Below are 55,668 nucleotides of genomic sequence, written 5' to 3'. Positions count from 1 at the left end.
GGTGTTCAATGTCCGGGTGCTCGACGCCGCCGGCCCGGTGCCGCTGGTGGCGACGCCATTCTACGAATACCGCCAGCGCGCCGGATCCATCACCTTCTCCGCCGACAGCGGGGAGCGGGCGGAGCGCTGTTACCGCCATGTGCTGGACCGGCTGGCCGGCGACGGGCTGGGGATCCGGGACGAAGCGCTGCGCCAGCGCTTCACGCAAGCCATCGCCGCCAAGCGCGCCCGCAACGCCGCATACGAAGCCGCCTTCAGGGCCGGACGCTGCGCCAATTTCCAGGAGTTCCTGGCGCTGGGGGAAGGATAAACCCCTAAAGTCCAAGCTCCCGCTGGTTTTGCTTTACCATTTTGTGTCAGCTTAGGTGCGTCGCACACCGCCGGACCGGACACGGGTAAACCCCATGAGCGCCCCGACCTGCTGCCTCGCCCGCATCCCCGCCAATGGCAAATTCTGGCTGAAGAACGCGCGGGTTCCCGATGGGCTGCGTGATATCCGGATCGAGGATGGACGGGTGCGGGCGCTGGTCCCGGCCGGCGAGTCGCCCTGCTGCGCCCCCGGTCTCGACCTCGACGGCGGCATGGTCCGCCGGATTGGCGATGGCGACGGCGGAGCGGTGGCGGCCGGCGATCCCGCCGACCTGTGGGTGACGCTGTGCGGCGGACGGACCGTCGCGATGCGGGCGGGCAGGCTTGAGACTGCCGACCGTCGGGACGTGGCGGCCACAGGCGATCCGGCGGACGGTTCGGGTCATTGAACCTTCTCGACTTCGGATTTGAACTGAACGATATAGTTCAGTTTGCCTCGCGCGCTTTTCGGTTGCGCAGCGGCACGGTGAAACCCGTCCGGATTCCGGTTCCATGCGCCACACGCTTCGCATCGCTGCTCTCCTCGTCCTGGCGGCCCTCGCCGGTGGGGCCTACTGGTATTTCGTGAAGCAGGGCGGCACCGTCGCCGGGCTGACCGCGATGCTGAACGGCGCGGTTTCCGGCGGTTCGCCGGCCGCCGGCGCTGCATCGGGGGGAGGCAAGCCGCCGGGCGGCGCCTCGCCGATGCCGGTGGAGGCCGTCCCCGTCCGCATCGGCACGGTGGAGCGGACCGTCACCGCGGTCGGGTCGCTGCTGTCCAACGAATCGGTGGTGATCCGGCCGGAGATCGCCGGCCGCATCAGCGAGATCGCCTTCAAGGAGGGGCAGCGAGTCGCCAAGGGCGCCGTGCTGGTCCGGCTGGACGACGCCATCGCCCGCGCAACGCTGGCCCAGGCCCAGGCGAGCATCGCCTTTTCCCGCGCCGAATTGTCGCGTGCCGACCAGCTGGTCCGCCAGAACACCGGCCCGCTGCGCAACCGCGAACAGGCCTCGGCCAAGCTGCTGGCCGACGAGGCGGCGGTGCAGCTGGCGAAGGCGCAGCTCGACAAGCTGGTCATCACCGCGCCCTTCGACGGGGTGCTGGGCCTGCGCAAGGTGTCGGTCGGCGATTTCGTCCAGGCCGGCAAGGACATCGTGAACCTGGAGGACATCGACACGCTGAAGCTGGACTTCCGCGTGCCGGAGATGTTCCTGCCGGCGGTGAAGGTCGGCCAGACGGTGAAGGTGGCGGTTGATGCCTTCGGCGGGCGCGGCTTCGACGGCACGGTCTATGCCATCGACCCGCTGGTGGACGTGAACGGCCGCGCGCTGGCGATCCGCGCCCGCGTGCCGAACCCCGACGGCGCGCTGCGCCCCGGCCTGTTCGCCCGCGTGTCGCTGACGCTGACCACGGTGCCGGACGCCGTGCTGATCCCCGAACAGGCCATCGTCGCCTTCGGCAAGGACCAGTTCGTCTTCAAGGTCGTCGACGGCAAGGTCGCCCAGACCAGGGTCGTGCTGGGCGAACGCCGCAATGCGGAGGTGGAGATTGCCAAGGGCCTCGCCCCCGGCGACATGGTGGTCACCGCCGGCCAGCTGAAGATCCGCGACGGCGCGGCCGTCGCAGTGGTGCCGGCCAAGCCGGTGGCCAACAAGTCGACGGGGAGCTGAGCCGATGGTCCTCTCCGACATCTCGATCCGCCGCCCGGTGCTGGCGACGGTGATGAGCCTCGCCCTGATGCTGATCGGCATCGTGTCGTACCAGCGCCTGTCGGTGCGCGAATATCCCAAGATCGACGAGCCGGTCGTCACGGTGGAGACGACCTACAAGGGCGCCTCGGCCCAGATCATCGAAAGCCAGGTGACCCAGACGCTGGAGGACAGCCTCGCCGGGATCGAGGGAATCGACGTGATGTCCTCGATCAGCCGGGCGGAGAAGTCGCAGATCACCCTGCGCTTCCGGCTGGACCGCAATGTCGATGTCGCCGCCAGCGACGTGCGCGACCGGGTGGGCCGCGTCCGCGCCGCGCTGCCGTCGGAGATCGACGAGCCGGTCATCGCCAAGGTGGAGGCCGACGCGCAGCCGATCATCTATCTGGCCTTCTCCTCCGACCGGCATTCGCCGCTGGAGGTGACGGATTTCGCCGACCGCTACGTCAAGGACCGGCTGCAGAACCTGCCCGGCGTCGCCCAGGTCCGCATCTTCGGCGAGCGGCGCTTCGCCATGCGCCTGTGGCTCGATCCGCAGCGGATGGCCGCCTACCGGGTGACGCCGCAGGATGTCGAGAACGCGCTGCGCCGGCAGAATGTGGAAATCCCGGCCGGCCGCGTGGAAAGCGTGGCGCGCGAGTTCACCGTGGTGTCGGAAACCGACCTGCGCAGCCCGGCCGAGTTCGAGAACATCATCCTGCGCGACGATTCCGGCTATCTGGTCCGCCTGCGCGATGTCGGCCGGGCGGAGCTGGGGGCGCTGGACGAGCGGGTCAGCGCCCGCTTCAACGGCCGCGGCGCCGTCGCCATCGGCGTGGTCAAGCAATCCACCGCCAACCCGCTGGACGTGTCGAAGGCGGTCAACGACGCGCTGCCGAAGATCCGCGCCGCCCTGCCCGAGGGCATGGGGGTGGATGTCGGTTACGACAGCTCCGTCTTCATCGCCAAGTCGATCGATGCGGTGTTCCACACCATCCTGGAAGCGATCGTCCTGGTCGTTCTGGTGATCTTCTTCTTCCTGCGCTCGCTGCGGGCGACGCTGGTGCCGCTGGTCACCATCCCGGTGTCGCTGATCGGCGGCTTCGCCCTGATGTACGCCTTCGGCTTCTCCATCAACACGCTGACCCTGTTGTCGATGGTGCTGGCCATCGGCCTCGTCGTCGACGACGCCATCGTCATGCTGGAGAACATCTTCCGCTATGTGGAGGAGGGGATGCCCCCCTTCCAGGCGGCGCTGAAGGGGTCGCGCGAGATCGGCTTCGCCGTCATCGCCATGACCATCACTCTGGCGGCTGTCTATGCCCCCATCGGCTTCATGACCGGCCGCACCGGGCGGCTGTTCACCGAATTCGCGCTGACGCTGGCCGGTGCGGTCATCGTTTCGGGCTTTGTGGCGCTGACGCTGTCGCCGATGATGTGTTCCAAGCTGCTGAAGCACGAGACCAAGCACGGCTTCCTCTACCGCGCCATCGAGCGCTTTCTGGAGGGGATGACCAACGGCTACCGCGGGCTGCTGCGCCTGTCGCTGCGGGCGCGGCCGCTGGTGCTGCTGGTCGGATTCGGCGTCGCCGCGGCCAGCTATGGCCTGTTCACCGGGCTGAAGTCGGAGCTGGCGCCGGTGGAGGACCGCGGCACCATCGTCGGCATCGCCATCGCGCCGGAAGGCTCCACACTGGACTACACCATGGGCTATGCCCAGCAGATGGAGGCGCTGTTCCGGCAAATCCCGGTGCTGGAGAAGTTCTTCGTCGTCGTCGGCTTCCCGGTGGTCAACCAGGGCATCGCCTTCGTCCGCCTGATCGACTGGGATCTGCGCGACGTCAAGCAGCAGGCGGTCACTGCCCAGCTGTTCCCCAAGATGTTCGGCATTCCCGGAATCCTGGGCTTCGTCACCAACCCGCCCTCGCTGGGCCAGAGCCCGACCGAGAAGCCGGTGAACTTCGTCATCCAGACCTCCCTGCCCTTCGAGGAACTGCAGGCGATGGTCAACGCCATGATGGCGGAAGCCCGCAACTTCCCCGGACTGGTCAATCTCGACACCGACCTGAAGCTGAACAAGCCGGAACTGAAGGTGTCGCTGGACCGCGACAAGGCGGCCGACCTTGGGGTGGATGTCGACACCGTCGGCCGCACGCTGGAGACGCTGCTGGGCGGCCGGCAGGTGACGCGCTTCAAGAAGGACGGCAAGCAGTATGACGTGATCGTCCAGGTCGCCAACATCGACCGCCGCAACCCCGACGACATCGCCGGCATCTATGTGCGCGGCGGCACCAGCGCCACCGGCGGAGCGGGTCAGATGATCTCGCTCGCCAACCTCGTAAAGGTGGAGGAGCGGGTGGCGCCCAAGGAGTTGAACCACTTCAACAAGCTGCGCTCCGCCACCATCACCGCGACGCTGGCGCCGGGCACTTCGCTGGGCGAGGCGCTGGCGGTCATGCAGGCGGCGGCGAACAAGGTGCTGCCGGCCACCGCCCAGACCGACTATGCCGGCCAGAGCCGTGAGTTCCGCGAATCGGCGACCGGGCTCTATTTCGTCTTCGTGCTGGCGCTGGCCTTCATCTATCTGGTGTTGGCGGCACAGTTCGAGAGTTTCATCGACCCCTTCGTCATCATGCTGACGGTGCCGCTGTCGATGACCGGGGCGCTGGCGGCGCTGCAGATGAGCGGCGGGACGATGAACGTCTACAGCCAGATCGGCCTCGTTACCCTGGTCGGCCTGATCACCAAGCACGGCATCCTGATCGTGGAGTTCGCCAACCAGCTCCAGCGTGCCGGCACCGACATCCGCAAGGCGGTGGAGGAGGCGGCCGTGCTGCGCCTGCGCCCGATCCTGATGACCACCGGCGCCATGGTGCTGGGTGCGGTGCCGCTGGCCTATGCCCAAGGGGCCGGCGCGGAAAGCCGGCAGGCCATCGGCGCCGTGATCGTCGGCGGCATGACGCTGGGCACGCTGCTGACCCTGTTCGTCGTGCCGACGGTCTACAGCTATCTTGCCCGCAAGAAGCCGATGCAGGATGAATCGGAAGGGGCGGGTGCCGCGCATGGGGCCGCCCATCCGCCCGCACATCCGGCCGAATGAGGAGCCTGGCGCAATGGCGAGCGTGCTGATCATCGATGACGACGACGTGGCGCGGGCGGTGCTGCTGCGCACGCTGACGATGGCCGGCCACGAGGCGGTCGGTGCCCGCGACGGGGTGGAGGGGATGGCGCGGTTCCGCGACCATTCCGCCCACAGCCCGCCCGACCGTCCGATAGACCTCGTCATCACCGACATCTTCATGCCGAATCAGGAAGGTCTGGCGACGATCATGGAGCTGCGGCGGGCTTCCCCGTCGCTGAAGATCATCGCGATCTCCGGCGGCGGCGCCCGCGCCTCGCTGGACGTGCTGCCGGTGGCCGAGGCGCTGGGCGCACACCGGACCCTGCGCAAGCCCTTCACCCCGGCCGAGGTGATGGAGACCGTGCGCGCCGTGCTGGAGGGCTGAGGGGGCGGCAGCGTCTGCTCCATGGGACCATTCGCCGAAGCGCGAAGCACCGCCGGTCCGGACATCATGCCGGCTCGGTGGTGCTTCGCGCTTCGAGCGGTTCGCGCTTGGGAGCGACCTGTCGGATGGCCGTGCTTGGTTGCAAAAAGGATCCAGCCGACAGTTCCGGCCATGCGGCCGGTGACCGGTTCCATCCGACGGGCGCGGATGCGGAGCTGCTCTTCGCCTTCCTGCCTTGCGCCTGCGCGATCCTCAGGCGATTGGATCAGGATGCGGCGGAGTCAGGCGGCGAGCCGCTGCTCCGGTACTCGTCGGCTCCGGCGAAGGCGTTCGAACAGCTGCTGGATGCTGTCGGCGCTGATGCCGTCGCGTGCCATCACGGCGATCACGATCGGATCGGCAAGCAATTCGGAAAGGGTCGGCGTCGTGTTCCGGTCCATGCGTCCCTCCCTTCTGGTCCGGCTTCCGCAAACCGTGGCCGTCCCGGAAGGGGGATCGGCGGACGGTCGAAGCCGGCAATGGCGATTGGCCTAATCCCTGCTGTGCGCTCGTCTCGGCTTTCGGCATCCGGATGGCCGCCGGGGATATAGCCCCTTTGATCCGGATTGTGCGTTGAAAATACAATATGGTGACCATAGCGCAGCCCGGGTGGTATTGTCACCCGTCCTTTTGTCAACAAGCGCTATATCTTTCCGTAATCCAGTATTGGCCGGTGCCGCCACCGCTCGGCGGAGCGTCCGTGTTACTGTTCACCGCTGTTCCGGGCGGACCCGCGTCAGGCTCGCCCCGGCGGAGGGACCGCCGGAGTCGGGGGCGGGAATCGTAACGTCCGCCTGGACCTTGCGCACCTTGGCATGGGACAGGCAAAGCTCCGCGGCGCGGTCGGCCAGATAGTCCGCACCGGATATTTCGGATTCGGCACAAAGACGTCGCAAGTCTTCGACGATGTCCTCGTAAGACATCACGGCGGCGATGTCGTCGGGGAATCCGGGGCCGGGATGGGTGACGGTCAGGGTCAGGTCGAAGGACACCTGCGGCCGGTCGGCACGCCCGGCGATGGCGACCGGTGCCGCGAAGCCGCGCACCAGGATGGTGTAGGTGAGCGGCGCGCCGCCCGGCTGGACCAGGACGGCCCGTTTTGCGCTATCGTCCGACAACACATTCTCCCGGCCGGCGGCCCGCCACCGGCATTGCTTTCTGGTCGGCACTATAAGCTGTGCCGTCGCCGCATGCCACCGCACTCGGCCGGTGGCGGACGGTCGGAGTTCCTCGGGGTCAGAGCCCTTCGGCGATCCGCAGCACGGTCTCGCGCCCCGGCACCTCGTCGCGCAGCGCATCGATGCGGCGGTTCAGCACCGGATGCAGGACATCGGCGGCGATGTCGGCCAGCGGACAGAGGACGAAGGCGCGCTCCACCATGCGGGGGTGGGGGATTTCCAGCTCAGGTTCGGTCAGCACCCGGTCTTCATAGAGCAGGATGTCGATGTCGATGGGGCGCGGGCCGAAGCGAAGCCCGCCCAGATCGCGGCCAAGCGTCGACTCGATGTCCTTGATGAAGCGAAGCAGCGCCCGCGGGTCCAGCCGGGTGGTGCCGCGCACCGCCATGTTGAGGAAGGCCGGCTGGTCCGTCACATACATCGGCGCCGTCTCGTAGAGGGCCGACTGCGCATCGATCTCCACCGCCTCGCCCAGCCGGCGGATCGCTTCCGCCAGATTGGCGGCGCGGTCGCCCATGTTGCCGCCCAGCGCCAGATGGACGGTGACGGGAGAGGAGGGGGTAGGCGTAAGCTCGGCCATGGCGTCGGCGATCCTGATGTGCTGGGATGGGCGGGTGGCGGAACTCCTAGCAAATCTCCGCCCGGCCGTCATGCCCTGCCGTCACGCGGGTGCCGGTCCGGCGCTCTGGGGAACGGACGGGCGGCGGCGGGGTTTCAGCTTCATATCAACCGGTTGAGATGAACCCGGCAATGACACGATATCCTGGTGGAGGACGAGACATGGCCCGCATACGGAGCCTGGGCGCTGCGGTGATCCTTCTCGGCGGCATGTCCGCCATCCTTGCGGGCTGCGCCACCGGCCCCGATCCCGAGGTGGCCCGGCGCGCCCAGACCGCCATGGTCGGCATGCCGAAGGCCGACCTGCTGGCCTGCGCCGGCGTGCCGGATCGTCAGGCGATGGCGTCGGGCCGGGAATACTACACCTACGTGGCGCGCCCGACGGCGGCCTACAGCCCCGGCAGCAGCATCGGCATCGGCGCCGGCAGCTTCGGCGGCAGCGGCGGGGTGGGACTCGGCCTCGGCTTCGGCGTGCCGGTCGGCGGCAACACCACGGCCGGATGCGAGGCGACCGTGGTGGTCGGCCCGCGCGGCACGGTGGAGCAGGTCAGCTACCCGGCGGGCGCCTCGCTGTCGGCCTGCACGCCGATCGTCAGCAACTGCATGGCGCCGCGCGGCTGACGGCGCGTCCCGGCGCTGCCGGCGCCCATAGGACTTTGAGACGAGGCGGTCGGGGCTGTCGCGGCACCGGCCGATCCCGTATTCTCGAACCGAACCCCGGCCCCGGAAACTCCGGCCACGGCCGGGGGATCGACGCCCGCAAAGGGGCGCATAAGGGTTGGCATAGGGTTGGAGGAACCACGAACCATGGACATGAGCGGAAGCCACCGGATCGAGGCCAGCCGCGAGGCGGTGTGGGCGGCGCTGAACGATCCGGACATCCTGCGCCAGTGCATCCCCGGCTGCGAGGAGGTGGTCCGGCAGTCGGATACCGAGATGACCGCCAAGGTCGTCGCCAAGGTCGGCCCGGTCAGCGCCAAATTCGCCGGCAAGGTCACGCTGTCTGACCTCGACCCGCCCAACGGCTACACCATAACCGGAGAGGGATCGGGCGGGGCCGCCGGCTTCGGCAAGGGCGGCGCCACCGTGGCCCTGTCCGACGATGGCGGCGCCACACTGCTGACCTACACCGCCAAGGCGCAGGTCGGCGGCAAGCTGGCGCAGATCGGATCGCGGCTGGTCGATGCCACCGCCCGCAAGATGGCGGAGGAGTTCTTCGCCCGCTTCACCCAGATCGTCGGCCCGGCACCTGCCGAAGCGGAGCCCGCCGATCCGGCTCCGGCCGCCATTCCGGCAGCGCAGACGGCGGAGCCGCCGCCGGAGATTCCGCTGCCTCTTCCGGTCGGGTCTGGCGGTGGACTCGGGGCCGGGACCCGGGCCGGAAGCGGCGGTTTCTACGTGCCGTGGGCTGCGCTGCTGTTGGTTGTGGTTCTTCTCGCGTCGCTTGCTTTGATTCACTAGTGTGACAGATTGTTCATTGGTCGTACGGCCATATCAAAGGGGTTTGACGTACCCCTGGATTGTGTATGCTGCCGCGCGATTCCGGTCGGCGCCGTCGGCCGGTCGATCCATCGGAAGGGAAGCCGAAGTATGAAGAAGCTGTTGATGGGCGTAGCCACCCTGGCCGCGATCGTGATGGGTGCCGGTGCCGCCCAGGCCGCCGATGCCGCCGCCGGCAAGGATGTCTTCAAGGTTTGCATGGCCTGCCACACCACCGAGCAGGGCAAGAACAAGGTCGGTCCGTCGCTGCACGGCGTCGTCGGCCGCCCGGCCGCTTCGGTCGATGGCTTCAAGTATTCGGGCCCGATGAAGGAAAAGGCCGCCGGCGGCCTGACCTGGACCGCCGAGAACCTGGACGCCTACATCAAGGCCCCGAAGGAAATCGTCCCCGGCGGCACCATGGCCTTCGCCGGCCTGAAGGACGACGCCAAGCGTGCCGACCTGATCGCCTTCCTGGCCGAGCAGAAGTAAGACCGCGCCCCCCGGCCCGGCCGGGTACCGCGGACGGCGAAAAGGGCCGGAGGCATCGCCTCCGGCCCTTTGCATATGCCCCCGGTCCTTTGGTGCCGAGTCTTCAGCCCGCGGCGGCCAAGCTCTTGCTCGCCACCTCATAGACGTCCGGCGAGAGGCCCGCAGTGGCGACGATCCGCTCCAGTTCGGCCTTCATCAGGGCCTGACGGGCCGCGTCATAGCGCCGCAGGCGGGAGAAGGGGCCCATGAGGCGGGCCGCAACTTGCGGGTTCATCGGATCCAGCCGAAGCACCTGATCGGCGAGGAAGCGGTATCCGGCTCCACTCCCGTCATGGAAGCGAACCGGGTTGCCGTTGGCGAAACCGCCGATCAGCGCATAGACCTTGTTCGGGTTCCGGATCTCGAAGGCGGGGTGGCCGAGCAGGGCCGTCACCCGGTCCAGCGTGTCGGCGCGGTGCGACATCGCCTGCACGCCGAACCACTTGTCGACAACCAGTGCCTCGCCCTTCCAGCGCTCGTAGAAGTCGGCCAGCGCCTTCTCCCCTTCCGGCGAGGCGGCGTTGGACAGGAACTGCAGTGCCGCGATCTCGTCGGTCATGCCCTTGGCGCCGCGGTACTGGGTCAGGCACAGCTCCAGCGCCTCCTCATCCTCCAGCGCCATCAGATAGGCGAGGCAGAGGTTCTTCAGCGCCCGCTTGCCGATGGCGTCGGCATCGACGGAGAAGGGCTCCTGGCTGCTGTTGCGGCGGTAGAGGTCGAGGAACTGCGAACGCAGGCGGCCGGCCAGCGTCTTGCGCGCGAACTCCCGCACCGTATGGATGGCGTCGGGATCGACCACCGCCATCTGGGTGCCGAGATAGGCCTCCGTCGGCAGAACCAGCGCCTGGGCGGCGAAGGCCGGGTCGCGGCCGGCATCGGCCAGGATCAGGGCGAAGGCATCGGCATAGCCCTCCGGCAGCACCAGCTCGCGTCCGGCCTGCCGGTCGGCGACGAGGTTCAGCAGGATGCGGGTGCCCAGGATCTGCCCGGCCTCCCACCGGTTGAAGGCATCGCTGTCATGCGCCATCAGGAAGGTCAGGTCGGCCTCCGTCAGGTCGGTCTTCAGCTTCACCGGGGCGGAGAAGCCGCGCAGCAGCGACGGCACCGGCCGGGCCGGGATGTCGCGGAAGGTGAAGCTCTGGCTTTCCGCGGTGACGTGCAGGATGCGGCTGGTGCCGTCGGCGGCCTCCTCGCCTTCCAGGCGCAAGGGCAGGTCCTGGCCGTCGGGGCCGAGCAGGCCGACCGCCAGCGGGATGTGCATCGGCTGCTTGGTCGGCTGGCCCGGCGTCGGCGGCACCGTCTGCTTCACCGTCAGGGTGAAGGTCTTGGCCGCGGCGTCATGGCTGCCGGCGATGTCCAGCTCCGGCGTGCCGGCCTGCCGGTACCACAGCTGGAACTGGGTCAGGTCGACGCCGCTGGCATCGGCCATGGCGGCGACGAAATCGTCGCAGGTCACCGCCTGCCCGTCATGGCGCTGGAAATAGAGGTCGGTGCCCTTGCGGTACTTTTCCGGCCCCAGCAGGGTGTGGATCATGCGGATGACTTCCGCACCCTTGTTGTAGACGGTGGGGGTGTAGAAGTTGTTGATCTCGACATAGCTGTCCGGGCGCACCGGATGGGCCATGGCGCCGGCATCCTCCTGGAACTGCACGGTGCGCAGCCCCTGGACATCGGCGATGCGCTTCACCGCGCGGGAATGCATGTCGGACGAGAATTCCTGGTCGCGGAAGACGGTCAGCCCTTCTTTCAGCGACAGCTGGAACCAGTCGCGGCAGGTGACGCGGTTGCCGGTCCAATTATGGAAATACTCGTGCGCGACCACCGCCTCGATGTTGAGGAAATCGGTGTCGGTCGCGGTTTCCGGCTTGGCCAGGATGTATTTGGTGTTGAAGACGTTGAGCGACTTGTTTTCCATCGCCCCCATGTTGAAGTCGCCGACCGCGACGATGTTGAAGATGTCGAGGTCGTATTCCAGCCCATAGACCTCTTCATCCCAGCGCATCGACTTGATCAGCGAGCGCATGGCGTGGTCGATCTTGTCCTCGTTCCCCGGCTCCACATAGATGCGGAGCGTGACGTCGCGCCCCGACGCGGTGCGGAAACGGTCCTCGCCATGGACGAGGCTGCCGGCGACCAGCGCGAACAGGTAGCAGGGCTTGGGGAACGGGTCCTCCCAGCGCGCCCAGTGGCGCCCGCCCTCTAGATCTCCCGACGCGGCCAGATTGCCGTTGGACAGCAGCACCGGATAGCGCGCCTTGTCCGCGGTGATGGTGGTGCTGTAGCGCGCCATCACGTCCGGCCGGTCGATGAAATAGGTGATCTTGCGGAAGCCTTCCGCCTCGCACTGGGTGCAGAAGTTGCCGGAGGACTTGTAGAGCCCTTCCAGCGCGGTGTTCTCCTGCGGCTTGATGCGGACGATGGTTTCCAGCGTGTAGCTGTCCGGCACCTCCAGCACGATCAGGTGATCGGGGGTGACGGTGTATTCGTCCGGTCCCAGCGTCCGGCCGTCCAGCGCCACCGACACCAGATCCAGCCTCTGCCCGTCGAGCGACAGCGGCTCCGTCGCCGCCTCCGGCCGGTCGGGATTGCGGCGGATCGCCAGCACCGCGCGGACGGTGGTGACATCCTCGCCCAGGTCGACGAACAGGTCGACCGTGTCGATCAGATGCGCCGGGGGGCGATAGTCCTGAAGCCGGATGGCCTTCGGCGTGCCTTTGTCCATGTGCCTTGTCTCTGCTTTGGGTCTCTGGTCCGGGGGGCTGTCTTGCGGATCAAACTGGTCGGGACAGGTCCGAGGGACAAGGACTGTAGCAAGGCGGTGGCGGGCTGTCTTGGCCGGGAAGCGAACCGGCTGTCGGATCGCCCGCCCAACCGGAGTGGAGGGGCGCGGCACCCCGCCAGTCCGACATGCTTTTTGCCATCCGAGAGTCTTCGGTGGTAATCCGCCGGTGGTCAGGCCTTCAGCGACCGGCCGTCGGGCTTGTCCTGATAATCCTGCATGGTCTTCAATGCGGTCGACAGCCGCTTGTACAGATCGGCGTTGCCGAGCTTCTGAGCCCAATCCATGCCGTCTTTCGTTCTTTGCAGGAAATCGACCTGCCTCTCGTTGTCGAGGGTCAACTGGTCGCTGCCGGCGATGTTGCTGACGCTCATGCTGACATAGGTCGTGCTTTCTTCGAACGACATCTCGCCGCTGCGAAGCTTGGCGTTCATCCAGTCGAATATGCCCTTGTGGGTCATATGGGTGAAATCGGGTTTGCTCGCGGCGGCGTCACCGCTCTGGGCGGCCTTGCCACTGGTGGTGGTCATGGTGTCGGCGAAGGAGGGGGTTCCCTCGTCGGCTTGCCGGCCGATTTGGTGCCGGTTGACTTGGTGGTTGTATGCCGGAGTTGTGATGCCGGTGTGTGTTCCCACGCTGGAAATGCTCATTTTGCCACTTCCGTGCTCATCGTGTCTGCACGCATTCGTAGCAAAGAACGTGCCAACCCCGAGTTCTGGGTCTTTCCGGCAGAACTTCGGGGTTTCGTCGCAATGGCGCCGGAGGCCGGCGCACGGTCGCGGAGTGATGTCCGGGAATTTATTGCCGTGCGCCGGTAACATTATTCCGGCTCTATGGAATATCGTGCCGGCTGGGCCGACAGCGGTCCTACCGCTTGACCTGCGCCACCTTCAGCAGGGTGAAGGCGCCCATGTTGTCGATGTATTGCTGGTAGAAGAAGCGCCATTTCTTGCCGTTGCGCACGCCCACCAGCGTGACCTTGACCGCGTCGGTGCCGGGCACGTTCATGTATTGCGCCTTGTGCAGGGTGGTGCCGTGCAGGCGCATGCCCTGGCGCAGCCCGGCCTCGTCGATCCGCCCCTCCGCGGTCTGCAGATTGCCGTGGGAAGCGGAGAAGGTGCCGCCGCCATGATCGCTGAAGCCGAAGGAGCAGCCGTCCATCGTCGGCGTGAACATCACGTCGGCCTCGTCCTCCAGCACGATGAGATGCTTGAAATCCTGGTCGTAGGGCAACCAATAGGCGCTCCAGCTGCCCGGCTGGTTGCCCTGGTCGTAGCGCACCGACCAGACATCGACAGTCTTGGTCGAGAATTGCGAGATGATGCCGGTGCCCTTGCGCGTGCAGGTCATGCCGTCGTCGCTGAGCGTGAAGCTCTTGACGCCGCCGACGCGATAGTTGGGCTGGTAGGACTGATACTGGATCCAGATCAGATTGTTCTTGAGGAAGCTTTCGGGATTCGCGACCAGATCGGCGATGTTCGGCATGTGTACGGCTTTCCTGTGGAATGGATCAGATGACGCCGGTCACGGACCGCTTGAACCCGGCTTCCGTCTCGTTGCCGGACAGGAACCAGTAGGGCTTCATCAGCGCGAACTGTTGGTTGTCGTCGCGCAGCAGCACATAGGCGCAATAGACGGTGCCGTCGTCCGGCCGCAGAAAGGCGGCGATCCACGGGTTCTGCCGGGTGCCGATGTGGGCGGCATGGCCTAGCTTGCGGGTGATGTCGTTGCGATAGCCGACCAGCTTCGCCGCATGTCCCTGGCGGAAGGGCAGCGCCGACAGTTCCTGATAGTTCTGCAGGATGCGCGGGTTGCCGTCGCCTTCCTCGGCATACCACTGCGCCACCTCCATGTAGTCATTGGCGCGCGCGTTCGCCCGGTCGTAGCGCGCCTGCTTCTGGCGGTCGGTATGACCGGCGGCGGTCTTCTTCAGAAAGCTGATGAGTCCCATGGTTCGCTCCTCCCCCTATCCCGAACGGCACGCTAGCAGAGCAATCGGGGAGGCGCAAAAGGGTGGGGGTCATATGATGGTATGCGGTTTGGGGTGTGCCGCCGGTAGCGATGACAAACGGACGGCGCCTTCGGCGAGGTACCGCAGGAGATGGTGCTTCTATCGACATCGGCGGTATGCTCTGCCATTCTCAGGTTGAGCGTAAGCTACCATTACCGCAGAAATGAGGCATTGAGTCGCAATGCGAAAGCTAATGATTTCAGCTGCCACTAGCATATGCCTTGTGGCGAGCTTAACTGGTTGCGCCACGCAGGGGCAAAGCCGTTACAGCTTCCAAGATGTCGGTCGTGCATCGGCTGTCGAATTCGGCACCGTCGTGGCATCCCGACAGGTGGACATCCGGGGACAGAACACGGGCGTTGGCGGCGTTGTAGGTGGGACGGCCGGCGGTCTGGCGATGTCGAATGTCGGACAGGGATCTGGCAACGTCGCGGCGATTCTGGGTGGCGTTCTTGTGGGGGCCGCAATCGGAGCCATGGCGGAGCAGGCCGCCAGTGACCGCGTCGGGATCGAGTACACCATCACTCTCGCGAACGGGAAAACCATCACCATCGTACAGGAGCAGGCGGCGGGAGACCGCGTGTTCAATCCGTCCGAGCGCGTGATGGTGCAGGCGAATGGAACCTACCAGCGCGTTCTGCCTGCCGATCATCTGCCGAATCAAATTGCGCGGCCTCAAGGCATCAAAGTCGTTGATTGAAATTTCGCAGGATAAAATCAGAATGATTAAGGTCTTTGCCTGTGTTCTGCTTGCAGCGATGGTATCCGGCTGTGCATTGACCGAGGACGCCATTCCGGTCAAATACTCTGCGCCGGCCAATATTTCGGTGGTTCAGGGAGCCAAGGACGTAACCATCAGCGTTACTCCATCCGATGGCCGCGTGTCGAATCGTGACCGTGTTTCGACGAAGAAGAACGGCTACGGCATGGAGATGGCCAAGATCACCGCTGCCAACGACGTGGTGGCCGAAGTCAGTCAGGCGGTGCAGACGGAACTGGCGTCTCTTGGTTTCAACGTCGGCCCTGGTGGGATCGCCATTACCGTGCAGACCACCAATTTCTATAACGACTTCAAGCCTGGGTTCTGGACGGCGGAAGCGGTTGCGGAGGTCGCATTCGACCTGACTGCGAAGCGTCAGGACGGCACCCTGGTCTACAGCCGGAGCTATCGGGCGATCGGTGTGAACAAAGATGTCATGCTCATGATGGGAGAGCAGGCGGCTCCGGCCTTGTCAGCTGCGTTGCGGGATGCCGTTCAATTGGTGGTTCAGGATACGAATTTGCACCAAGCCCTTGTGCAGGCCGGGAACAAGCCGAAAGTTCCGACTCTGCCGACGTCCTGATGGGCAATTGACACAAAGCGAGTGCGAACCCGTTGACCATGCGGCGGGTTCGCCCGTCCCATTCTGCTGATGATTTCGTGATTTGAATGGCGGAAGAGGTGACTATAGAACCGCTATCCACCAATGTCCGTCAGTATCCGCCATGTATTTGATTTTCCTCAATACAAGGACACGCCTTCGTTTGCCCTTGTCCGCGACTTTCCACCTATACCGGTAATGCTTTGTGGGGTAAAACGTGGGGCACGGGAATTCGGTTCCCTGGCCCCCGAATGTGGGGTTGACCATTTCGATCAAGGAAAGCCCCCATGCCCAAGCGACTCGGCCGGCACCCTGAAAAGGCACTGACCGCCGTCACGGTGAAGACTCGGAAGCCCGGCCGGCATGCGGACGGGAATGGCCTGTATCTGGACGTGGACGAGTCGGGCGCCCGGCGCTGGCTGCTGCGCATCACCATCCATGGAAGGCGACGGGACATCGGCCTGGGTTCCGCCTCCCTGGTGACGCTGGCAGAGGCACGCGACGCGGCTCTGGAGATGCGGCGGGTTGCCCGCGCCGGCGGAGACCCGCTTGCCGAACGCAAGGCCGCCCGACGGGTGGTGCCCAGCTTCGCGGAAGCCGCCCGCACCTGCCACGAGGAGCGGAAGGACGGCTGGAAGAACGGCAAGCACGCGGACCAGTGGCTCAATACCTTGGAGACCTACGCCTTCCCACAGCTTGGCACGCTGACCGTCGACCGGATCGGAACGCCCGAGGTGCGCGACGTGCTGTTGCCCATCTGGCTGGAGAAGCCGGAGACCGCCCGCCGGCTCCGCCAGCGGATCGGGATCGTGCTGGATTGGGCAGCCGCCAAGGGCTTCCGGGATGGAGAGAACCCGGTGCGCGGCGTCACCAAGGGCTTGCCCAAACAGAAGGAGGCCGGCGGGCATTTCGCCGCCCTGCCCTATGACGACGTGCCCAGCTTCCTGACCAAGCTGCGCGGCTCCAACAAGGCCGGCCCTGTGGTCGCACTGGCGATGGAGTTCCTGATCCTGACCGCGGTTCGGTCGGGGGAGATGCGCGGCGCTGTGTGGCGGGAGTTCGACCTGGAAGGCGGGCTGTGGACGATCCCGGCCGAGCGGATGAAGGCCGGCAAGCCGCATGTGGTGCCGCTGGCCCCGCGCGCCCTGCAGATCCTGCAGGAAGCCCGCGCGCTGGCCCGCAAGCCCGACGATCCCGAGGCCCTGGTGTTCGAGGGCGCCAAGCCGGGCAAGCCCATGTCCGACATGACGCTGACGATGCTGCTGCGCCGGATGGAGGTGGAGGCGACCGCCCATGGCTTCCGCTCCGCCTTCCGCGACTGGACGGCCGAGACGACGAACACCCCCAGCGACGTGGCGGAGATGGCGCTGGCCCACACGATCAAGAACAAGGTGGAGGCCGCCTATCGCCGCGGCGACCTGTTGGAGAAGCGGCGCGTGTTGATGAAGGCATGGGCCAGCTTCTGCATGAGGGAGGCGGCCGGCGCGGTGCTGGCAGGGGTCAGGGAGGCTGTGGCGGGCTGAAAGGGTTTCGATAGTATCGACGCCCTTTCAAGAGCGCTGACGGATAGCATTCGCAGTATGGACGCTACCAGGGCGCTGGCTACTCCCGACGTTGATGACCCTCTCCACCATGGAGAGGGTCATCAACGTCTCCGAGCTGGTGTCGGAAATACCGACATCGGCATTCTCGGCGCCCCGACCCTCCACAATGGTAAGGGTCAGGATCAACACTCCAACAGCACTTTTCGATTACTTTTTTCTTAGTTCTTCAATTAACCTAGTTCGTGCCGCTTTCTTGCTGCTGTATATCTCATCCAAGTCAATCTCCATTAACTCAAAAGCTTTAAGCAATCTTTCTGTATCTACTTCGTCTGTGTGGGCGCCTTGATTGCCTAAATCCTTAATTACATGAAATGCATCGGCGAGTGGTGGGTGAGTTTGATTTAAAATTCCTATCCGATGCGACAAAGTCATCCAATGACCTCTCGACCACTCCCTTGGTATCCTCAAATCATCAGCTATGCTTTCTATAGCGGTTCTTAAAACTGATGCACACGCCGCCCGATCCATCCAGAATAAAGAAAAACTGCGCTCAAACTGCCTTTTAGTTTTCACTGGAATTTCGTTTGGAAGATCAATAATTGGTATTGCGGGAATTATAGATTTTGGATAAAGCATCTCAACCAATTCGTAATCCCCATAGTCATTTACAGTACCATCAAAATCCATATCGAACTCACCATGCACCAACAAATCCTGTCCACACGACTTGTATGAGCAAATCATCGAAGCGCTAAAATATCCCGAAACTTCGTGTATACTAATATGCTCCTCCCAACCAAGAGGGTATCTGGCTTTAACTTCTCCATCTAACTGAAAATGCCCCCTTTCACATCTTGGGCATCGCCAATTAGGAAGAACAGAGAAAGGGCTTCTCCAGAGTCTAGAAATCACAATACTTCCTTTCTTAACCGTACCCCGGCCCCGCCCCCGTTCTCTGGGATGAACTCGACGCCGGCCGCTTCTAGTGCGCGCTGGAGCTTTTCCAACGTCTCGGCATAGCCTTTGGTTTTGCCAGTCTCAAACCGGGTGATTGTCATGGCGGACACACCGGAAGACTCCGCTAGATCACGAACGCCGATCTGAAGGGCAGCACGCGCCATCCGGCACTGAGCGGGCGTTATCATTGCTAACAACCTTGTTGACAGGGATAACGTCTATCCCTAACTTGTTATCAGTGTAGACGGCTTTGAGCATTCAGACAACAGGTAGGCACCTCATGCGAGCATTTCTCGCCACGCCCAAGCTTTGCCCGCCGCCGGCCCTGCTGGCGCGCTGGCCCCGCCCCATGATCGAAGCCGCCATAGACGCCCTGGTTGCCGAGCTGGACGCCCGCGACGGCGACCCGGACCTTGAGCCTGAGGAAGACCGGGGAGAGCTGGACCATCTGCCCAATGCCACCCCTACCGCTATAGCCGCCTGATCCACCCGCCAGTGCGCCGCCGCGGCGCACTGCTGCCGATAGGAGCCTCCCACCATGACGACCATCACCAACGCGCCCACGGGCGCGAACGCCCCAGCTACGCCCATCACCTGGACCACCCGCCACCTTCCCGGCCCCGGTGGCGGCTCCGTGATCATCTCCACCGCACAGGCCGGCCCCTACGCGCTGGAGGTTCACGACTCCCAATCCCGTAGCGGCTGGCCCCGCATCGTGCTGTGGACCGTCGAGAAGGACGGCAAGCGCCTGGGTGAAGGCGTTCTCGATACCACCGACGACGGCAAGGCCGCCGCCGAGTCGAAGGCCCGCCGGCTGCTGACCGACACGCCTTCGGACCCAAACAACAACGGCGCTGGCAGCCGCGTCATTCCTGCCTGTGTGAACGGCATGCCGAAGCGCGGCGTCCGGCCGGGCGCCCATCTGGATAGCGAGCTGCTGTTTGCCTGGGACGCCTTCCAGGCCGCCGCCACGGCCTACCAGTGCGCCCCCGATGGCGAGACCGACCGGTACTGCGAGATGGTCGACGCCATCGGCGAGCGCATCGAGGCCTTCATCCCGAAGACCCTTGAAGGGACCGAAATCAAGCTTCGCTATGCGCTGACCAAGTACATCGACGCAGATTGCGCTTGGAATGCGCTCGTGTTCGGCGACGACCCGGACAGGGATTTTCACGACATCGTCGACAACGATCCGCACGCCGGCATGCTCTGGAGCATGATCCGGCCCGGAGATCGCTTGGTGGATCGCATCGACCGGCGCCGCCGGGAACAGCCGGCTAAGGGGCCGGACCACTCTTCCTCCCCTTCCGCCTGATCGCCACCACCCGTCAACTATCCGCCAAGATCGGACAATTCCTCATATCCGCCACCGCGGCGGAAACCCACCGGAGCATTCCCCATGTCGATCCCCAGCAACGCGCCGGCCGGCGCGAACGCCCCTGCCTTGCCCATCGTCTGGCGCAAGCTGTCGGAGATGTGGAGCGCTACCAGTGCCCAGCGCGCCATCGTCGACGCCTATGAGCTGATCGCCTTCGACATCCCACCGGCCGGGCCGCATCCGCGCCTCATCGCGTGGGAGCTGCACACCGGCCCACAGTTCATGACGGGGGTTGCCGGGGGACCGGCCGACAGCTTCGAGGCTGCCAAGGCCGCCGCTGAAGCCGAAGTCCGTCGCCGGCTGAACGTCCCGACCGACACGCCGGCTTCCCTAGCGCTGGCACGATCGACCGTCATTCCCGCGCTGGGGCTGACCTTCGTCCAGGCCGAGGACCGCATCACCGCCGGCCTGTTGACGTCGACCGACCATCTCACGGTGAAGGAGTCGGACGCCTTCAGCGAGGAAATCGCCGACATCGCACAGGCGATCCATGAAACCGCCCCGTCGACCCTCTCCGATGCCATCGTGAAGCTCCGCGTCGCGACCGGTCCCCTGGGGCTGGAGGGAGGATATGGCGCCTGCCTGATCGAAGCCGTTCGGCAGGCCACGGAGTTCTTGGAGCGGCTTCATGAGGGAACCGCCCCACGACTTTGACGGACGGGAGGCCCGCGCCTTGCCCCCCCTTCGCGCTGGCGCCTGTACTCGGCCATACCCCCGCAAAATTTTTGCCCCCTCAAATTTCTTACCCCCCTCAACGTCGTTACCCCCTAAACGACGTTGAGGGGTAGCAGGAGCCGCCATTCTTATTTGACGCGCCATTACGTGTACACTTGACACGCAGTAGAACTGTGGTAGCTTGCGGAGAACCAATCGCGTCAACCATACGCACTTTCCTGCCACGGAGCTACCATGCACAACATTCCTGACATCTTAAAGGCCAGCTATGACAACGCCGACGTGGCGTTTGCATTGGGCCACCACAATTTCCCCGACTTCCGCAAGAACCTGGAACGTCATGGTCTGGTTACTCTGCCGCGTATCGACGAAAACCCGGCCCGGCCGAAGTTTCGCATTGGTCATGTCTATGAATACGCTCTGAATATGACCGTCAATTTGCATATGCCGCGCGAAGGGACCGCTGCTGCTGTCCGTCATCTGTTTGGCTACATGGAGGGATGCGCGACGCACCGCCTTAATGCTCTCGATGATGAAACGCGGCACGCCATCATGTTTGACGGCATGCAGGGCCGTTACGTTGAAGAGTCGTCAATCAAAACCCAGGCGGAATACGGTCGCTTCGTCGACTATCCGTGGCTCTATTTTAATGCGGAAATCCTGGATCGCTCGGATCAACGTAAGGCGAAGCCGTTGATCTGGGTGCTCCCGCCCGCACATCAGATGGTAGGTCGAGAGGCCATGCTCGTGGATGGCCCTGAAGTCAACACCGTGTTGGCCTGCCAGCATTTCACCGAGCGTCTCCGCAAAATCAACATCGACCCCGATGTCGTGGAACCGGTTCGGTCCATAAACATGATCAATGTGACTGATCTGCTTTCCGAGGTGGACCGCCGCCTCAACGTCCGCCTGCACGCCCGCCGCCTGCGCGGCGACATGTAACTATGTGCGTCGCCTTGGGCCGCCTTTTACCGGGGCGGCCCTTCTGACCTTCTGGAGTTGAACATGACCGCACTGAACGAGCGGCCGGGGCGCACCCCCCGGCTGCAAACGCCCCCGGTTTGCCTGGATCAAGCCGAGCCGCCTGTCTCCAACCCCAGTGCCCCCCAGCGCGTCCACAAGGTGGGCTACACCGTCAACGAATGGTGCCATGCCGCCGGCCTGGGGCGCTCGAAGCTCTACGAGATGATCGCCGATGGCACGGTTCAGTCCGTCACCGTCGGTCGCCGCCGCATCATCACCACCACGCCGGCTGATTTCCTGGCCGCGCTGGCCGGCGGCGCCGGGGCGTAACGACGCCCCACCCGCCCGGCAGTCATCCGCCGTTTGTGGCGGGTGCCGATCAAGCAGCGTACCGGCCCGATCCGATACTCCGCTTATGCCCCATCCGCGAAGGTCCGGTATGAAGTGGCTCCGCCTCTACAACGAAACCGTCAATGACCCGAAGTGGCGCATGATCGCCATTGAGACGGAGCAGCCGGTTCATGCCGTGTTGGCCGTCTGGATGGCGATGCTGTGCCATGCATCGGGCGCCGAACCCCGCGGAACTCTGACCGGCTGGAACGACCGTCTGACCGGGGCTGCCTTGGATCTGAAGGGCGCCGCTGTGGAAGCCATCCGCACGGCTATGGCTGGGGTTGTTCTTGACGGCGACCGGTTGTCAGCTTGGGACAAGCGCCAGTTCAAGACCGACGATGTGAATGAGCGGTCGAAGCGCCATCGCGCGAAGAAGCCCGCTCATGAGCGTGACGGAAACGTTGCAGAAACGGACGGCGACCCTACCCGCGACGGTCATGCAACGTTGCATGATCCGGATGCAACGTTGCCGCCTCTGCGCGCGACAGATCTCAGACTCCAGAATACAGAAGATCTTCCTGCTGATGACGCGCGCGCGTCGGTCACGGTGGTCGGTCGCGAGGTTCTGCGGCTGATCGGCGTCGAGAATGATCCCCGATGGTTCGGCAACTGGGGCCGCGTTGCCCAGTGGCTGGCCGACGGCGCAGACCCCGACACGGACATCTACCCGGCTATTCAGCGGGTCATGTCACGTCGACGCGCCCAAGGGCCACCGAGGGGCTTGGAGTATTTCGACCAAGCCATTGCCGACGCACTCGCCACCCGCAACCGCCCGATGCCCGAAGGAACGCCGCATGAGCAACGTCGTGGAATTCAATCCGTACGGCCTTCGGCCCCAGCAAACCGCTTCCAGCGAATACTTGACCGCGACCTTGCAGGCTGCGCTGAAGACGCCTGAAACCGTCGTGTTCACCGAGCATGGGACCGAGAACCGGCCGCTTCCCTGGCAGCCGCCGGCCGTCATCACCGACGCGATGAAGCGCGAGGCGGTGCATGCGTTGGGCGTGCTGAAGGTTCGTTCCAGGCCGGCGACCCAAGGAGAGGCGGAAGCCTTCGTGGCGCATCTGGCTAACCTCTGCGCCGGCAAGGAGTTGCCGCCCGAAAGCAAGCTGATGGGTGCGGTTTCTTCGATCCTGCGGGCCGAGTATCCCGCGGCGATCATCAACGACCCCGGTGCGCTGGATCGGGTCATGAAGCGGCTCTCCGCCGCCGACCGGCCGATGTGGTGGCCGAGTTGGCCGGAGCTGTCCGCCGCCCTGGACGGCGAACGGGCACATCTGCGGGCGCAATGGGAGCGGCTGAACGTGCTCGCCAAGGGCAACAGCGGCGCCCGCGCCATGCTGGCCCGCCAACGGCAAGACGACGCCACACCCCCGGCGACGGACGCACAGAAGGCGGCCGTGCGCGAGCTGCTGGCTGCCGCCGGGTTCGCCCTGAAGAGCGAACGTCCCCACCACTCCCGCTGAAGCTACGTCACCCGAAGGATTTCCCCAGATGGTCCACCCGGTTTCCCGTCACAGCCTGATCGAGCAGATGCTTGCGCCCGTGATCTTTGACAGCCGGCCTCTGCGGCGCTCCCGCATCGACGCGGCGTTGAGGGTGATCGGAGAGGTTCCCGCCCGCGACACCGAACTGGACGGCGTTCTGGTAGCCCTGCAGAGGAGACAGCGGGCCGGGGGACGGTCGGGCCGGAAGGGTCCTTCCCCCCACACCAAGGGCAGTCGGGGCTGACGGCCGCATCACGTTCCTAGCGTGTCATCGGTGTTAAGGCTTAACGGGCACAACCCTAAGCCGCACCTTCTCTTAACGATCCCGAGGTGCCCCATGCCCGGACCCGTCATCGAAACGAAAGCGGCTTTCGCCCGTCGCGTCGGCTTGAGCCGGCCCCGCATCACCCAGCTTGCCGCCAAGGGCCTTCCCGTCACGCCGGACGGCAAGGTGGACGTGGGCGCTGCGCTGGAGTGGATGAGCCGCGAACTCGACCCTACCCAGCGCGTCGCCCAATCCAAGGCCAAGGCCCGCCCCGCCCTGGTGCCGCCTGTTCCCGCGCCGGCGGATGGCGATGCAGAGGGCGGGGAGGACGGCGACCTGATCGCCGCCCGCACCGAACACGAATGGTTGAAGGTGGAGCGCGCCCGGCTGGCGCTGGAACTCGCCCGCGGCGATGTGGCGCCATGGGCTGAGATCAACCGCGTGCTGTTCGAGCATGGCCGGCGCAACCGGGATGCTTGGATGGCGTGGGCGCAGCGTGTGGTTCCCGACATGGCCGCGGAACTGAAGGTCGACGGCGCCACGCTGACGGCGACGCTGCGCAAGTTCGTGACTGCCCACCTTCGCGAGTTGTCGGAGGCCGCCCATGCTGACCGCTGATCTTGAAGCCCGCGCCCTGGCGATTGTCGCGGCCGGGTTGGCCCCGCCCCCGGACATGTCGCCGTCCGAATGGACAGAAGCGCACCGCAAGCTGGATGCCAGTGCGGCGTTGCCGGGGAAATTCTCCTTCGACGCCACCCCCTACTTCCGCAAGCCACTGGACGATCTGTCCACCACCAGTGGTATCAAGACGGTGGTGGTCTGCGCTGGTGCCCAGCTCGGCAAGACGGAGCTGCTGCTGTCGGCGGTGTGCTACTGGATCGCCAACGATCCCAAGCCGATCATGTGCGTGTGGCCCACGGTTGATGTGGCAAAGCGCGTCATCACGTCCCGCCTCGATCCGGCCATGGCCATGGTGCCCGAGGTGAAATCCCGACTGATCCCGGAGCGCAGCCGCGAGCGCGGCAACACGACCTTTCACAAGCGGCTGATCGGGGGCGGGGACCTTATCATCACCGGGGCAAACGCCCCGGCCCCCCTGCGCTCCAGCCCGATCAATTTCGCCCTGTTGGACGAGGTGTCCGCCTTCCCCGGATCGACCGACGAGGGCGACGTACTCGACCTCGTGTCGGCCCGGCAATACACCTACCCGCACACGGCGAAGACGCTGCTGACCAGCACGCCCTTGGACGAGGGGACGTGCAGGATCACCCGCGCCTATCTGGAGACTTCGCAGCAGAAGTATTTCGTGCCCTGCCTTCAGTGCGGACACGCATTCGTCATCACCTTTGCGGACATCCAATGGCCCAAGGGGCAGCCGGACAAGGCCGTGCTGGTCTGCCCGAGTTGTGGACGGCCCCACGACGATTTCGACAAGCCCGAACAGCTCCGCAACGGCGAATGGCGGGCAACGGCTGAAGGCGGAGACCCCACCATGGCCGGCTATTGGATTTCCGGTCTCTACTCGCCCTGGCTGCGCTATGGCGCAATGGCTGCCCACCATGCCAAGGCGCGCAAGGATCCCCCCCGGCTGCGGGTGTTCGTCAATACCGTGCTGGCCGAGACCTGGCGCGTTGAAGACGGCGAAGGGCTGAAGGATGAAGGCTTGCCCGGCCGGCGGATCGACCACGGCGGCGTGCTGCCAGCGGACACGCTTCTGGTAACGGTGGGGGTGGACGTTCAGGACGACCGGCTGGAGGTTCAGTTCGTCGCGTGGCATGTGGATGAACGATCCACCGTCTTCAAGCACGTCATCCTGTACGGCGACCCCAGCGGGAAACAGGTATGGACCGATCTGGACGACCTGTTGCACACGCCGATCCCGCACGCCCGAGCTGTGCCCGATCTGGTGCCCCGCGCCGTGTGCGTAGACTCTGGCGGCCATCATACCAGCACGGTCTATACCTACTGCCGCGCCCACGCGAGAGAGCGCTATTGGGCAGTGAAGGGGCGCGGCGGCCCCGGTGTGCCGATCTGGCCAAAGCGGGCCGGCAAGGGCAAAGGGGGCGCGAACGTCTTTTCCGTGGGCGTGGACGAGTGCAAGAGCACCCTTTACGGGCGCTTGCGCAATACAGAGTCGGGGGCGCCCGGCTACATCGGCTTTGACGCCTCACTGTCGGACTCGTGGTTCACCCAGCTTACGGCCGAACGGGTGGTGACGCGCTACAGCAAGGGTCATCCGGTGCGGGAATGGCGTCTGCCGGACAAGGCGCGCAACGAGGCCCTGGATTGCTACGTGTATGCGCTGGCCGCGCTGCATGGGCTGTATGCGATGGGGCTGGATCTTGAGCGGGAAGCGGGCCGGCTGGCGGTTGCCCCCTTGCGGGCGGCGGCTCCGGCCGGGCCGGTGCGCGTTGCGCCGACGCCGCGGGCGCGCTCCCCGATCCGGTCAAGCTATCTACAAAAAGGCTAATAGTCCTAAATAGGTTTGTTTTCTTTATTTTCGGCCTAAAGTCCTTTAAAATGCCCCACTCGACTGTTTCGAGGGGCACCAATGCTTGGGACTGTTCGCCGCTTCATTTCCGCTATGACCGCCGGCCGCCGCTCGCTTGACGCGGCCGGCGGTGGGCGCCTCGCGAACGCCCGCACCGTCAGCAACCTGAACAGCGACATTCTGGCGACCGCCGCCACGATCCAGCGCCGGGCGGCCTATTTCGCCCGCAACAACGCCCACGTCACCGCGGCGGTGAACGCACTGGTGACGAACATCGTCGGGCCGGGCATCAAGCCATCCTCGCAACACCCCGACCCGAAGACGCGCGAGGCCCTGCATGCCCTGTGGGCGCGCTGGACCGACCAATGCGACGTGGACGGCTTCGGCGACTTCTACGCCATGCAGGCGCTCATGGTGCGCCAGATGGTCGAAGCGGGGGAGAGCTTCGCCCGGTTCGTCACCACCGGCCCCGGCGACTGGCTGGAGGTGCCCTTTCAGATCCAGGTGATCCATCCGGCACAAGTCCCGCTCGAAACCCTTTCGGCGCTGGTGGACAATCGCATTCGGGGCGGTATCGAGTTCGACGCCGCCGGCCGGCGGATCGCCTATCACGTCCTCCCCGCCCGCCCGGACGATCCGATGACGCCGCTGGCCGGGCTGTGGAACCCGGTGCCAATCGCCGCCGCGGATATGGTCCACCTGTTCAACCCGATGGAACCCGGCCAGCTTCGCGGCCTGTCGTGGCTCGCGCCCGTGCTGTTGGCAGTGCATGAGATTGACCAGCTTCAGGACGCCGCCCTGGTGCGCGCCAAGCTGGCGAACCTGCTGTGTGCGGCGCTGGTGGACCCGAGCGGCGATGCAGGCGACTTGCAGGGGGAGGTTGATGGCGGCGTTCTGGACATCGGTCTGGAGCCGGGGACCATCCTCCCGCTGAAGCCGGGAACGTCGCTTGAGTTCTTCGACCCGAAGGAGTCGAGGCACTACAGCGCGTTCGTCAAGAGCCACCTTCAAGCCATCGCCGCCGGGCTTGGCGTGCCCTACGAGCTGCTGACCGGCGACCTGTCCGGGGTGAACTACAGTTCGATCCGGGCCGGGCTTGTAGAGTTCCGCAAGCGGCTGGAGCATTGGCAGCACAACGTTCTGGTCTATCGCCTTTGCCGGCCGGTGTGGGACCGCTTCATCCGAACCGCCCTGCTGTCCGGCTTGATCGACTTCCGCGCCTACGAGGCGAACCCGGCGGCCTTCCATCGCGTCGAGTGGCTACCGCCCAAACCGGTATGGGTGGACCCGAAGAAGGACGCCGAAGCCGAGATCCTGATGGTCAACGCTGGCTTTAAGAGCCGCGCCCAAGTCGTCACCGGCCTGGGCTACGACCCCGAACAGGTGGACGCGGAGATCGCCGCCGATACCGCCCGCGCCAAGCGCCTGGGGCTGAACATCGGCATAAGTCACAGCGGCGGCCCGCCGCTCGACGCCGCCCCCACCATCGCAGAGGACGCCGACGCATGAGCGCCATTGAGGCTGCCCGGTTCGAGAATGGCGAACCGCTCCCCTACATCCGCCTTGGCGACACCCACGCCCTGGGGTGGACCGCCGACGGCCCGCTGGCAGTCCACACGCCGCCGCTGGCCGCTGGGGTGGTGCGCGTCGCCTGCTCGGCCCCGTGCCGTATTGCCATCGGGCCGGACGCCACCGCGACCGCCGGGGACGCCATCCTTTGCCCCTTCGTCATTGAGCGATTTGTCGTGCGCGGTGGCGACCGGGTGTCGGTCTGGACGGACGATCCGACCCGACATCTCGGAGCCGTGACCGTCACCAGCGCGGGAGGACTCGCATCATGAGCAACACGTTGACCCGCGCGCTTGGCGGCACCACCCCGGCCACGCTCAACCGGGAGACCCGCACGGTCGATGTGGTGGCCCTGTCCGGGTTGGCCCCGGCCGTTCGCAAGGCCCCGGCCCCGGACGGCACGGCCGAAGCCTGGATTGAAGAACTGGACGCGGCCGGAGCCGACCTTGCGCGCTTCGTCGGCGGGCCGGCGCTGAAGGACCATCGCGCTACCACCGACAACGCGGTGGGCGTGGTGAACACGGCGGCGCTGGCGGCCGGCGGACAGATCCACGCAACGGTGCGCTTCTCCCGCAAGCCGGCGGCTGACGAGCTGATGCAGGACGTTGGCGACGGGATCGTCCGCGGCGTCTCGCTCGGCTACCGCGTCACCCGCTGGCAGGTGGTCGGGCGCCGCGACGGCTTGCGCGTCTTCCGCGCCGTCGCCTGGGAACCCTACGAGCTGAGTTTCACCCCCGTGCCCGTTGATGCGGGCGCTATCGTCAGGAGCAACACCACCATGCCCACCGCGAACCCGAACCCGGATTTCAAGCCGTGCGAGGCGTGCGCCACGCCGAAGGGATGCGCCTCTTTCGGCGGATGCGTCCGTGACGCGGAAAACGACAACGGCGCCCCCACGCCGGCCCCCGCACCTGCCCCCGCGCCCGCCGCCGGCAACCCGCCCCCGACGGACGGCACCCGCGCCCAAATCAACCGGGAAATCCGCACCATCGCCCATGTGGCTGGTCTGCCGGCCAGCTTCGCGGACAGCCTGATCGACAACGGCGCCACCGTCGAGGCCGCCCGTGCCGCCGCCTTCGCCGATCTGGCCCGCCGCGGTGGCGTCGCCATTTCCAACGCCGCGCCGATCATGATCGGCACCGACCACACCGACCCCAGCGCCATCCGCCGGAGCATGGCCGATGCGCTGGCCGCCCGCCTCGCTCCCGGTCTGGTGAAGCCCGAGGGCCGGGCGCGCGAGTTCATGGGGCACCGCGCGCTGGACATGGTGGGTGAACTGGCCGTAGCGCGGGGGCAGCGCTTCAACCGCTTCGACCAGAACGCGCTGATGGAACGCGCCATCGGGGCGCACACCACCGGGGATTTCCCGCTGCTGCTGGCCGACGCCGGCAACAAGATCCTGCTGGCGCGCTACGCCGCCGCCAACCCGACCTATCGCCAGTGGGCGGCCCGGCGCGGCTTCACCGATTTCAAGCCGCACAAGTTCCTTCGCGTGGGGGATTTCCCGTCCTTCCAGAACCTCGCCGAGTCGGGAGAGGTGAATTACGGCACCATGTCGGAGAACCGGGAACAGGTCTCCGCGGCCGAGTTCGCCACGGGGATCATCATCGGGCGCCGCGCCCTGGTGAACGACGATCTGTCGGCGCTGTCGGACTTCTCCAGCATGATCGCCATCCGCACCGCGGCGGACGAAAACCGGCTGGTCTATGGCCTGCTGACCGTCAACCCAGTCATGTCGGACGGCAAGACGCTGTTCCACGCCGACCACGGCAACAAGGCCGCCGCCGGTGCGGCCATCACCGTTGCGAGCGTCGGCGCCGCGGTGGCGGCGCTGCGCAAGATGAAGTCGCTGGACGGTATCCCGCTCAACCTGACGCCGCGGTTCCTGGTGGTCGGGCCGGACAAGGAGTTGGAGGGGCGGCAGGTTCTGGCGAGCATCACCCCGGCCAAGGCCGGCGACACCAACCCCTGGGCCGGGATGATGGATCTGATTGTCGACGCCAACATCACCGGCAACGGCTGGTATGTGATGGCGGACCCCGCGATTTGCCCGACCGTGGTCTATGGCTACGTGGCCGGGTCCGAAGGTCCGCAGATCAAGACGGAAACCGATTTCGATACCCAGGCGGTGAAGGTCCGGGCCGGGCTGGACTTCGGTTATGGCGTCATCGACTTCCGGGGCGCCCACCACAACGCTGGCAACGGCTGACCATGGCGGCGCTGGCTGACCTCATTTCGTGGCGGGACGCGCTCCAGGCGGCCCGCTACAGCGGCGCGCGGCGCGTGGTCTACGGCGGCAAGGAGACGGAGTTCAAGAGCGACGCCGAAATGGCCGCCGCCCTGGCCGCCCTTGATCGGCAGATCGCCGCCGCCGGCACCGCGCCGCGCGCCTCCTTCATCCGCGTTTCATCCAGTAAGGGGATCTAACCCATGAAGAACTTCGTTCACAACGGCGCCTCGATCAACGTCGCGGCCCCGGCCGGCGGCGTCACCAGCGGGGGCGGCGTCATCGTTGGCGCGCTGTTCGGCGTGGCCGCGACCACGGCGACCGAAGGCGAACCGGTGTCGCTGGCAATCGTAGGCGTCTACGAGTTGCCCAAGCTGGGCACGGCGGTCATTGCGGCCGGGGGCTTGGTGTCCTGGGATGCGACCAACCATCGGTGCGATGCGCCGGGCACCGGCCGCTATCCCATCGGTGCCGCCATCCAGGCCGCCGGCAACGGGGCCGGGACGGTCAAGGTGCGCCTGGACGGCGTGTCCACCGTCGCCGCGTCCTGATCCGCCACATATGACGGGCGCGCGGCCCGCCCGACCCCGGCCGGGGAAGGCCGCGCCCCCTCTATCTTCCCCTCCGGTGCCCCATGATCGACTTCGACCGCTTCGCCGTCGCCCCGTCCTTCCTGACCTTCGGGGAGGCTGCGACCTACACCCCGTCCGGCGGATCGCCCACCCCCTGCCGCGTCATCCGGGAGGGTGGCGGCAAGCCGGTGAAGTTCGGCCCGGTGACGGTCTACCTCTCCAGCCTCTCTTTCGACGTGCGCGCGTCCGAGGTGCCAGATCCTGCCGCTGGCGGCGTGTTCCGGGTGGGCGCCATGGCCTATACCATCACCGGCACGCCCTATCACCCCGAGGATGACCCGCACGGGCTGGTGTGGAGCTGTGGCGTGCTGTGGGGCGCCCCGATCCTGTACCGGAGCGTGTCCGGGGAGGGGCGAGACCAGAACCCCCCACGGGGCAGCGAATGGGCCATGGCGGCACCAGCGCCGGCCGGGGCTGTGTCGATCGACATTGCCGGCACCCTGGTAGGCGGCCAGCTTCGGCCGGGCGACCGCGTAACCATCGGGGCTGTGGTCTACACCATCACCACCAGCACCACAGCCGCATCTGGCCGCTTCGACGGCGCGGGCATCGCCCCGGCGCTGGCCGCGCCCGCCGCTGCCGGGGCGCCTGTGACGCTGACCTTCGCCCGCGACTATCCCGTGTTGGCCGGGATGGCGGGCTATGACGACGCCATGGCGGGAGCCGTCGTGACCGGAACCCGGCGGATCATCATCATGCAGGATCGCTTGACCGCCGCCGGCTGCACCAATGCGCCGAAGCCGGGGGACGTAGTGACGTTCGAGGGGCAACCCTTCGCCGTGGTCGCCGCGACCGCGCTTTATCAGGGGGCGGCACCTTTCGCGTGGGACCTGCAATGCAAGTAGGGGCAACGCTCCACTATCGCAGTGTCGCTGGCACGTCACCGCGGCCATGGCCGTGGGGCGCATCCTTGCCGGCGAAACCGGCCCCAGCGTCTACGAGGGCGACAGCCGGCGGGAGGGGGTCTTGTACGTCTGACGGACGGGCCGATTTATGCGTTACACGAGTCCTGTAACGCACATGCCCTTTCCCCTCGCACCATCCGCGACCGTCCGCAAACAGCCGTCCCAATCCGCTTCAAAGTGTGGGGTAAAGCGTGGGGAAATGAAAAAGGCCAGAGCGGATTTCTGTTTGAAATCAACGCGCTGGCCTCAAATTCTGGCGGAAGAGGTGGGATTCGAACCCACGGTAGGCTCACACCTACGACGGTTTTCAAGACCGTTGCCTTAAACCACTCGGCCACTCTTCCCCAGGCCCACGGGAGTAGCGAATGCGTCGCGGTGGGTCAAGTGTCGCGCGCAAGGTGCTGCGATTTGCCCCTCAATTCCGGATCGGGCGGCCAAGCGTGCGCAGGCGCCGGGTCGGTTTGGGCGGGCTGGGGCTGTCGGAGAAGTCGGGAAGGCTGGGGGCGCGGGCGATGGTCTTGCGGATCAGCTCCGCGGTGGCGTCCAGATCGTCCAGCACATCCGCGGCCACCCGGTCGGCATAGCGCGGACTCAGCAGACGGGCGCGGGTCTGGTCGATGCTGCGCAGCTCCGGTTCGAACAGTTCGCGGGCGCCGATGGGCAGGACCTGATCCTGGCGCATTCCGGAGAAATAGTTGCGCATCGCCCGCACCAGCATGCGGGTCAGCAGCAGGTCCATCCGTTCGAACTCGGCACGAAGGTCGCTCAGCCGCGACTCGTCGACGCCCTGCAGCCGCTCCTCGGTCAGGGCGAACAGGGCGCGGATTTCCTCCACCTTGCGGCGGAAATCGATGAAGGAGGCGAAACGGTCGTCGCCGATGTCGCGTTGCGCCCGCTCGGCAAGCCGCGACGCCTCGGTCGCCTGACGTTCAAGCGCCGCCAGCAGCCGTTTTACCTCTTCCCGGCCAGTGTCGCGCCCCCACGCCATGCCGCCCTTCGCTCCCCCTGTGACCATGGCAGCCGGTTGTCATGCCGGCCGCGCAGCCATCTTAATGGCAAGAGTTTTAACAAAATGCTGTTGTTTCGCGGATTCCACAGGCCGCGGTCAGGCGTCGCGCAGTTCCAGCACCACCGGGGTGTGATCGGACGCCTTTTCCAGACCGCGCGGGCCGCGGTCGATGCTGCAGCCGGCCAGACGGTCGGCGGCCTGCGGCGACAGCAGGAAATGGTCGATGCGCAGGCCGTTGTCGCGCGGCCAGCTGCCGGCCTGATAATCCCAGAAGGTATAGGCGCGGTCGTCGTCATGCAGGGCGCGGTAGGCCTCGGTCAGGCCGAGATTCAACAGGGCGCGGAACTTGGCTCGCGACTCCGGGCGGAACAGGGCGTCACCGGCGAAGGCCTGCGGCGAGAACACGTCGCGCGCCTCGGGGATGATGTTGTAGTCGCCGCCCAGCACCACCGGGATTTCCCGGGCCAGCAGGGTCCGGGCATGGTCGTACAGCCGATCCATCCAGCGCAGCTTGTAGGCGAACTTCTCCCCCGGCACCGGGTTGCCGTTGGGCAGATAGAGCGAGGCGATGCGAACGCCGGACACGGTGGCCTCGACATAGCGGGCCTGCTCGTCCTCCGGCTCGCCGGGCAGGCGGGTCAGCACGTCTTCGGCCGGAGCCTTCGACAGCAAGGCGACGCCGTTGTAGGCCTTCTGCCCGACGGCATTGACGTGGTAGCCGAGCTCCTCGAACGCCGCAGCGGGGAAGGCGGCGGTCTCGCATTTGATTTCCTGGAAGAGCACGACATCCGGGGACGTCGTGCGCAGCCAGTCGATGATCAGCGGAAGGCGGGCCTTCGCCGAGTTGACGTTCCAGGTGGCGATCTTCACGAAACAGGCCTGCCTTCTCTTCTTTATCTTTGGCTTCAGACGGCGGCCTTAGACCGCGAAGGAGTTGCCGCAGCCGCAGGACGCGCTGGCGTTCGGGTTCTTGATCTGGAAGGCGGCGCCCATCAGGTCCTCGACATAATCCAGCGTGGCGCCGGCCAGCAGGTCGAGCGAGGCGTCGTCGGTCACCACCTTGGTGCCGTCCTTCTCGAAGACATGGTCCTCGTCGGTCGTGGTCTCGTCGAAGCTGAAGCCGTACTGGAAGCCGGAGCAGCCGCCGCCGGACACGGTCAGGCGCAGCATCAGCTTCGGATTGCCCTCCTGCGCGATCAGGAAGGCGACGCGCTTGGCGGCACTCTCGCTGACGGCGAGGATGCGGGCTTCGGTGGGCAGTGCGGTATCGGGCATGGGGTGGCCCCTTTGGTGCGATGCGGGAGTTGCCACAAATGTAAGGGGGAACGATGCCTTCGTCAAAGTATGGGCACGATTGCGCCGAACCGTTGCGCTTCTGGCACGCTCGTTCGGACGCTGGCCCTGGGGCCGGGGCATAGCACGCCTTCGCCGTTGCACCCGCGTCCCCCCGCCGGTAGTGTCCGGCCCATGACGGAGGACTGTTTTCACGATCGGCTGGCTCCCTATGCCTGCAACCCGGCGGACACGCGCGGGCGGCTGGTGGCGGAGCCGGAAAGCCCGACGCGCTCGTGCTTCCAGCGCGACCGCGACCGCATCGTGCATTCCGGGGCCTTCCGCCGGCTGAAGCACAAGACGCAGGTCTTCGTCTATCACGAGGGCGATTATTACCGCACCCGGCTGACCCACAGCCTGGAGGTGGCGCAGATCGCGCGGTCGATCAGCCGCACGCTGTCCCTGAACGAGGATCTGGCGGAGGCGGTGGCGCTGGCCCACGACCTGGGTCACACCCCCTTCGGCCATGCCGGGGAAGACGCGCTGAACGCCTGCATGGAGCCCTATGGCGGCTTCGCCCACAACGACCAGACCCTGCGCATCCTGACGCGGCTGGAACGGCGCTATGCCGAATTCGACGGGCTGAACCTGACCTGGGAAGCGGTGGAAGGCGTGGTCAAGCACAACGGCCCGCTGCTGCCGCTGCTTCCCGGTCACCGTCTGCCGACCACCATCGCCGCCTTCCAGGGCGAGTGGGATCTGGAGCTGCACACCAATCCGGGGGCCGAGGCGCAGGTGGCGGCGCTGGCCGACGACATCGCCTACAACAACCATGACATCGACGACGGCCTTCGCGCCGGCCTGTTCACGGTCGAGGAGGTGGCGGAGTTGCCGCTGGTCGGCCCGCTCGTCCGCGAGGTCTGCGACCGCTATCCGGGGCTGGAGCGCTCCCGCCTGATCCACGAGACGGTGCGGCGGATGATCAACGCCATGGTCGTCGATCTGGTGACCGAGACGCGGCGGCGGCTGGCGGAGCACAGGCCGGGAAGCGCGGCCGAACTGCGCGCCCTGCCGGTGGCGATGGTCAGCTTCTCCGACGGGATGCTGGAGGCGCAGCGGCCCTTGCGCGCCTTCCTGCGCCAGCGCATGTACCGGCACTATCGCGTGAACCGCGAGATGAGCAAGTGCAAGCGCGTGGTGCGCGCCCTGTTCCAGCTGTTCATGGACGAGCCCAACACCCTGCCGACCGAATGGCAGCGCGACATTGCCAGGCATGGCGGCGACGCCGACCTTGCGGTGCGTGCCCGCCATGTGGCCGATTACATCGCCGGCATGACCGACCGCTACGCGCTGGCCGAACATGACCGGCTGTTCGACCTGCATGTGAAGACCTGAGCCGTGAGGCTCCTGTGACCTCCTGAAAAGACGACCTGAGACGATGAATATTTTCAAGGCCTTCGAGACCGATATTCGCAAGCTGCTGGAGGAACTGGCCGCCGAGGGTGCCATCCCCGCCGGGCTGGACAGCAGCCGTCTGACGGTCGAGCCGCCGCGCGAGGCCTCGCACGGCGACCTGTCCACCAACGCCGCGATGATCCTGGCGAAGCCGGCCAAGATGGCGCCGCGCGTGCTGGCGGAACTGCTGGTGGCCAAGCTGAAGGGGCGCGCCGACGTGGCGTCGGTGGAGATCGCCGGTCCGGGCTTCGTCAACCTGCGCCTGACGCCGGATGTCTGGCGCGACCGCATCCGCGACGTGCTGAACGCCGGCACCGCCTATGGCGACAGCGACCTCGGGCGCAAGACGCCGGTCAATGTGGAATATGTGTCGGCCAACCCGACCGGCCCGCTGCATGCCGCCCATGGCCGCGGCGCCGTGTTCGGCGACGCGCTGGCCTCGCTGCTGGAGAAGGCCGGCTACGCCGTCACCCGCGAGTACTACATCAACGATGCCGGCGCGCAGGTCGACGTGCTTGGCCGCTCCGCCTTCATCCGCTACCGCGAGGCGTTGGGTGAGGAGGTCGGCGAGATCCCGGCCGGGCTCTATCCCGGCGAATATCTGAAGGAGGTCGGTCAGGCACTGGCCGAGCGTGACGGCAACCGCTGGGTCGGCACCGACGAATCCGACTGGCTGCCGGCCTGCCGCGACTTCGCCATCGCCATGATCATGGGCTGGATCAAGGAGGATCTCGGCGTCCTCGGCATCACCATGGACGTCTACAGCAGCGAGCGCGCGCTGGTGACTGCCGGTGCGGTCGACAAGGCGCTGACGGCGCTGGAGGAGCGCGGCCTGATCTACACCGGCGTGCTGGAACCGCCGAAGGGCAAGAAGCCCGACGATTGGGAGCCGCGCCCGCAGACCCTGTTCAAGTCCACCGATTTCGGCGACGACGTCGACCGGCCGCTGAAGAAGTCGGATGGCTCCTTCACCTACTTCTCGAACGACATCGCCTATCACTTCGACAAATATAAGCGCGGCTTCGGCAGCCTGATCGACGTGTGGGGCGCCGACCATGGCGGCTACGTCAAGCGCATGCAGTCGGCAACCACCGCGGTGACCGAGGGCAAGGCGTCGCTGGACGTGAAGCTCTGCCAGCTGGTCCATCTGATGCAGAACGGCCAGCCGGTGAAGATGTCCAAGCGGGCCGGCACCTTCGTGACCCTGCGCGATGTCATCGATCAGGTCGGCAAGGATGTGGTCCGCTTCATCATGCTGACCCGCCGCAACGACCAGACGCTGGACTTCGACTTCGCCAAGGTGACGGAGCAGTCGAAGGACAACCCGGTCTTCTACGTGCAGTACGCCCACGCCCGCTGCCGGTCGGTCCTGCGCCATGCCGCGACGGCCCTGCCGAACCTGGACCAGGCGCCGGCCGCCCTGGCCGCGGCGGCGAACCTCGCCCGCCTGGATGCCGAGGAGGAGATGGCGCTCGCCAAGCGCATGGCGACCTGGCCGCGCGTGGTCGAGGCGGCGGCGGAGGCGCATGAACCGCACCGCATCGCCTTCTTCCTCTACGATCTCGCCAGCGATTTCCACGCCCTGTGGAACCGGGGCCGCGACGATACCTCGCTGCGCTTCCTGATCGAGGGCGATGCGGAACTGACGACGGCCCGTCTGGCGCTGATTGCCGCGGTGGCGACGGTCATCGCCTCGGGCCTCGCGGTGATGGGTGTCGAGCCGGTGGAGGAATTGCGTTCATGAAGTACGACGGCGACGTCAACTACGCGGCCAATCCCTATGGGATGCCGCCCCGTCAGTCCGCGAACAAGCGCGGGTTGATGGCGCTTGGCTTTGCCGTGGTCGGCGTCGTTGCGTTCGCCGGTGCGGCCGTCGTCGGCCTGCGCGGGCCTGCGCGGCTGTCGGGCGACGGTCCGCCGCTGCTGACCGCCGATCCGGGTCCGGTCAAGTCGCGCCCGGACCAGCCGGGCGGGCTGGAGGTGCCGCACCAGGACATCCTGGCCTACGAACGTCTGCGCGACCATGACGGCGGACGCGGCCAAACGGTGGAACGGCTGCTGCCTCCGCCGGAGGTGCCGCTGCCCCGTCCGGTGGTGACGCCGCAGATGCCGGCGGTGGTGCCCCTGCCGTCGGTGCCGTCGGTAGGCCAGCTTCCGCCGGGGGCCACCGCCACGGTGCCGCGCGACAGCGTCGCCGCCCCGCTGGCTGCACCCGAGCCGGCGCCCGGACTGCCCGCTGTGCCGGCCGGCACGCCGCAGGGGCAAACGCCGTCCACACAGCTGCCGCTCGGCACGGCCGGCAAGCCGCAGCAGCCCGCCGCCGTTCCGGCCAAGCCCGCCGCGGCTCCGCAGCAGCAGGTCGCCGCCGTCAAGCCGCCGGCCGCTCCGCCGCCCCAGGCACAGCAGCAACAGCAGCAGAACGCGGCCCCCTCGGTCGGCCAGCTGATCGCCAAGCTGGAGGCGGCATCGCTGCCCGCCGCCCCGGCCAAGGCGGCGCCGCAGCCGGCGAAGGCCGCCCCGGCCCCCGCCCCCACCGTGACCGGCGGCAGTGGAAGCTGGCGTATCCAGCTCGCCTCGGTGCGCAGCGAGGGCGAGGCCGCGGCCGAATGGCGCCGTATCGCCGGACGCTATCCGGACGCCCTGGGTGGCCTGTCGATGCAGGTCGCCAAGGTCGATCTGGGCGACAAGGGCGTGTTCTATCGGGTGCAGGGCGCCGGTGCCGACGAGGCGCGGGCAAAGTCGGTCTGCGCCCAGCTGCGCGCGCAAAATGTGGGGTGTGTGGTTGTCCGTCCCTAGTTTTTCGGGTTCCGAGTCCGTGGGCCATCGGCCTGCGGGCTCCATCACCCCGGTCGTCCATCCGCGCGCGGTCGTCTTCGGCTGCGCCGGGCTGGAGGTGACGCCCGACGAGGCGGCCTTCTTCCGCGATGCCGATCCGCTCGGCTTTATCCTGTTCCGCCGCAACTGCGACAGCCGCGATCAGATGCGCCGGCTGGTCGACGACCTGCGCGCCAGCGTCGGCCGGCCGGATGCTCCCGTCCTGATCGACCAGGAGGGCGGCCGGGTCGCGCGCATGCGCCCGCCGCACTGGCCGGCCCATCCGCCGATGGGCGTGTTCGGCGCGCTGGCCGGGCGCGATGCCGACGCCGGGCGCGAAGCGGCCCAAGAGGCTGCCCGAGAGGCCGCCTGGATCAACGGCCGGCTGCTCGCCCATATGCTGGCGGAGGTCGGCATCACGGTGGATTGCGCGCCTGTGTGCGATGTCCCGGTGGAGGGGGCGCACGACATCATCGGCGACCGCGCCTTCTCGCGCGATCCCGCCGTGGTGATCGCGCTGGCCCGCGCCACCGCCGAAGGGCTGCTGGCCGGCGGCGTGCTGCCGGTTCTCAAGCACATCCCCGGCCATGGCCGGGCCTTCGCCGACAGCCATGCCGAGCTGCCGGTGGTGGAGGCCGACCGCGCGGTGCTGGAGGCCACCGACTTCGCCCCCTTCCGCGCGCTGGCCGATTTGCCGCTGGCAATGGTGGCGCATGTGGTTCTGAAGGCCATCGACCCGACCGCACCGGCCAGCACGTCGCCCATCGTGGTGCGCGAGGTGGTGCGGGGGCCGTCCATCGGTTTCGGCGGGCTGCTGTTCAGCGACGATCTGTCGATGAACGCGCTGCAGGGCGATCCGCGCAAGCGGGCGGAAGCGGTGCTGGCGGCGGGCATGGATGTCGTGCTCCACTGCAATGGCGAACTTGACGAGATGCGGTCGCTGCTCGGCGCCGTTCCGGTGCTGAGCGGTGCCGCGGCGGAGCGCTGGGCGCGGGCCGAGGCGATGCGCCATGCGCCGGAACCCGCGGACATCGCGGCATTGACGAACCGGCTGGCCGAGCTTCTCGGCCCGGCCCAGACCTGACGGACGGGAGCGGACCATGGAGGAATGGATCTTCCAGGTGACGGCCGTGGCCCTGCCGGCCATCATCGCCATCACCCTGCACGAGGCGGCGCACGGCTTCGTCGCCTGGCGGCTGGGCGACGATACCGCCTATCGGCTGGGGCGGGTGACCTTCAACCCGATCCGCCACATCGATCCGTTCGGCACGGTCCTGCTGCCGGCGCTGATGTACTTCACCACCGGATTCGTCTTCGGCTGGGCCAAGCCGGTGCCGGTGAATTTCGCCCGGCTGGACCATCCGCGGCGCGACATGGTGTGGGTGGCGCTGGCCGGTCCGGGCACCAACTTCCTGCTGGCGGTGGCGTCGGCGGTGATCTGGCGGCTGGTCAATCCGGAAAACAGCTTTATCGAGCTGTGGATCCGCTCCGCTGCCGAGGTGTCGGTGCTGGTCAACGTCATCCTGATGGTCTTCAACCTGATCCCGCTGCCGCCGCTGGACGGCGGGCGCGTGGCCGTCGGCATCCTCCCCGATGTCCTGGCGGTGCCGCTGGCCCGGCTGGAGCGTTTCGGGCTGCTGATCCTGATGGCGGCCTTCTTCCTGCTGCCGATGCTGGGGCGCCAGATCGGCATGGATCTCAGCGTCATGCATTGGGTGCTGGGGCCGCCGGTGGATGCGGTGATCGACTTCATCCGCATCCTGACCGGCAACGACTGAAGGTTTTCCGATGGCCGACTTGCTGGCCGAACGCAAGGCCGATACCCCCGCCGCGGCGGAGGTGTCGCCGTCCGAACAGCTTTTGCTGGTTCTGGACGGGTTCGAGGGACCGCTCGACATGCTGCTGGCGCTGGGGCGCGACCAGAAGGTCGACCTGACGCGCATCTCCATCCTGGAGCTGGCCGACCAGTATCTCGCCTTCGTGACGGAGGCGCGGAAGCTGCGGCTGGAGCTGGCGGCCGACTATCTGGTGATGGCGGCTTGGCTGGCCTATCTCAAGTCGCGCCTGCTGCTGCCCGAACCGGAGGGGGAGGAGCCGTCCGGCGAGGACATGGCCGCGGCGCTGGCCTTCCAGTTGCAGCGACTGGAGGCGATGAAGGGCGTAGCGGCCAAGCTGTTCGCCCGTCCGCGGCTGGGCATCGACGTGCATCCCCGCGGTGCGCCGGAGGATTTGGACCTGCGCCGCAAGTCGGTCTATGAGGTCACGCTGTTCGACCTGCTGCGCGCCTATGGCCAGCAGCGCGCCCGCAAGGAGGCCGGCGTCCTGCACATCGCCCCGGTGCGCCTCTATTCCATGGAGGAGGCGGTGCAGCGCCTGTCCACTCTGCTGGGCCACATGCCGGATTGGGCAACGCTGGCCAGCTTCCTGCCGGGCGGGGAGGGCGGCGGGCTGCTGACCCGCTCCGCTCTGGCCGCCCATTTCGCGGCCACCCTGGAACTGGCGAAGGCCGGCCGGGTGGAACTGCGCCAGGAGGGCGCCTTCGCCCCGCTCTATGTCCGCGGACGCCGAGCCGGCGACAGACCTGCGGACCCATCGGATTCTGAAGGACCATGATCAAGGAAGTCACCGACGCCCAGGAAGCGGAGGCCCGCATCGGCCGGCTGCGCCTGCTGGAAGCGCTGCTGTTCGCCTCGGCCGAACCGCTGGACGAGGAGACGCTGGCCGGCCGCGTCGGGCCGGAGGTCGGCCTGCTGCTGGAGGAGCTGCGCGCCCATTACGCCCCGCGCGGCGTCAATCTGGTGCGCACCGGCGGCGGCTGGGCCTTCCGCACCGCGGTCGATCTGGCGCCCGAACTGCGGCGGGAGGAGGAGGTGTCGCGCAAGCTGTCGCGCGCGGCCATCGAAACCCTGGCGATCATCGCCTATCACCAGCCGGTGACCAGGGGGGAGATCGAATCCATCCGCGGCGTGGCGACCAGCAAGGGCACGCTGGACCTGCTGATGGAGCATGGCTGGATCCGGCCGGGCAAGCGGCGGGAGACGCCGGGCCGGCCGCTGACCTGGATCACCACCGACCATTTCCTCGACCATTTCGGTCTGGAAAGCCTGCGCGACCTGCCCAGCGTCGACGATCTGCGCGCCGCCGGCCTGCTGGACAGCCGTCCGGTGCTTCTGGGGCTCGGGACGGCCGGGGACGACGGCGGCTTGGCTGGGTCCGGCGACGACGGCGACGACGAGGAGTCCTGAGCGGGACCGCGTTTTTCGGGGGAGCCCCTCGCGAATTCCCGTGAAACCTCAATGACAACCGGTTAAGGATGGTGGGGCGAACGTTGCGGCCCAATGGCCTTTCTGCCATAGTGCCGGCCCGCCGCAAAGGCCGTTCAAACGTGATAGGCGCGCCATGGGTTCTTTCAGCATCTGGCACTGGATTATCGTTCTACTGATCGTTCTTCTGCTGTTTGGCGCTGGGAAGTTGCCGAAGGTGATGGGCGATCTCGCCAAGGGTGTGAAGTCCTTCAAGGCGGGCCTGCAGGACGACAGCGATGACGTCGCGTCCGGCGCCAACGCGAAGGTCATCCCGAACCAGCCGGCCAACACGGCCGAAACCGCGACCAAGAAGGACGAGGCGGTCCGCAGCTGACCGGCGGGCGCGCGGGCTCCCTCCTGTGTTCCGTTCGCGCGCCATCCTGCCCACCGCATTCGTGAAGCCGGAAGAACATGTTCGACATCGCTTGGTCCGAACTGATGGTGATCGCCGTCATCGCCCTTGTGGTCATCGGGCCCAAGGATCTGCCCAAGGCGATCTTCACGCTCGGCAAATGGGTGCGTAAGGCGAGAGGCGTCGCGCGCGAATTCCAGACCCACATCGACGATATGATGCGGGAGACCGAGTTGGACGAGCTTCGCAAGGAAGCCCTGAAGACCCGCGACCTGAACATCAAGAAGATGATGGAGGACACCATCGACCCGAAGGGGGAGGTGGGGAAGGCGTTCGACACCAAGGGCATCGATGTGGGGCTGAACGGCCATGCCGGCAGCACCCCGGAACCGGACCTGCCCCAGGTGCCGGCGGCTCCCCCCACGGTGGCCGACAGCGTGGCGCCCTCCGCCGCCCCGTCGCCGATCACCGCTCAGCCGCCCCCGGTGCAGTCCGCACCGGTGCAGCCGGCCACCCAACCGGCAGCTCAGCCGGCCGAAGTGGCCTCCGCCCAGTCCACCGATAAGCAGACCTAAGGTCGAAGACGGACCATGACCGGCGAAACGCATCAGGACGAACTCGAAGACAGCAAGATGCCGCTGATCGATCATCTGATCGAACTGCGGAACCGGCTGATGTGGTCGGTCGGCGCCATCCTGATCGCCTTTCTGCTGTGCTACGCCGTGTCGGACCGGATCTACAATTTCCTGGTCCAGCCGCTGGCCGACCTGCTGGCGGGGCAGGGGCGGCGGATGATCTACACCGGCCTGACGGAAGCCTTCTTCACCTATGTGAAGGTGGCGTTCTGGGCCGGCTGCTTCATCTCCTTCCCGATCATCGCCAGCCAGATCTGGATGTTCGTGGCACCGGGCCTGTACAAGCACGAGCGCAGGGCGTTCCTGCCCTTCCTGGTCGCGACCCCGGTGATGTTCCTGACCGGCGCCGGCATCGTCTATTACTTCATCTTCCCGATGGCCTGGCGCTTCTTCCTGGGATTCGAGTTCCATCCCGGCGGCGACGGCAACGCCCTGCCCATCGAGTTCGAGGCGCGCGTCGGCGAATACCTGCATCTGGTGATGTCGCTGATCTTCGCCTTCGGCATCGCCTTCCAGCTGCCGGTCCTGCTGACCCTGCTGGTGCGCGTCGGCATCATCAGCACCGACGCGCTGGCGTCGAAGCGGCGCTATGCCATCGTCGGCGCCTTCGTCGCCGCGGCGATCCTGACCCCGCCGGACGTCATCAGCCAGGTCAGCCTGGCGGTTCCGCTGATCGGGCTGTACGAGATCGCCATCATCATCGGCCGTCGCATCGAAAAGGCACGGGCCAAGGCGGAGACCGAGTAAGGCCTGCCGTCTGCCGCCGCTTGTCTGCTGTGACGCAGGGTAATAATCCGTCCGTCGTGGACACGCCGCCATTCTCGCGCTAAAAGCACGGTTCGGCCAATGGAAGGCCTTAGCCGCGCACCCGGAGCCTTGACCGTATGCAGACCGCCAACGACATCCGTCGCACGTTCCTGGATTTCTTCGCCAAGCAGGGCCATCAGAAAGTCGACTCGTCACCGCTGGTGCCGCGCAACGACCCGACGCTGATGTTCACCAACGCCGGCATGGTCCAGTTCAAGAACGTCTTCACCGGTGCCGAGACGCGGCCCTACAAGCGCGCGGTCACCTCGCAGAAATGCGTGCGCGCCGGCGGCAAGCACAACGACCTGGACAATGTCGGCTACACCGCGCGGCACCACACCTTCTTCGAGATGCTGGGGAACTTCTCCTTCGGCGATTACTTCAAGGACGACGCCATCGCGTTCGCCTGGAACCTGATCACCAAGGAATACGGCCTGCCGGCCGACAAGCTGCTGGTGACGGTCCACACCTCCGACGAGGACGCGGCGGCGATCTGGCGCAAGGTTGCCGGCCTGTCGGACGACCGCATCATCCGCATCCCGACCGACGACAATTTCTGGCGCATGGGCGACACCGGCCCCTGCGGCCCGTGTTCCGAGATCTTCTTCGACCACGGCCCGTCCATCGCCGGTGGCCCGCCGGGCAGCCCGGACCAGGATGGCGACCGCTTCATCGAGATCTGGAACCTCGTGTTCATGCAGTATGAACAGCTGGGTCCGGACAATCTGGTGCCGCTGCCCAAGCCGTCGATCGACACCGGCATGGGGCTGGAGCGTCTGGCCGCCGTCCTGCAGGGCAAGCACGACAATTACGACATCGACCTGATGCGGGCGCTGATCATGGCGTCGGCCGAGGCGACCAAGACCGCGCCGGACGGCGCGCATGCCGTGTCGCACCGCGTCATCGCCGACCATCTGCGCTCGACCTCCTTCCTGATCGCCGACGGCGTGCTGCCGTCGAACGAGGGCCGCGGCTATGTGCTGCGCCGCATCATGCGCCGTGCCATGCGCCACGCCCACATGATCGGTGCGCGTGAGCCGCTGATGCACCGTCTGGTCCCGGCGCTGATCCAGCAGATGGGCGATGCCTATCCGGAGCTGAACCGCGCCCGCGCCCTGATCGTCGAGACACTGAAGCTGGAGGAGACCCGCTTCAAGCAGACGCTGGAGCGCGGCCTGCGCCTGCTGGAGGACGAGGTCGGCCATCTGGGCGAGGGCCAGCCGCTGGCCGGCGACGTCGCCTTCAAGCTGTACGACACCTTCGGTTTCCCGCTCGACCTGACGCAGGACGTGCTGCGCGGCCAGGGTCGCGGCGTCGACGAGGCCGGCTTCAAGGCGGCGATGGACGAGCAGCGCCGCAAGGCCCGCGAATCCTGGGCCGGCTCGGGCGAGGTCGGCACCGAGAAGCTGTGGTACGAGATCAAGGACGAGCTGGGCGCCACCGAGTTCTTCGGCTACGACACCGAGGTGGCAGAGGGCAAGGTGACCGCCATCGTCAAGGGCGATGCCCGCGTCGAGGCCGCCGCCATCGGCGATCAGGTGATGGTCGTCGTCAACCAGACGCCCTTCTATGGCGAATCGGGCGGTCAGGTCGGCGATGCCGGCGTGATCTTCTCGGCCGGCGGGGCCGAGGTCGCGGTCTCCGACACGCTGAAAAAGCTGGGCGCGGTGTGGGCCCATGTCGGCACCGTCACCAAGGGCACGCTCAAGGTCGGTGACGTGGTCGAACTGCGCGTGGACAGCGAGCGCCGCTCCGCCATCCGCGCCAACCACTCCGCCACCCACCTGCTGCACGAGGCGCTGCGCCACCGGCTGGGCGACCATGTCACCCAGAAGGGCTCGCTGGTGGCGCCGGAGCGTCTGCGCTTCGACATCAGCCAGCCGACCGGCCTGTCCGCCGCCGACATCGCCGCCATCGAAGACGAGGTGAACCGCCGCGTTCTCGCCAACAGCGAGGTCGTCACCCGCCTGATGTCCCCGGACGAGGCGCGCGCCCAGGGCGCCATGGCCCTGTTCGGCGAGAAGTACGGCGACGAGGTCCGCGTGGTCTCCATGGGCGGCCCGCATGGCGAGCTCGACCGTGACTATTCCATCGAGCTGTGCGGCGGCACCCATGTCCGCCGCACCGGCGACATCGGCGTGTTCAAGATCGTCTCCGAAGGTGCCGTCGCCGCCGGTGTCCGCCGCATCGAGGCGCTGACCGGCACCGGCGCGAAGGCGTGGCTGTCCGAGCGCGACCATCTGCTGACCGAGGCGGCGAGCGTCCTGAAGGTGAAGCCCGACGAGGTGCCGGCCCGCGTGGCGGTCCTGGTCGAGGAACGACGCAAGATGGAGCGCGAACTGGCCGACCTGCGCCGGCAGGTTGCCCTTAGTGGAGCGATGGGGGGTGGCGGCGCCAAGGCCGACGGCGGCAACGATGCCAAGGACGTCGCCGGCGTCAAGTTCGCCGCCCGCGTGGTCGAAGGCCTGCCAGCCAAGGACCTGAAGCCGATGGCCGACGAGCTGAAGAAGCAGGTCGGCTCCGGCGTCGTGGTGCTGATCGCGTCCAACGAAGGCAAGGCCTCCATCGTCATCGGCGTGACCGACGACCTGACCGGAACCTTGAGCGCCGTCGATCTGGTCCGCGTCGGCGCCGAGGCGCTGGGCGGCAAGGGCGGCGGCGGCCGGCCGGACATGGCCCAGGCCGGCGGCCCCGACGCCTCGCTGGCCCATGCTGCGGTCGAGGCCATCGAAAAGGCCATCGCGGCCAAGAAGGCCTCCTGATCCTGATGAAATCCGGCCCCCGATTCGCTCCGGGGGCCGTTTTTCTGTCATTGCCGCATTTTTTGCCGAGGTCCGGCGATGGAACTGCCCACTCTGCCCTTCACCGTGACCGATTGGGCCGCCGTTCCGGTCACCGAACATCCGGGCGAGACCGGAAAGGCTCTGTGGCGCACATTCCGCGCCGGAGAACTCCGGGTGCGGATGGTCGAATACACGCCGGGCTATCTGGCCGACCATTGGTGCGACCGCGGCCATGTGCTGTTCGTGGTCAGCGGTGAGCTGATCACCGAACTGAAGGACGGCCGCCGCTTCGTCCTGACCGCAGGCATGAGCTATCAGGTGTCCGATTTCGGCGATCACCCGCACCGGTCATCGACCGAAATCGGCGCCACCCTGTTCATCGTCGACTGAGCGGCCGGCAATCCGGGACAGCGGGGCCGGGCGGTCACTCCGCTCCGAGAAACTCCCCGATCATCCGCCGCAGATGGCCGGATTGAAGCAGGGTCGTGATGACCGCATGGTCGCGGACTCCCGGCAGGATATGACGCTCGACGCCGGGAAGGCCGGCGAGCATTTCTGCCGAGCGCAGATCGCCCGCATTGTCGCCGCCGCAGACGATCCGGGCGCGCGGGCGCCGCGCCCGGTCAGCATAGAGATGCCGCAGATCGACCTCCTCGGCGTCCACCGGACGGCCGAGCAGTTGGGAAATGCGAGCCATCGGCCGCGGCCGCATGACCTGCCAGATCATCGGCGAGAAGGCCAGAACCGCTTCGGCGCCGAGGTCCAGCCCGTAGCGGAGCGCGCCGTAACCGCCGGTGGATTGGCCGATGCAATAAAGCTTGCGGGTGCCGAAGCCCTCGCAGAGCTGGCGCAGCAGTTCAACCGTCGCCTCCAGTCCGGTCCAGCGTCCGCCGATGCCGCCGATGTAGAAGCTGTCGGCCGGATCGAACAGATAAATGACGTTGACGCCGAATGGTTCCAGGATCCGCTGCATCAGATAGACGGAAACCGACAGCCGACGGGCACGCCCGGTGAAGGCGAGCAGGGTGGTGGTGGAGCCGGCCGGAACCATCCAGTAATTCCCAGCGGCCGGATCGCGGGCCAGCGTCGCCGGAATCGCCGCGGGAGCGGTCAGGTCGCAGTCCCACAGGATCCGGCAAAGCGCAACCAGCTGTTCCGCCCGTTCGGCGACCTCGGGGATCCGGCACAGGGCTTCGGCATGCGGCAGGGTCCAGTGGATGACACCGTTCTGGATCAGGGACTGGCAGGCGTTCAGGCGCTGTTCGCTGCCGGCCGCCGGGTCCGCCAGTGTGGTCAGCGACCCGGCGGGCGGCTGGTTGGATGCATGGATCCAGGCTGGAATATCCGTTGCCATCAGACCTGCGGCGAACCGGCGTCCCGGCCCGCCAGGGTGTCGGCGATGGCGGCGACCGAGTTGCGGCTCTCCAGGAAGGTTTCCGGGTGGAGGGCGATGCCGAACGCCTTTTCCATTTCCAGCGCCATTTCCACGGCATCCACGGAATCCAGATCGTAGCCGGCCAAAGGCTGGCCGGGGTCCATGGCGTCTGCCGCAAACCCGCAGATGGTCGCCAGATAGGCCATCATCCAGCGTTGCAGGGCATCGCGGTCGGGGGGAACGGTTGCGGTCATCGGTCACTCTTCGCAGGATGTTGCGGGTGGGGTGGAGGCTGTCGCGGCGCCCTGCGCCAGGAAATCCAGGATCGCTCCGGCAACGTCCTGTTCTTCACCGCGCCAGGGGAAATGGTAGGGCGTGATGCCGGGATTCCGGTTCAGTTCCAGGATCCAATAGTTGCCGCGCTGCGCCGGCAGCGACGGGTCCCGGATCATTACGTCGGCCGCAGTCAGGTTCAGGCCGGGCACCGCGTTGCAGGCCGCCGCGATCACGTCGCTGTAGGATGGGTGGAGGTCCCGGCGGCAGTCGATGCTGTCCGCCCCGGTGGCGCCGTTGGAGGTGCCGCGCAGGAAGACGCGTTCCGACGGCGCCGGCACATCGGCCAGATCGCGGCCGGTCATCGCCAGGAAGTCGCGGAGATCGTCATCGACCTGGATGTCGGAATGGCCAGGCACCGCCCGCCGCTGGCGCAATTCGTTCTTTGCTTCGATCAGCTGCGCGATGCTGGCGATCCCGTCGCCGACGACGCTGGCCGGCCGGCTCAGTTTGACCGCGACCACCCGGGGCCGCACGTAGAAGAAGCGGATCAACTGGCCGCTCACACTCTCCTCGACCAGGATCTTTCGGTGCTGGGCCGCGACCCGCCGGATCGCCCGTTCGTAGCGGGCGCGGTCGCCGATGCTGGGAAAGACCAACTCCCCCTTGCTGCCCTGGTTGGGCTTGACGCAGACCGGAGTTGCAAAGGATGGAAAGGCGTCCAGCGCCGCTGGCAGGTCGGTACGGCGGAACAGCCGCCCGGCCGGCGTGCTGAAACCCTGCGCCTCGAGAAAGTCCTTCGCCCTCCGCTTGTCGCAGGTCAGCAGGATGGCGTCTTCATTGATGTGCAGGCCGAGGCTGCGCCATGGATCTGCGCCTTCGATCAGCAGCATGCCGGACGCGAACAGATAGCCTCGCCCACCGACTTCGACCCGCAGCCAGCGTGACGGATGGGGGTGGAAGCGGCTGTAGACACCCTGGACGTAGCGCGTTGCCCATCCGCGGGCATGGGCTGCGGCTCGCAGGCAGATCGCGTGATAATCGTCGGGCGAGTCAGTCTGGTCGTCCATCGTCCACTCTTCGTCAAAGGAGCGGGAAGCTGGGGCAGGCAGGATATCTCACCCATCCGTTCGGCGGGTAGCAGGTGGGCTTTGTCCGCCTGAGCGCGTCGGGCGGCGCGAGGACCACTCTTGTGAGACGATCCGATGTCATTCTGTTGCCATTCCCCAATCTGAAGAAATCACTGTTTCCTGTAAATATGATCGTGTATAAAGTTCGATATCATAGCGGTCAGAGTCGGGTAAACGCAATATATAAGATTGATAACTGCGACAAGAGCTATCGTCGATGATCCGGATCGGTTTCATATCTTATCAAAATCAGCCGCATGATTTGTTTCCCAAGCCGAGGCTGCGGGCATTGCTTGCGGAGGCGGCGTTGCAGGGCGCTGAGCTGGTGCTGCTCGACAGATCGTCCTGGGACCGGCGGCAGGGACTGATCGCGGGGGAGCGCTGGACGCCCGCCGGCTGGAGTTCCGGCTGGTTCTCTCTGCCGGATGTGGTCGTGGTGAAGAGCGGGGCGGATGACGATTGGCAGGAGTTGGACGGTTGGATTCGCCGGAGCCGTCCGGTCATCGCCGACTCCGGCCTCGATAAGCTGGCTTTTCACGAGCTCCTGTGTGGCAGCAGCCTGCTGCCGCACGCCATTCCCACCGTCGGTATTCCGCCCGACGCCATCGATGCCACGCTGATGGCCGTTTTCCTGGAACACGGGAGTGCCGTCGTGAAGCCGGTCGACGGCCGCCGGGGCTTCGGCATCCAGTTCATCCATCGGGAAAACGGCGATGGGGAGACCGGCAGCGGGAATACCTGGCAGGTCCAGCATGCCGGCGGCACGATCCGCGGGACATTGAGCGAGATTGTCGACCATGTCCGCGCGCGCATCGCCGGGCGACTGCGGTATCGCCGCTATCTGGTGCAGCGATTCATCCATTCGGTCGCGGTCGATGGCCGTTCCGCCGATATCCGGGTTCATGTCCAGCGGCGGGCCGATGGCGAGTGGGGCGTCACCCGCGCCTATGTCAGGCTGGCCGAGGCGGGACGTTTCCTGACAAACATCAGCCAGGGCGGCTACCAGGGGCCGATCGACGGCTTCCTGTCCGTGCGGCGGAACGCGGCGGAGGCGGCTGAACTCGGGAACCGGATCGTGGCCCTGGCGATGGAAATCGCCAAGCTGGTCGATGCGACCAAACCGCTGCCACTGTCGGAACTGGGCATCGATCTGGCCCTGGATGAGCGGGACCGGCTGTGGGCGATCGAGGTCAACGCCTTCCCGCAGAGCAGCCTGCACGAACATGCCCGTGCCGAGCATATGATCGGCTATGCGATGGCGGTCGCCCGCGGGACGACGGGTCATGAGCGTCTGGCCGCGGACAGGGCCCCATAAGTCCGTCGGGCGACCTCGTTCCAGTCGAACCGTGCGACGTAGCGGCGCGCCGCCTCGGGATCGCCGCGCGGCCGGTCGACCGCCCGTAGCATGCCTTCGGCCAGCGCCAGCTCGGACGACAGGTCGGCCGGCATGATCCAGCCGTCGCATTGCAGTTCGGCCAACCCCGTCCTGCTGCTGCTCAGCACCGGCGTGCCGCAGGCCAGCGCCTCGATGACCGGCAATCCGAACCCTTCGGCGGCGGAGGGGCAGACCAGCAGGGCCGCATCGTGGTACAGCCGGCACAGGCTGTCGTCGGACACGGCGATGCGGAAGCGGACTTGTCCGGCAATTCCCAGCGCGCGGCAATGGGCCTGCGCCTGATCGATGAGCGCATCCGAAGGCATCACGATTTCCAAACCCATCCCGGCGTGGCGGGTCGGGGCGGCCAACCGCAGGAAATGATGATAGGCCGTCAAAGTGAATCCCAGATTCTTGCGCCTGTCCGTCAGGTTCGAGACCATCAGCATGAATGGGCGGCCATTCGCCGGGATATGACCGTACGCCTCCATTTCCGTCTTCGAAGCGAGAAAGACCGGATCGACCCCTTCGCCGGTGACGCACAGCGTCATCCCGGCCCGCGGGCGGACATGGCGGTGGAACTCCTCGGCGCTCGCATGCGACGGGAAGAACAGGACATCGGCCTTTTCCGCCAAATGGAGGAGACGCCTCATATATTCGGCCTTCAACGGGTCCGGCCACCGGTCCAGATAGGCCGAGCGGAAGCTCAGCGGTACCAGATCGTGGATCATCGCCGCATGACCCAGCAGCCTGGGTGCGAAGAAGCTTTTGTACATGGCGAAGGGATTCGGATCGAAATAGACGGTCGCCCCCCTGGCGACCAGATCGTCTTCCAGTGCCTCGGGAGTTTCGCGGTACCCGACCTGTCTTGCGGGTCTATCGGACGGGCGGCCGGGAATCAACGGCTGGAACAGATGGGCGTGGACATCGTTCGCGACCGTCGCCGCGAGCAGCGGTGCATGCGCCAACCGCCCGAGCGTCACGATGAGACGGGTACCCTCGTCGGCATGGATGCGTGCGAGGCAACGGGCCATGTTGCGGACATAACGACCGATGCCGGTCATGGCCTCCGGTCCGTGGAAGGTCGTTCCCTCCAGAGCGACGACGGTCTTGGGCGCAGGCGGGAAGGTCGGCGCGGCCGGAACGGACATGCTATGTTCCGTAGCCGAAATGAGCCATGTAGGGCGCCATCCGCGCGACCACCGCCGTCTGTCTCGTCTGGTCGAGGAACCGGGCATATTTGCCGATCAGGCGGTCTCCGATATGGCCGGGGTGCCATTGCGTCGCAGGATCGGCGGTTTCGCCGGGGGGCAACCCCTTGGGAAAGCGGTTCTTCAGCTCGGCCTCGACAATGGTGGCTTGCACCGCGTCGGGTCGCAGCCGCTGGAACAGCGCTTCCATCTCGGCAGCCGAAGGCTGGAGAGAGAGATGGGCGGCGATCAGGCCGATGGTCATGGCTTGGTCCATGAAACCATTTTCGTAACGCAGCAGCAGGCTTTCCGGCTGGCATGCAGCGCCGACGATCCCGCCTGCGCCCTGTGCGGCATAGCTGAGGGCATGGTCGAAGCCGTAGTCGAAGCGCTGCATCAGCGACACCACGGCATCGCGCGGATCCCTGATGGTGACAAGGCAGCGGATGTCCGGGTGGCGGTCCAGGAAGGCTGCCGGATCGCCCCAGCCATGGGTCTTGAGCACCAGCGCCGTCCCATTCGGCGGTGTTGGCAACCGTGTTTCACCATTCAGGATTGCGGCGAATGCGACGTGACAGGGAGTGGTCAGCCGAAGAAGATCCACCACGACATTGAATGTCCAGGTCGAAGCGCTGCTGAACATTCCGCAAACAAGAACGATGCGATTGCTCATCAATGATTTACGGTTTCGTTGTTGCGTGTCACGCTAATCGAACACTTCAGATGCTGGACTCGTTCATGAAAACCTTCCAGTTCTCTTTTCTCGTTGGCCCGCCGCCGCGATCATTGAGCGTTCCCTTAATCTCTTCGACCAAATGGAGGCAATTGGCAAGGGTGACGATGAAACGAAAAGAAATATGACCGCCCGGCGGAGAATCGGCGCATCCGAACGCCAAGTTCGCAGGGGCTTGCCAGCTGGAACGGGAATGGCAAGACTGTCTGGCACGCGAAAGGACGAGGTCATCGAAATGCGCTTCACCGGCACCGACCGCTATGTCGCCACCGACGATCTGATGGTGGCGGTCAACGCCGCGATCACGCTGGAGCGGCCGCTTCTGGTGAAGGGGGAGCCCGGCACCGGCAAGACCGTGCTGGCGGTGGAAATCGCCCGCGCTCTGAACAGGCCGCTGCTGTCCTGGCATGTGAAGTCGACGACCAAGGCGCAGCAGGGCCTGTATGAGTACGATGCGGTCAGCCGCCTGCGCGACAGCCAGCTGGGCGAGGCGAAGGTCCACGACATCGCCAACTACATCGTCCGTGGCAAGCTGTGGGAAGCCTTCGAGGCGCCGGTGCCGCCGGTCCTGCTGATCGACGAGATCGACAAGGCCGACATCGAGTTCCCCAACGACCTGCTGCTGGAACTCGACCGCATGGAGTTCCACGTCTACGAGACCCGCCAGACGATCAAGGCGGCCAAGCGCCCCATCGTCATCATCACGTCCAACAACGAAAAGGAACTGCCGGACGCCTTCCTGCGCCGCTGCTTCTTCCACTACATCCGCTTCCCCGAGCGCGAGACGATGGAGCGCATCGTCGAGGTCCATTATCCCGGCCTGAAAGCCGCGCTGCTGCGCGAGGCGCTGAACCTGTTCTACGACCTGCGCGAGGTTCCGGGCCTGAAGAAGAAGCCGTCCACCTCCGAACTGCTGGACTGGATCAAGCTGCTGATGGTCGAGGAGGTCGATCCCGAGACCCTGCGCGCCAAGGACGCCCGCACGCTGATCCCGCCGCTGTGCGGCGCGCTGCTGAAGAACGAGCAGGATGTGCACACGCTGGAACGGCTGGCGTTCCTGGCCAAGCGGGGGCGTTGAGGGGCGGAGTTCTCGGGTCGGTTGCCCCCTCCCCATCCCTCCCCCGCTTCGCGGGAGAGGAGGTAGGAGCTTTGCGGGAGTGCTGCGGAGTTCCCTCTCCCGCGTGAGCGGGGGAGGGTCAGGGAGGGGGCAACAGCCACGACCAACTCCCCCTCAAACCCCCTCCACCTCCTCCAAAGCCACCCCCAGCGCCGTCCCCGCCACCGACTGCACCGTCACCCGGCTGCGCCCGCCGCCGAGCGGCATGATGCGGATCTGCGTGCCGATGCGCTCGACCATCGCCGGAACGTGGCTGATCACCCCCACCTGCCGCCCGCCGGCCTGCAATGCTTCCAGGCAGGACAGCGCCACGTCCAGGCTGTCGGGATCGAGCGTGCCGAACCCCTCGTCGATGAACAGCGTGCCGATCCCGCCCGAGGTCCCCGCCGCCATCGCCGACAGCCCGAGCGCCAGGGCCAGCGACACCAGGAACAGCTCGCCGCCCGACAGGCTGTGTACGCCACGGCGTTCGTCGCCCATCTCGCGGTCGACCACCTGGATCTCCAGATCGGCCCCCGCTACCCGCTCCAGCCGATAGCGGCGGGCAAGATCCTCCAGATGCCGGTTGGCGTGGGTCAGCAGCAGGTCGAGGCTCAGGCTCTGGGCGAAGTTGCGCATCTTCTGCCCGGTCGCCGAACCGATCAGCTGCGCCATCTTGCCCCATAGGGCACAGCGCGCCTGTTGCGCCTCGATCGCCACCCGCAGCCCGGCCAGCCGCTGCCGATTGGCGTCGTCGGCCTCCAGCCGCCCGCGCGCAGAGCCTAGCCGGTCGCGGTCCCGCTCCAGCACCGCGCGGGTGCTCTCCGCCGCGGCTGCGGCCTCTTCGGCGTTCTGAGCCGGCCGGCCCGCCGCATGATGCTCAGCGCGTTGCCGGCGCCGTTCGGCAACCACCAGCGCCGCATCGCCACGCGCCCGCTCCAGCACGGCCAGCGCCAGTTCTTCCGCCTCCAGTTCGCTTTCGGCGGCCGCCAGCAGCTGGCGGACCTCCTCCAGCCCGACGCCACGGTCTGCCGCCGCCCGGTCCAGCCGCTCCCCGGCCACCCTGGCCTTGTCGACGCACAGCCGGGCGGCCTCGCCGCGGGTTTCGCGGTCCTGCTCCGCTGCCGACAGCCGGGCGATGGCATCCTGCCGCGCAAAAGTGGCCTTCTCCACAAGGGCTTCGGCCTCGTGCCGCTCGCCGGCCAGCAGCTTGCGCACCAATGCCACCGGACGCCCGCCCAGCAGAGCACCGCGCGCTGTCCGCGCCTCCGCCAGCCGCGCGGCCAGATCGCCGGCCCGCCCGCGTGCCTCCTCCTCCGCCCGCAGTGCGGCATCCAATTCGGCGGTCTGCACAGCCCGCTCGCCGCTGGCCCGCTCCACCTCGCGGATCGCAAGGGCAAGCGCATCGCTCTTTTGCCGATAGTCGGCCACCCGTGCCGCCAATCCGGCCCGGTAGTCCTCCGGCTCCCGCTCCAGCCGTGACCGCCACTCCGCCTCTCCCGCCAACCCTTCGGCCAACTCCGCCAGAGCGGATTGCCGGTCGGCCTCCGTCCGCTCGAGCGCTGCCACCGCGAGCGCCAAGGCCTGCCGTCCGTCGGCCAGCCGCTGCCGGGTCGCTTCGCATTCCGTTGCCAGCCCGGCCGCCGCGGTCTCCAGCCGCCGATGCTCCTGCTGTGCCGCATCCAGCCGCCGGCGATGGTCGAGCGCCTGTTCCTCGTCGGCTGCGATGGCCGCAAGCCGCCGATCCACCGTTTCGACCGCCTGACGGATGTCGGCGAGCGTTCCGCCCTCAACCTCCCAGCCGACCGCCGCCGTCTGCTCGGCCCAACGGAGCTGGAGCGCTTCGGCCTCCCGCGCCAGAGCCGCCAGCCGTGCCGTCAGCCCGTCGGCCTCCTTGCGCGCCGCCCGTTCCGCCGCCTCCAGCGCGGCATGGCGGGCGACCGTCGCGGCCAGGGTCTCGCGCAATTCGGCAAGGTGCCGCTCCTGGTCCTGCGCTACCCGGCCGAGCGGTGTCACGCCGGCACCTGCCCAGGGATGGTCGACCGATCCGCAGACCGGGCAGGCCTCGCCCTCCACCAGCCTTCCGCGCAGGCTTTCCACATCCTCGCGCTGGGCCAGCAGCAACCGTTGCAGGGTCCGTTCCGCCTCCTCGACCGCAGCGCGCTGCCCGGCCCGGCTTTCGGCAAGCTCCCGCGCCGCCGTTCCGTCACGTTCCGCCTCGCCCAGCCGCTGCAGGCGGTCCCGTTCGGCCGTTTCACGCTCGGTCGCAAGCCGTTGGCGGGCCTCTCCGGTGGCGAGCAGCGCCAGCAGCCCATCCCGTCGCCGGCCGGCCTCGCCCCGTGCCTGCCTTGCTTCGTCGAGCGACGGCGCCGCCTCGCTCCGCAGAGTTTCCAGCTTTTTCTCGGCCGCACGACAGCGCTCCCGCGCGTCGGCGAGCCTGATTTCCACGTCTTCCGCAGCGGCTTCCGTCGAGGCAAGCTCCCGTTCCAGCCGCTGACGCTCGCGGGTCGCGGCCTCCCAGGCTCGACCATCGGCGATGGCGCGTCCCAGCAGCCTGTCCCAGCGCTCCCACTGATTCGCGACCACGGCGAAGGTCGTCTGATCCCGCAGCCAGACCTCAAGCCGCGCGGCATCGTTGCGTGCCGCCGACAGGGCGGTGTCGATGTCCTGCACCGCCTTCCGCGCCGTGCCGCTGCGCTGCGCCGCCGCCTTCGCCGCTGCCTCGGCAGTTCCCTGTTCGCTCGTCAGCGCCGTGATTCGTCCATCCAGATCGGCCGCGCGTTCAAAGTCCGGTTCTGCCTTGGTCTGCTCCGCGCATGCAGCCTCGAACCGCCGCCGTGAGTCGCCATGACGGGCGGTGGCTTCCTCCACCGCCAGCCGCGCCGCCTCCCAAGTCTCCGTCGCGCGTCCCACCGCCGCGGTCGCTTCGGCCGCTTCGCCGCTCGCCCGGTCGGCATCGGCCAGCAGCGGCCGCAGCGGTTGAAGCCCGCGCAGCCGGGCAGCCGCCCCGCGCCGTCCCTCCGCCTCGACCCATGCCCG

General features: G+C 66.7%; 57 protein-coding genes and 1 tRNA gene (2 of these 58 cut by a window edge). 40 read left to right on the top strand and 18 right to left on the bottom strand.

All coding sequences use genetic code 11. The annotated features are described in order from the left end of the window. The 5 genes from AZOLI_RS17410 to AZOLI_RS17390 form a co-directional block, all read left to right on the top strand. Positions 1-310: the final stretch of a glycosyltransferase family 2 protein gene (locus tag AZOLI_RS17410; protein WP_162488253.1), read on the top strand. Its footprint begins 566 nt before the window's first position; the window shows 310 of its 876 coding nt (coding positions 567-876); its start codon lies beyond the left edge, outside the window; its stop codon occupies positions 308-310. A 94-nt stretch (positions 311-404) separates the two neighbouring features. After that, on the top strand, positions 405-758 hold the full coding sequence (locus AZOLI_RS17405; protein ID WP_014188472.1) for a hypothetical protein: 354 nt from the start codon (positions 405-407) through the stop codon (positions 756-758). A gap of 103 nt (positions 759-861) precedes the next feature. Continuing rightward, positions 862-2,019: an efflux RND transporter periplasmic adaptor subunit gene (locus AZOLI_RS17400; protein ID WP_014188471.1), complete on the top strand. Its 1,158-nt coding sequence runs from the start codon at positions 862-864 to the stop codon at positions 2,017-2,019. A 4-nt stretch (positions 2,020-2,023) separates the two neighbouring features. Beyond that, on the top strand, positions 2,024-5,137 hold the full coding sequence (locus AZOLI_RS17395) for an efflux RND transporter permease subunit (protein ID WP_014188470.1): 3,114 nt from the start codon (positions 2,024-2,026) through the stop codon (positions 5,135-5,137). Positions 5,138-5,150: 13 nt separating this feature from the next. After that, positions 5,151-5,543, top strand: a complete 393-nt coding sequence (locus tag AZOLI_RS17390) for a response regulator (protein WP_014188469.1) — start codon at positions 5,151-5,153, stop codon at positions 5,541-5,543. 281 nt (positions 5,544-5,824) lie between these two features. On the opposite strand, the gene AZOLI_RS32900 is transcribed toward AZOLI_RS17390, so the two are convergent. The 3 genes from AZOLI_RS32900 to folK form a co-directional block, all read right to left on the bottom strand. Then, positions 5,825-5,983 (bottom strand): hypothetical protein, encoded by a 159-nt coding sequence (locus AZOLI_RS32900; RefSeq protein ID WP_014188468.1) that lies wholly within the window; start codon positions 5,981-5,983, stop codon positions 5,825-5,827. 309 nt (positions 5,984-6,292) lie between these two features. After that, positions 6,293-6,703 carry a hypothetical protein gene (locus AZOLI_RS17385; protein ID WP_429725903.1) on the bottom strand — a complete coding sequence of 137 codons (411 nt, stop codon included), beginning with the start codon at positions 6,701-6,703 and terminating at the stop codon, positions 6,293-6,295. 115 nt (positions 6,704-6,818) lie between these two features. Next, positions 6,819-7,340 carry a 2-amino-4-hydroxy-6-hydroxymethyldihydropteridine diphosphokinase gene (gene folK, locus AZOLI_RS17380; protein ID WP_014188466.1) on the bottom strand — a complete coding sequence of 174 codons (522 nt, stop codon included), beginning with the start codon at positions 7,338-7,340 and terminating at the stop codon, positions 6,819-6,821. Positions 7,341-7,540: 200 nt separating this feature from the next. Here folK and AZOLI_RS17375 point away from each other — a divergent pair, with 200 nt between their 5' ends. The 3 genes from AZOLI_RS17375 to AZOLI_RS17365 all read left to right on the top strand — a co-directional run bounded on the left by AZOLI_RS17375 (position 7,541) and on the right by AZOLI_RS17365 (position 9,349). Further along, positions 7,541-7,999 carry a hypothetical protein gene (locus AZOLI_RS17375; RefSeq protein ID WP_014188465.1) on the top strand — a complete coding sequence of 153 codons (459 nt, stop codon included), beginning with the start codon at positions 7,541-7,543 and terminating at the stop codon, positions 7,997-7,999. Positions 8,000-8,185: 186 nt separating this feature from the next. Then, a complete protein-coding gene (locus AZOLI_RS17370) occupies positions 8,186-8,839 on the top strand; it encodes an SRPBCC family protein (RefSeq protein WP_014188464.1) in 654 nt (217 codons plus the stop codon). 129 nt (positions 8,840-8,968) lie between these two features. Then, positions 8,969-9,349 carry a c-type cytochrome gene (locus AZOLI_RS17365; RefSeq protein ID WP_044551582.1) on the top strand — a complete coding sequence of 127 codons (381 nt, stop codon included), beginning with the start codon at positions 8,969-8,971 and terminating at the stop codon, positions 9,347-9,349. Between the two features lie 103 nt (positions 9,350-9,452). Here AZOLI_RS17365 and pepN read toward each other — a convergent pair whose 3' ends face one another. The 4 genes from pepN to AZOLI_RS17345 form a co-directional block, all read right to left on the bottom strand. Continuing rightward, positions 9,453-12,110 (bottom strand): aminopeptidase N, encoded by a 2,658-nt coding sequence (gene pepN / locus AZOLI_RS17360; protein ID WP_014188462.1) that lies wholly within the window; start codon positions 12,108-12,110, stop codon positions 9,453-9,455. A 230-nt stretch (positions 12,111-12,340) separates the two neighbouring features. Continuing rightward, positions 12,341-12,817, bottom strand: a complete 477-nt coding sequence (locus tag AZOLI_RS17355) for a hypothetical protein (RefSeq protein ID WP_014188461.1) — start codon at positions 12,815-12,817, stop codon at positions 12,341-12,343. A 217-nt stretch (positions 12,818-13,034) separates the two neighbouring features. Beyond that, positions 13,035-13,652, bottom strand: a complete 618-nt coding sequence (locus tag AZOLI_RS17350) for a hypothetical protein (RefSeq protein WP_014188460.1) — start codon at positions 13,650-13,652, stop codon at positions 13,035-13,037. 25 nt (positions 13,653-13,677) lie between these two features. Continuing rightward, the gene (locus tag AZOLI_RS17345) at positions 13,678-14,118 is read right to left on the bottom strand and encodes a hypothetical protein (RefSeq protein ID WP_014188459.1); all 441 of its coding nucleotides are present in this window, start codon (positions 14,116-14,118) and stop codon (positions 13,678-13,680) included. Between the two features lie 253 nt (positions 14,119-14,371). Between AZOLI_RS17345 and AZOLI_RS30435 the strand changes: the two genes are divergently transcribed. The 3 genes from AZOLI_RS30435 (at position 14,372) to AZOLI_RS17330 (ending at position 17,062) form a co-directional block, all read left to right on the top strand. Next, on the top strand, positions 14,372-14,878 hold the full coding sequence (locus AZOLI_RS30435; RefSeq protein ID WP_162488252.1) for a hypothetical protein: 507 nt from the start codon (positions 14,372-14,374) through the stop codon (positions 14,876-14,878). Then, the gene (locus AZOLI_RS17335; protein WP_162488251.1) at positions 14,796-15,521 is read left to right on the top strand and encodes a YajG family lipoprotein; all 726 of its coding nucleotides are present in this window, start codon (positions 14,796-14,798) and stop codon (positions 15,519-15,521) included. The genes AZOLI_RS30435 and AZOLI_RS17335 overlap by 83 nt, the downstream gene beginning before the upstream one ends. A 305-nt stretch (positions 15,522-15,826) precedes the next feature. Then, entirely contained in the window at positions 15,827-17,062 is a 1,236-nt protein-coding gene (locus AZOLI_RS17330; RefSeq protein ID WP_014188456.1) for a tyrosine-type recombinase/integrase, read from the top strand. A 228-nt stretch (positions 17,063-17,290) separates the two neighbouring features. Here AZOLI_RS17330 and AZOLI_RS31285 read toward each other — a convergent pair whose 3' ends face one another. After that, positions 17,291-17,788 carry a DUF4145 domain-containing protein gene (locus tag AZOLI_RS31285; RefSeq protein ID WP_162488250.1) on the bottom strand — a complete coding sequence of 166 codons (498 nt, stop codon included), beginning with the start codon at positions 17,786-17,788 and terminating at the stop codon, positions 17,291-17,293. A 532-nt stretch (positions 17,789-18,320) separates the two neighbouring features. Here AZOLI_RS31285 and AZOLI_RS17315 point away from each other — a divergent pair. The 15 genes from AZOLI_RS17315 (at position 18,321) to AZOLI_RS17240 (ending at position 30,965) form a co-directional block, all read left to right on the top strand. Continuing rightward, positions 18,321-18,524, top strand: coding sequence for a hypothetical protein (locus AZOLI_RS17315; protein WP_044551577.1), 204 nt, complete (start codon positions 18,321-18,323; stop codon positions 18,522-18,524). A 54-nt stretch (positions 18,525-18,578) separates the two neighbouring features. After that, positions 18,579-19,355, top strand: coding sequence for a hypothetical protein (locus AZOLI_RS17310; RefSeq protein WP_014188454.1), 777 nt, complete (start codon positions 18,579-18,581; stop codon positions 19,353-19,355). Positions 19,356-19,439: 84 nt separating this feature from the next. After that, the gene (locus tag AZOLI_RS17305; RefSeq protein ID WP_014188453.1) at positions 19,440-20,072 is read left to right on the top strand and encodes a hypothetical protein; all 633 of its coding nucleotides are present in this window, start codon (positions 19,440-19,442) and stop codon (positions 20,070-20,072) included. 255 nt (positions 20,073-20,327) lie between these two features. Beyond that, positions 20,328-21,035 carry a hypothetical protein gene (locus AZOLI_RS32565; protein ID WP_044551573.1) on the top strand — a complete coding sequence of 236 codons (708 nt, stop codon included), beginning with the start codon at positions 20,328-20,330 and terminating at the stop codon, positions 21,033-21,035. Between the two features lie 63 nt (positions 21,036-21,098). Next, positions 21,099-21,386: a hypothetical protein gene (locus tag AZOLI_RS33065; protein WP_014188451.1), complete on the top strand. Its 288-nt coding sequence runs from the start codon at positions 21,099-21,101 to the stop codon at positions 21,384-21,386. Positions 21,387-21,495: 109 nt separating this feature from the next. Next, the gene (locus AZOLI_RS31275) at positions 21,496-22,347 is read left to right on the top strand and encodes a hypothetical protein (RefSeq protein ID WP_014188450.1); all 852 of its coding nucleotides are present in this window, start codon (positions 21,496-21,498) and stop codon (positions 22,345-22,347) included. Next, positions 22,310-22,915 carry a hypothetical protein gene (locus AZOLI_RS17285; RefSeq protein ID WP_162488249.1) on the top strand — a complete coding sequence of 202 codons (606 nt, stop codon included), beginning with the start codon at positions 22,310-22,312 and terminating at the stop codon, positions 22,913-22,915. The genes AZOLI_RS31275 and AZOLI_RS17285 overlap by 38 nt, the downstream gene beginning before the upstream one ends. Positions 22,916-23,273: 358 nt before the next feature. Then, positions 23,274-23,819 (top strand): hypothetical protein, encoded by a 546-nt coding sequence (locus AZOLI_RS17275; protein WP_014188447.1) that lies wholly within the window; start codon positions 23,274-23,276, stop codon positions 23,817-23,819. Continuing rightward, positions 23,806-25,671 (top strand): phage terminase large subunit family protein, encoded by a 1,866-nt coding sequence (locus tag AZOLI_RS17270; protein WP_014188446.1) that lies wholly within the window; start codon positions 23,806-23,808, stop codon positions 25,669-25,671. The genes AZOLI_RS17275 and AZOLI_RS17270 overlap by 14 nt, the downstream gene beginning before the upstream one ends. 81 nt (positions 25,672-25,752) lie before the next feature. Next, positions 25,753-27,201, top strand: coding sequence for a phage portal protein (locus AZOLI_RS17265; protein WP_044551568.1), 1,449 nt, complete (start codon positions 25,753-25,755; stop codon positions 27,199-27,201). Continuing rightward, entirely contained in the window at positions 27,198-27,533 is a 336-nt protein-coding gene (locus AZOLI_RS17260) for a hypothetical protein (RefSeq protein ID WP_014188444.1), read from the top strand. The genes AZOLI_RS17265 and AZOLI_RS17260 overlap by 4 nt, the downstream gene beginning before the upstream one ends. Next, entirely contained in the window at positions 27,530-29,470 is a 1,941-nt protein-coding gene (locus tag AZOLI_RS17255) for a prohead protease/major capsid protein fusion protein (RefSeq protein WP_014188443.1), read from the top strand. Before AZOLI_RS17260 ends, AZOLI_RS17255 begins: the two co-directional genes overlap by 4 nt. A gap of 2 nt (positions 29,471-29,472) precedes the next feature. Continuing rightward, complete coding sequence (locus AZOLI_RS17250) at positions 29,473-29,688, top strand: phage head-tail joining protein (RefSeq protein WP_014188442.1); 216 nt, start codon at positions 29,473-29,475, stop codon at positions 29,686-29,688. Between the two features lie 3 nt (positions 29,689-29,691). After that, positions 29,692-30,039 (top strand): DUF2190 family protein, encoded by a 348-nt coding sequence (locus AZOLI_RS17245; protein ID WP_014188441.1) that lies wholly within the window; start codon positions 29,692-29,694, stop codon positions 30,037-30,039. Positions 30,040-30,122: 83 nt separating this feature from the next. Further along, positions 30,123-30,965 carry a head-tail joining protein gene (locus AZOLI_RS17240; RefSeq protein ID WP_014188440.1) on the top strand — a complete coding sequence of 281 codons (843 nt, stop codon included), beginning with the start codon at positions 30,123-30,125 and terminating at the stop codon, positions 30,963-30,965. Positions 30,966-31,279: 314 nt separating this feature from the next. On the opposite strand, the gene AZOLI_RS17235 is transcribed toward AZOLI_RS17240, so the two are convergent. The 4 genes from AZOLI_RS17235 to erpA all read right to left on the bottom strand — a co-directional run bounded on the left by AZOLI_RS17235 (position 31,280) and on the right by erpA (position 33,309). Next, a tRNA-Ser gene (locus tag AZOLI_RS17235) sits at positions 31,280-31,369 on the bottom strand. Positions 31,370-31,440: 71 nt separating this feature from the next. Further along, positions 31,441-32,013, bottom strand: a complete 573-nt coding sequence (locus tag AZOLI_RS17230; protein WP_014188439.1) for a hypothetical protein — start codon at positions 32,011-32,013, stop codon at positions 31,441-31,443. A 117-nt stretch (positions 32,014-32,130) separates the two neighbouring features. Next, entirely contained in the window at positions 32,131-32,904 is a 774-nt protein-coding gene (xth, locus tag AZOLI_RS17225; RefSeq protein WP_014188438.1) for an exodeoxyribonuclease III, read from the bottom strand. Between the two features lie 48 nt (positions 32,905-32,952). After that, positions 32,953-33,309: an iron-sulfur cluster insertion protein ErpA gene (gene erpA / locus AZOLI_RS17220; protein ID WP_014188437.1), complete on the bottom strand. Its 357-nt coding sequence runs from the start codon at positions 33,307-33,309 to the stop codon at positions 32,953-32,955. A gap of 192 nt (positions 33,310-33,501) precedes the next feature. Between erpA and AZOLI_RS17215 the strand changes: the two genes are divergently transcribed. From AZOLI_RS17215 to AZOLI_RS17160, 12 genes are all read left to right on the top strand, one after another. After that, positions 33,502-34,701, top strand: coding sequence for a deoxyguanosinetriphosphate triphosphohydrolase (locus tag AZOLI_RS17215; protein WP_014188436.1), 1,200 nt, complete (start codon positions 33,502-33,504; stop codon positions 34,699-34,701). A 43-nt stretch (positions 34,702-34,744) separates the two neighbouring features. Continuing rightward, positions 34,745-36,505 (top strand): arginine--tRNA ligase, encoded by a 1,761-nt coding sequence (argS, locus tag AZOLI_RS17210; RefSeq protein ID WP_014188435.1) that lies wholly within the window; start codon positions 34,745-34,747, stop codon positions 36,503-36,505. Beyond that, entirely contained in the window at positions 36,502-37,557 is a 1,056-nt protein-coding gene (locus AZOLI_RS17205) for an SPOR domain-containing protein (protein ID WP_014188434.1), read from the top strand. Before argS ends, AZOLI_RS17205 begins: the two co-directional genes overlap by 4 nt. Positions 37,558-37,576: 19 nt before the next feature. Further along, positions 37,577-38,659, top strand: coding sequence for a beta-N-acetylhexosaminidase (nagZ, locus tag AZOLI_RS17200; protein ID WP_014188433.1), 1,083 nt, complete (start codon positions 37,577-37,579; stop codon positions 38,657-38,659). A 16-nt stretch (positions 38,660-38,675) separates the two neighbouring features. After that, positions 38,676-39,353, top strand: a complete 678-nt coding sequence (locus AZOLI_RS17195) for a site-2 protease family protein (protein WP_014188432.1) — start codon at positions 38,676-38,678, stop codon at positions 39,351-39,353. Positions 39,354-39,363: 10 nt separating this feature from the next. Continuing rightward, positions 39,364-40,188, top strand: a complete 825-nt coding sequence (locus AZOLI_RS17190) for a segregation and condensation protein A (RefSeq protein WP_014188431.1) — start codon at positions 39,364-39,366, stop codon at positions 40,186-40,188. Beyond that, the gene (scpB, locus tag AZOLI_RS17185) at positions 40,185-40,820 is read left to right on the top strand and encodes an SMC-Scp complex subunit ScpB (protein ID WP_014188430.1); all 636 of its coding nucleotides are present in this window, start codon (positions 40,185-40,187) and stop codon (positions 40,818-40,820) included. Before AZOLI_RS17190 ends, scpB begins: the two co-directional genes overlap by 4 nt. 154 nt (positions 40,821-40,974) lie before the next feature. Continuing rightward, positions 40,975-41,214 carry a twin-arginine translocase TatA/TatE family subunit gene (locus tag AZOLI_RS17180; protein ID WP_014188429.1) on the top strand — a complete coding sequence of 80 codons (240 nt, stop codon included), beginning with the start codon at positions 40,975-40,977 and terminating at the stop codon, positions 41,212-41,214. Between the two features lie 77 nt (positions 41,215-41,291). Beyond that, positions 41,292-41,807: a Sec-independent protein translocase protein TatB gene (tatB, locus tag AZOLI_RS17175; protein ID WP_014188428.1), complete on the top strand. Its 516-nt coding sequence runs from the start codon at positions 41,292-41,294 to the stop codon at positions 41,805-41,807. Between the two features lie 15 nt (positions 41,808-41,822). Next, the gene (gene tatC / locus AZOLI_RS17170) at positions 41,823-42,614 is read left to right on the top strand and encodes a twin-arginine translocase subunit TatC (RefSeq protein WP_014188427.1); all 792 of its coding nucleotides are present in this window, start codon (positions 41,823-41,825) and stop codon (positions 42,612-42,614) included. Between the two features lie 137 nt (positions 42,615-42,751). Beyond that, on the top strand, positions 42,752-45,436 hold the full coding sequence (gene alaS / locus AZOLI_RS17165; RefSeq protein ID WP_014188426.1) for an alanine--tRNA ligase: 2,685 nt from the start codon (positions 42,752-42,754) through the stop codon (positions 45,434-45,436). A 78-nt stretch (positions 45,437-45,514) separates the two neighbouring features. Beyond that, complete coding sequence (locus tag AZOLI_RS17160) at positions 45,515-45,847, top strand: DHCW motif cupin fold protein (RefSeq protein ID WP_014188425.1); 333 nt, start codon at positions 45,515-45,517, stop codon at positions 45,845-45,847. A 34-nt stretch (positions 45,848-45,881) separates the two neighbouring features. On the opposite strand, the gene AZOLI_RS17155 is transcribed toward AZOLI_RS17160, so the two are convergent. Genes AZOLI_RS17155 through AZOLI_RS17145 form a run of 3 tightly spaced genes read right to left on the bottom strand, consistent with a single transcriptional unit; the run spans position 45,882 to position 48,175 of the window. Beyond that, positions 45,882-46,811, bottom strand: a complete 930-nt coding sequence (locus AZOLI_RS17155; protein WP_014188424.1) for a hypothetical protein — start codon at positions 46,809-46,811, stop codon at positions 45,882-45,884. Continuing rightward, positions 46,811-47,086 carry an acyl carrier protein gene (locus AZOLI_RS17150; protein WP_014188423.1) on the bottom strand — a complete coding sequence of 92 codons (276 nt, stop codon included), beginning with the start codon at positions 47,084-47,086 and terminating at the stop codon, positions 46,811-46,813. Before AZOLI_RS17150 ends, AZOLI_RS17155 begins: the two co-directional genes overlap by 1 nt. A 3-nt stretch (positions 47,087-47,089) precedes the next feature. Further along, entirely contained in the window at positions 47,090-48,175 is a 1,086-nt protein-coding gene (locus tag AZOLI_RS17145; protein ID WP_014188422.1) for a hypothetical protein, read from the bottom strand. A gap of 277 nt (positions 48,176-48,452) precedes the next feature. Here AZOLI_RS17145 and AZOLI_RS17140 point away from each other — a divergent pair, with 277 nt between their 5' ends. Further along, complete coding sequence (locus AZOLI_RS17140; RefSeq protein ID WP_162488248.1) at positions 48,453-49,550, top strand: YheC/YheD family protein; 1,098 nt, start codon at positions 48,453-48,455, stop codon at positions 49,548-49,550. Here the strand turns inward: AZOLI_RS17140 and AZOLI_RS17135 are convergent. Beyond that, on the bottom strand, positions 49,517-50,674 hold the full coding sequence (locus tag AZOLI_RS17135; RefSeq protein WP_162488247.1) for a glycosyltransferase: 1,158 nt from the start codon (positions 50,672-50,674) through the stop codon (positions 49,517-49,519). The genes AZOLI_RS17140 and AZOLI_RS17135 overlap by 34 nt on opposite strands. Positions 50,675-50,762: 88 nt before the next feature. Further along, positions 50,763-51,473: a hypothetical protein gene (locus AZOLI_RS17130; protein ID WP_162488246.1), complete on the bottom strand. Its 711-nt coding sequence runs from the start codon at positions 51,471-51,473 to the stop codon at positions 50,763-50,765. 295 nt (positions 51,474-51,768) lie between these two features. On the opposite strand from AZOLI_RS17130, the gene AZOLI_RS17125 reads away from it, so the two are divergent. After that, positions 51,769-52,611, top strand: a complete 843-nt coding sequence (locus AZOLI_RS17125; RefSeq protein ID WP_014188418.1) for an AAA family ATPase — start codon at positions 51,769-51,771, stop codon at positions 52,609-52,611. A gap of 153 nt (positions 52,612-52,764) precedes the next feature. Here the strand turns inward: AZOLI_RS17125 and AZOLI_RS17120 are convergent, their stop codons facing one another. Beyond that, a protein-coding gene (locus tag AZOLI_RS17120) for an AAA family ATPase (protein ID WP_014188417.1) crosses the window boundary here: on the bottom strand, positions 52,765-55,668 show its 3' portion. 858 nt of this gene lie beyond the right edge of the window; 2,904 of the gene's 3,762 nt are visible here — the last part of the coding sequence; its start codon lies off the right edge, out of view; its stop codon occupies positions 52,765-52,767.

The sequence above is a fragment of the Azospirillum lipoferum 4B genome (assembly GCF_000283655.1).
GTDB lineage: Bacteria > Pseudomonadota > Alphaproteobacteria > Azospirillales > Azospirillaceae > Azospirillum > Azospirillum lipoferum_C.
This window is presented reverse-complemented; position numbering and strand designations above follow the sequence as displayed.

Coding starts and splice junctions, on each gene's coding strand:
- tatB (WP_014188428.1), top strand. CDS start 41,292: ATGTTCGACATCGCTTGGTCCGAACTGATGGTGATCGCCGTCATCGCC.
- AZOLI_RS17230 (WP_014188439.1), bottom strand. CDS start 32,013: ATGGCGTGGGGGCGCGACACTGGCCGGGAAGAGGTAAAACGGCTGCTG.
- erpA (WP_014188437.1), bottom strand. CDS start 33,309: ATGCCCGATACCGCACTGCCCACCGAAGCCCGCATCCTCGCCGTCAGC.
- AZOLI_RS17190 (WP_014188431.1), top strand. CDS start 39,364: ATGGCCGACTTGCTGGCCGAACGCAAGGCCGATACCCCCGCCGCGGCG.
- AZOLI_RS17140 (WP_162488248.1), top strand. CDS start 48,453: ATGATCCGGATCGGTTTCATATCTTATCAAAATCAGCCGCATGATTTG.
- AZOLI_RS17400 (WP_014188471.1), top strand. CDS start 862: ATGCGCCACACGCTTCGCATCGCTGCTCTCCTCGTCCTGGCGGCCCTC.
- AZOLI_RS17145 (WP_014188422.1), bottom strand. CDS start 48,175: ATGGACGACCAGACTGACTCGCCCGACGATTATCACGCGATCTGCCTG.
- folK (WP_014188466.1), bottom strand. CDS start 7,340: ATGGCCGAGCTTACGCCTACCCCCTCCTCTCCCGTCACCGTCCATCTG.
- scpB (WP_014188430.1), top strand. CDS start 40,185: ATGATCAAGGAAGTCACCGACGCCCAGGAAGCGGAGGCCCGCATCGGC.
- AZOLI_RS17155 (WP_014188424.1), bottom strand. CDS start 46,811: ATGGCAACGGATATTCCAGCCTGGATCCATGCATCCAACCAGCCGCCC.
- AZOLI_RS17135 (WP_162488247.1), bottom strand. CDS start 50,674: ATGACCGGCATCGGTCGTTATGTCCGCAACATGGCCCGTTGCCTCGCA.
- AZOLI_RS17270 (WP_014188446.1), top strand. CDS start 23,806: ATGCTGACCGCTGATCTTGAAGCCCGCGCCCTGGCGATTGTCGCGGCC.
- AZOLI_RS17395 (WP_014188470.1), top strand. CDS start 2,024: ATGGTCCTCTCCGACATCTCGATCCGCCGCCCGGTGCTGGCGACGGTG.
- alaS (WP_014188426.1), top strand. CDS start 42,752: ATGCAGACCGCCAACGACATCCGTCGCACGTTCCTGGATTTCTTCGCC.
- AZOLI_RS17365 (WP_044551582.1), top strand. CDS start 8,969: ATGAAGAAGCTGTTGATGGGCGTAGCCACCCTGGCCGCGATCGTGATG.
- AZOLI_RS17275 (WP_014188447.1), top strand. CDS start 23,274: ATGCCCGGACCCGTCATCGAAACGAAAGCGGCTTTCGCCCGTCGCGTC.
- tatC (WP_014188427.1), top strand. CDS start 41,823: ATGACCGGCGAAACGCATCAGGACGAACTCGAAGACAGCAAGATGCCG.
- AZOLI_RS17180 (WP_014188429.1), top strand. CDS start 40,975: ATGGGTTCTTTCAGCATCTGGCACTGGATTATCGTTCTACTGATCGTT.
- AZOLI_RS17260 (WP_014188444.1), top strand. CDS start 27,198: ATGAGCGCCATTGAGGCTGCCCGGTTCGAGAATGGCGAACCGCTCCCC.
- AZOLI_RS17355 (WP_014188461.1), bottom strand. CDS start 12,817: ATGAGCATTTCCAGCGTGGGAACACACACCGGCATCACAACTCCGGCA.
- AZOLI_RS17305 (WP_014188453.1), top strand. CDS start 19,440: ATGTCGATCCCCAGCAACGCGCCGGCCGGCGCGAACGCCCCTGCCTTG.
- AZOLI_RS17205 (WP_014188434.1), top strand. CDS start 36,502: ATGAAGTACGACGGCGACGTCAACTACGCGGCCAATCCCTATGGGATG.
- AZOLI_RS17350 (WP_014188460.1), bottom strand. CDS start 13,652: ATGCCGAACATCGCCGATCTGGTCGCGAATCCCGAAAGCTTCCTCAAG.
- AZOLI_RS33065 (WP_014188451.1), top strand. CDS start 21,099: ATGACCGCACTGAACGAGCGGCCGGGGCGCACCCCCCGGCTGCAAACG.
- AZOLI_RS17215 (WP_014188436.1), top strand. CDS start 33,502: ATGACGGAGGACTGTTTTCACGATCGGCTGGCTCCCTATGCCTGCAAC.
- AZOLI_RS30435 (WP_162488252.1), top strand. CDS start 14,372: ATGATTTCAGCTGCCACTAGCATATGCCTTGTGGCGAGCTTAACTGGT.
- AZOLI_RS17310 (WP_014188454.1), top strand. CDS start 18,579: ATGACGACCATCACCAACGCGCCCACGGGCGCGAACGCCCCAGCTACG.
- AZOLI_RS17370 (WP_014188464.1), top strand. CDS start 8,186: ATGGACATGAGCGGAAGCCACCGGATCGAGGCCAGCCGCGAGGCGGTG.
- AZOLI_RS17390 (WP_014188469.1), top strand. CDS start 5,151: ATGGCGAGCGTGCTGATCATCGATGACGACGACGTGGCGCGGGCGGTG.
- AZOLI_RS17255 (WP_014188443.1), top strand. CDS start 27,530: ATGAGCAACACGTTGACCCGCGCGCTTGGCGGCACCACCCCGGCCACG.
- AZOLI_RS17125 (WP_014188418.1), top strand. CDS start 51,769: ATGCGCTTCACCGGCACCGACCGCTATGTCGCCACCGACGATCTGATG.
- AZOLI_RS17245 (WP_014188441.1), top strand. CDS start 29,692: ATGAAGAACTTCGTTCACAACGGCGCCTCGATCAACGTCGCGGCCCCG.
- AZOLI_RS17315 (WP_044551577.1), top strand. CDS start 18,321: ATGCGAGCATTTCTCGCCACGCCCAAGCTTTGCCCGCCGCCGGCCCTG.
- AZOLI_RS17130 (WP_162488246.1), bottom strand. CDS start 51,473: ATGAGCAATCGCATCGTTCTTGTTTGCGGAATGTTCAGCAGCGCTTCG.
- AZOLI_RS17345 (WP_014188459.1), bottom strand. CDS start 14,118: ATGGGACTCATCAGCTTTCTGAAGAAGACCGCCGCCGGTCATACCGAC.
- argS (WP_014188435.1), top strand. CDS start 34,745: ATGAATATTTTCAAGGCCTTCGAGACCGATATTCGCAAGCTGCTGGAG.
- AZOLI_RS17375 (WP_014188465.1), top strand. CDS start 7,541: ATGGCCCGCATACGGAGCCTGGGCGCTGCGGTGATCCTTCTCGGCGGC.
- AZOLI_RS17150 (WP_014188423.1), bottom strand. CDS start 47,086: ATGACCGCAACCGTTCCCCCCGACCGCGATGCCCTGCAACGCTGGATG.
- pepN (WP_014188462.1), bottom strand. CDS start 12,110: ATGGACAAAGGCACGCCGAAGGCCATCCGGCTTCAGGACTATCGCCCC.
- AZOLI_RS32565 (WP_044551573.1), top strand. CDS start 20,328: ATGCACAACATTCCTGACATCTTAAAGGCCAGCTATGACAACGCCGAC.
- AZOLI_RS17250 (WP_014188442.1), top strand. CDS start 29,473: ATGGCGGCGCTGGCTGACCTCATTTCGTGGCGGGACGCGCTCCAGGCG.
- AZOLI_RS17330 (WP_014188456.1), top strand. CDS start 15,827: ATGCCCAAGCGACTCGGCCGGCACCCTGAAAAGGCACTGACCGCCGTC.
- AZOLI_RS17195 (WP_014188432.1), top strand. CDS start 38,676: ATGGAGGAATGGATCTTCCAGGTGACGGCCGTGGCCCTGCCGGCCATC.
- AZOLI_RS31275 (WP_014188450.1), top strand. CDS start 21,496: ATGAAGTGGCTCCGCCTCTACAACGAAACCGTCAATGACCCGAAGTGG.
- AZOLI_RS17265 (WP_044551568.1), top strand. CDS start 25,753: ATGCTTGGGACTGTTCGCCGCTTCATTTCCGCTATGACCGCCGGCCGC.
- AZOLI_RS17160 (WP_014188425.1), top strand. CDS start 45,515: ATGGAACTGCCCACTCTGCCCTTCACCGTGACCGATTGGGCCGCCGTT.
- AZOLI_RS32900 (WP_014188468.1), bottom strand. CDS start 5,983: ATGGACCGGAACACGACGCCGACCCTTTCCGAATTGCTTGCCGATCCG.
- AZOLI_RS17240 (WP_014188440.1), top strand. CDS start 30,123: ATGATCGACTTCGACCGCTTCGCCGTCGCCCCGTCCTTCCTGACCTTC.
- AZOLI_RS17335 (WP_162488251.1), top strand. CDS start 14,796: ATGGAACCTACCAGCGCGTTCTGCCTGCCGATCATCTGCCGAATCAAA.
- AZOLI_RS17405 (WP_014188472.1), top strand. CDS start 405: ATGAGCGCCCCGACCTGCTGCCTCGCCCGCATCCCCGCCAATGGCAAA.